General features: G+C 70.4%; 49 protein-coding genes and 3 pseudogenes (1 of these 52 only partly in view). 28 read left to right on the top strand and 24 right to left on the bottom strand.

What is annotated here, in order from left to right; all coding sequences use genetic code 11:
* Nucleotides 1-684 precede the first annotated feature (684 nt).
* The 3 genes from ACWD3O_RS27910 to trxA all read left to right on the top strand — a co-directional run bounded on the left by ACWD3O_RS27910 (nucleotide 685) and on the right by trxA (nucleotide 4286).
* Nucleotides 685-1152, top strand: coding sequence for a hypothetical protein (locus ACWD3O_RS27910; protein ID WP_451417786.1), 468 nt, complete (start codon nucleotides 685-687; stop codon nucleotides 1150-1152).
* A 37-nt stretch (nucleotides 1153-1189) separates the two neighbouring features.
* On the top strand, nucleotides 1190-3856 hold the full coding sequence (locus ACWD3O_RS27915) for a Helicase associated domain protein (RefSeq protein WP_451417787.1): 2667 nt from the start codon (nucleotides 1190-1192) through the stop codon (nucleotides 3854-3856).
* Between the two features lie 103 nt (nucleotides 3857-3959).
* On the top strand, nucleotides 3960-4286 hold the full coding sequence (trxA, locus tag ACWD3O_RS27920) for a thioredoxin TrxA (protein WP_451417788.1): 327 nt from the start codon (nucleotides 3960-3962) through the stop codon (nucleotides 4284-4286).
* A gap of 303 nt (nucleotides 4287-4589) precedes the next feature.
* Here the strand turns inward: trxA and ACWD3O_RS27925 are convergent, their stop codons facing one another.
* Together ACWD3O_RS27925 and ACWD3O_RS27930 are read right to left on the bottom strand one after the other, a co-directional pair.
* Nucleotides 4590-4877 (bottom strand): YidB family protein, encoded by a 288-nt coding sequence (locus ACWD3O_RS27925; RefSeq protein WP_451417789.1) that lies wholly within the window; start codon nucleotides 4875-4877, stop codon nucleotides 4590-4592.
* Nucleotides 4878-5256: 379 nt separating this feature from the next.
* A complete protein-coding gene (locus ACWD3O_RS27930; protein ID WP_451417790.1) occupies nucleotides 5257-6432 on the bottom strand; it encodes a carboxylate-amine ligase in 1176 nt (391 codons plus the stop codon).
* Nucleotides 6433-6974: 542 nt separating this feature from the next.
* Here ACWD3O_RS27930 and ACWD3O_RS27935 point away from each other — a divergent pair.
* From ACWD3O_RS27935 to ACWD3O_RS27950, 4 genes and pseudogenes are all read left to right on the top strand, one after another.
* The gene (locus ACWD3O_RS27935; RefSeq protein ID WP_451417791.1) at nucleotides 6975-9014 is read left to right on the top strand and encodes a hypothetical protein; all 2040 of its coding nucleotides are present in this window, start codon (nucleotides 6975-6977) and stop codon (nucleotides 9012-9014) included.
* 404 nt (nucleotides 9015-9418) lie between these two features.
* A complete protein-coding gene (locus tag ACWD3O_RS27940; protein ID WP_451417792.1) occupies nucleotides 9419-10069 on the top strand; it encodes an NAD(P)-dependent oxidoreductase in 651 nt (216 codons plus the stop codon).
* Nucleotides 10070-10389: 320 nt separating this feature from the next.
* A complete protein-coding gene (locus ACWD3O_RS27945; RefSeq protein ID WP_451417793.1) occupies nucleotides 10390-10869 on the top strand; it encodes a p23/wos2 family protein in 480 nt (159 codons plus the stop codon).
* Nucleotides 10870-11628: 759 nt separating this feature from the next.
* Nucleotides 11629-11814, top strand: a pseudogene (locus tag ACWD3O_RS27950) (ABC transporter ATP-binding protein); the annotation flags it as partial.
* 739 nt (nucleotides 11815-12553) lie between these two features.
* On the opposite strand, the gene ACWD3O_RS27955 reads toward ACWD3O_RS27950, so the two are convergent.
* A complete protein-coding gene (locus tag ACWD3O_RS27955) occupies nucleotides 12554-14038 on the bottom strand; it encodes a replication-relaxation family protein (RefSeq protein ID WP_451417794.1) in 1485 nt (494 codons plus the stop codon).
* A gap of 295 nt (nucleotides 14039-14333) precedes the next feature.
* Between ACWD3O_RS27955 and ACWD3O_RS27960 the strand changes: the two genes are divergently transcribed.
* The 4 genes from ACWD3O_RS27960 to ACWD3O_RS27975 all read left to right on the top strand — a co-directional run bounded on the left by ACWD3O_RS27960 (nucleotide 14334) and on the right by ACWD3O_RS27975 (nucleotide 18564).
* Nucleotides 14334-14780, top strand: a complete 447-nt coding sequence (locus ACWD3O_RS27960) for a hypothetical protein (protein WP_451417795.1) — start codon at nucleotides 14334-14336, stop codon at nucleotides 14778-14780.
* 652 nt (nucleotides 14781-15432) lie between these two features.
* Nucleotides 15433-15558 carry a hypothetical protein gene (locus ACWD3O_RS27965; protein WP_451417796.1) on the top strand — a complete coding sequence of 42 codons (126 nt, stop codon included), beginning with the start codon at nucleotides 15433-15435 and terminating at the stop codon, nucleotides 15556-15558.
* Between the two features lie 127 nt (nucleotides 15559-15685).
* Complete coding sequence (locus ACWD3O_RS27970) at nucleotides 15686-17653, top strand: APC family permease (RefSeq protein WP_451417892.1); 1968 nt, start codon at nucleotides 15686-15688, stop codon at nucleotides 17651-17653.
* Between the two features lie 77 nt (nucleotides 17654-17730).
* Nucleotides 17731-18564 carry a universal stress protein gene (locus ACWD3O_RS27975; protein ID WP_451417797.1) on the top strand — a complete coding sequence of 278 codons (834 nt, stop codon included), beginning with the start codon at nucleotides 17731-17733 and terminating at the stop codon, nucleotides 18562-18564.
* Nucleotides 18565-18948: 384 nt separating this feature from the next.
* On the opposite strand, the gene ACWD3O_RS27980 is transcribed toward ACWD3O_RS27975, so the two are convergent.
* Entirely contained in the window at nucleotides 18949-19173 is a 225-nt protein-coding gene (locus ACWD3O_RS27980; RefSeq protein ID WP_451417798.1) for a hypothetical protein, read from the bottom strand.
* A 725-nt stretch (nucleotides 19174-19898) separates the two neighbouring features.
* On the opposite strand from ACWD3O_RS27980, the gene ACWD3O_RS27985 reads away from it, so the two are divergent.
* On the top strand, nucleotides 19899-20561 hold the full coding sequence (locus ACWD3O_RS27985; protein ID WP_451417799.1) for an HNH endonuclease family protein: 663 nt from the start codon (nucleotides 19899-19901) through the stop codon (nucleotides 20559-20561).
* A 378-nt stretch (nucleotides 20562-20939) separates the two neighbouring features.
* Here ACWD3O_RS27985 and ACWD3O_RS27990 read toward each other — a convergent pair whose 3' ends face one another.
* Together ACWD3O_RS27990 and ACWD3O_RS27995 are read right to left on the bottom strand one after the other, a co-directional pair.
* Entirely contained in the window at nucleotides 20940-21647 is a 708-nt protein-coding gene (locus ACWD3O_RS27990; protein ID WP_451417893.1) for an SDR family NAD(P)-dependent oxidoreductase, read from the bottom strand.
* A 330-nt stretch (nucleotides 21648-21977) separates the two neighbouring features.
* A complete protein-coding gene (locus ACWD3O_RS27995; RefSeq protein ID WP_451417800.1) occupies nucleotides 21978-22442 on the bottom strand; it encodes a hypothetical protein in 465 nt (154 codons plus the stop codon).
* Between the two features lie 327 nt (nucleotides 22443-22769).
* On the opposite strand from ACWD3O_RS27995, the pseudogene ACWD3O_RS28000 reads away from it, so the two are divergent.
* A pseudogene (locus ACWD3O_RS28000) lies at nucleotides 22770-23009 on the top strand (catalase-related domain-containing protein); the annotation flags it as partial.
* A gap of 319 nt (nucleotides 23010-23328) precedes the next feature.
* Here ACWD3O_RS28000 and ACWD3O_RS28005 read toward each other — a convergent pair.
* Nucleotides 23329-23559, bottom strand: coding sequence for a hypothetical protein (locus ACWD3O_RS28005; RefSeq protein ID WP_451417801.1), 231 nt, complete (start codon nucleotides 23557-23559; stop codon nucleotides 23329-23331).
* A 243-nt stretch (nucleotides 23560-23802) separates the two neighbouring features.
* Here ACWD3O_RS28005 and ACWD3O_RS28010 point away from each other — a divergent pair, with 243 nt between their 5' ends.
* The 3 genes from ACWD3O_RS28010 to ACWD3O_RS28020 all read left to right on the top strand — a co-directional run bounded on the left by ACWD3O_RS28010 (nucleotide 23803) and on the right by ACWD3O_RS28020 (nucleotide 25585).
* Nucleotides 23803-24141 (top strand): PadR family transcriptional regulator, encoded by a 339-nt coding sequence (locus ACWD3O_RS28010; protein ID WP_451414280.1) that lies wholly within the window; start codon nucleotides 23803-23805, stop codon nucleotides 24139-24141.
* Nucleotides 24138-25031: a hypothetical protein gene (locus ACWD3O_RS28015; protein WP_451414279.1), complete on the top strand. Its 894-nt coding sequence runs from the start codon at nucleotides 24138-24140 to the stop codon at nucleotides 25029-25031. The genes ACWD3O_RS28010 and ACWD3O_RS28015 overlap by 4 nt, the downstream gene beginning before the upstream one ends.
* A gap of 326 nt (nucleotides 25032-25357) precedes the next feature.
* On the top strand, nucleotides 25358-25585 hold the full coding sequence (locus tag ACWD3O_RS28020) for a hypothetical protein (RefSeq protein ID WP_451414278.1): 228 nt from the start codon (nucleotides 25358-25360) through the stop codon (nucleotides 25583-25585).
* 1218 nt (nucleotides 25586-26803) lie between these two features.
* Here ACWD3O_RS28020 and ACWD3O_RS28025 read toward each other — a convergent pair.
* The 4 genes from ACWD3O_RS28025 to ACWD3O_RS28040 form a co-directional block, all read right to left on the bottom strand.
* Nucleotides 26804-27739 (bottom strand): LysR family transcriptional regulator, encoded by a 936-nt coding sequence (locus ACWD3O_RS28025; RefSeq protein ID WP_451414277.1) that lies wholly within the window; start codon nucleotides 27737-27739, stop codon nucleotides 26804-26806.
* Nucleotides 27740-27822: 83 nt separating this feature from the next.
* Nucleotides 27823-28746, bottom strand: coding sequence for a DMT family transporter (locus ACWD3O_RS28030; RefSeq protein WP_451414276.1), 924 nt, complete (start codon nucleotides 28744-28746; stop codon nucleotides 27823-27825).
* Nucleotides 28747-29250: 504 nt separating this feature from the next.
* Entirely contained in the window at nucleotides 29251-30273 is a 1023-nt protein-coding gene (locus ACWD3O_RS28035) for a hypothetical protein (RefSeq protein WP_451417802.1), read from the bottom strand.
* Nucleotides 30270-31028 (bottom strand): DEAD/DEAH box helicase family protein, encoded by a 759-nt coding sequence (locus ACWD3O_RS28040; protein WP_451417803.1) that lies wholly within the window; start codon nucleotides 31026-31028, stop codon nucleotides 30270-30272. The genes ACWD3O_RS28035 and ACWD3O_RS28040 overlap by 4 nt, the downstream gene beginning before the upstream one ends.
* 66 nt (nucleotides 31029-31094) lie before the next feature.
* Between ACWD3O_RS28040 and ACWD3O_RS28045 the strand changes: the two are divergent.
* Nucleotides 31095-31335 (top strand): annotated as a pseudogene (locus ACWD3O_RS28045) (helix-turn-helix domain-containing protein); the annotation flags it as partial.
* A 247-nt stretch (nucleotides 31336-31582) separates the two neighbouring features.
* On the top strand, nucleotides 31583-33679 hold the full coding sequence (locus ACWD3O_RS28050; protein ID WP_451417899.1) for an Ig-like domain repeat protein: 2097 nt from the start codon (nucleotides 31583-31585) through the stop codon (nucleotides 33677-33679).
* A 351-nt stretch (nucleotides 33680-34030) separates the two neighbouring features.
* On the opposite strand, the gene ACWD3O_RS28055 is transcribed toward ACWD3O_RS28050, so the two are convergent.
* Nucleotides 34031-35293 carry an AlbA family DNA-binding domain-containing protein gene (locus ACWD3O_RS28055; RefSeq protein WP_451417894.1) on the bottom strand — a complete coding sequence of 421 codons (1263 nt, stop codon included), beginning with the start codon at nucleotides 35291-35293 and terminating at the stop codon, nucleotides 34031-34033.
* Between the two features lie 1505 nt (nucleotides 35294-36798).
* Between ACWD3O_RS28055 and ACWD3O_RS28060 the strand changes: the two genes are divergently transcribed.
* A complete protein-coding gene (locus tag ACWD3O_RS28060) occupies nucleotides 36799-37890 on the top strand; it encodes a helix-turn-helix domain-containing protein (RefSeq protein WP_451417804.1) in 1092 nt (363 codons plus the stop codon).
* Nucleotides 37887-38141, top strand: coding sequence for a hypothetical protein (locus tag ACWD3O_RS28065; RefSeq protein WP_451417805.1), 255 nt, complete (start codon nucleotides 37887-37889; stop codon nucleotides 38139-38141). Before ACWD3O_RS28060 ends, ACWD3O_RS28065 begins: the two co-directional genes overlap by 4 nt.
* 95 nt (nucleotides 38142-38236) lie before the next feature.
* On the opposite strand, the gene ACWD3O_RS28070 is transcribed toward ACWD3O_RS28065, so the two are convergent.
* Nucleotides 38237-38824, bottom strand: a complete 588-nt coding sequence (locus ACWD3O_RS28070) for a hypothetical protein (protein WP_451417806.1) — start codon at nucleotides 38822-38824, stop codon at nucleotides 38237-38239.
* A gap of 114 nt (nucleotides 38825-38938) precedes the next feature.
* On the bottom strand, nucleotides 38939-39241 hold the full coding sequence (locus ACWD3O_RS28075; RefSeq protein WP_451417807.1) for a hypothetical protein: 303 nt from the start codon (nucleotides 39239-39241) through the stop codon (nucleotides 38939-38941).
* Between the two features lie 291 nt (nucleotides 39242-39532).
* Between ACWD3O_RS28075 and ACWD3O_RS28080 the strand changes: the two genes are divergently transcribed.
* The 5 genes from ACWD3O_RS28080 to ACWD3O_RS28100 all read left to right on the top strand — a co-directional run bounded on the left by ACWD3O_RS28080 (nucleotide 39533) and on the right by ACWD3O_RS28100 (nucleotide 41839).
* Nucleotides 39533-40195: an HNH endonuclease family protein gene (locus ACWD3O_RS28080; protein WP_451417808.1), complete on the top strand. Its 663-nt coding sequence runs from the start codon at nucleotides 39533-39535 to the stop codon at nucleotides 40193-40195.
* A 193-nt stretch (nucleotides 40196-40388) separates the two neighbouring features.
* Nucleotides 40389-40514: a hypothetical protein gene (locus ACWD3O_RS28085; RefSeq protein WP_451417809.1), complete on the top strand. Its 126-nt coding sequence runs from the start codon at nucleotides 40389-40391 to the stop codon at nucleotides 40512-40514.
* Complete coding sequence (locus ACWD3O_RS28090; RefSeq protein ID WP_451417810.1) at nucleotides 40515-40865, top strand: helicase associated domain-containing protein; 351 nt, start codon at nucleotides 40515-40517, stop codon at nucleotides 40863-40865.
* The gene (locus tag ACWD3O_RS28095; RefSeq protein ID WP_451417811.1) at nucleotides 40865-41152 is read left to right on the top strand and encodes a hypothetical protein; all 288 of its coding nucleotides are present in this window, start codon (nucleotides 40865-40867) and stop codon (nucleotides 41150-41152) included. The genes ACWD3O_RS28090 and ACWD3O_RS28095 overlap by 1 nt, the downstream gene beginning before the upstream one ends.
* A 432-nt stretch (nucleotides 41153-41584) precedes the next feature.
* Nucleotides 41585-41839: a hypothetical protein gene (locus tag ACWD3O_RS28100; RefSeq protein WP_451417812.1), complete on the top strand. Its 255-nt coding sequence runs from the start codon at nucleotides 41585-41587 to the stop codon at nucleotides 41837-41839.
* Nucleotides 41840-41894: 55 nt separating this feature from the next.
* Here the strand turns inward: ACWD3O_RS28100 and ACWD3O_RS28105 are convergent, their stop codons facing one another.
* Together ACWD3O_RS28105 and ACWD3O_RS28110 are read right to left on the bottom strand one after the other, a co-directional pair.
* Entirely contained in the window at nucleotides 41895-42170 is a 276-nt protein-coding gene (locus ACWD3O_RS28105) for a hypothetical protein (protein WP_451417813.1), read from the bottom strand.
* Between the two features lie 64 nt (nucleotides 42171-42234).
* Nucleotides 42235-43026, bottom strand: a complete 792-nt coding sequence (locus ACWD3O_RS28110; RefSeq protein ID WP_451417814.1) for a DUF4145 domain-containing protein — start codon at nucleotides 43024-43026, stop codon at nucleotides 42235-42237.
* Between the two features lie 172 nt (nucleotides 43027-43198).
* Here ACWD3O_RS28110 and ACWD3O_RS28115 point away from each other — a divergent pair, with 172 nt between their 5' ends.
* Nucleotides 43199-43678 carry a hypothetical protein gene (locus ACWD3O_RS28115; protein WP_451417815.1) on the top strand — a complete coding sequence of 160 codons (480 nt, stop codon included), beginning with the start codon at nucleotides 43199-43201 and terminating at the stop codon, nucleotides 43676-43678.
* A gap of 122 nt (nucleotides 43679-43800) precedes the next feature.
* Here ACWD3O_RS28115 and ACWD3O_RS28120 read toward each other — a convergent pair whose 3' ends face one another.
* Entirely contained in the window at nucleotides 43801-44532 is a 732-nt protein-coding gene (locus ACWD3O_RS28120; protein ID WP_451417816.1) for a hypothetical protein, read from the bottom strand.
* Between the two features lie 438 nt (nucleotides 44533-44970).
* Between ACWD3O_RS28120 and ACWD3O_RS28125 the strand changes: the two genes are divergently transcribed.
* Nucleotides 44971-45936, top strand: a complete 966-nt coding sequence (locus tag ACWD3O_RS28125) for a hypothetical protein (protein ID WP_451417817.1) — start codon at nucleotides 44971-44973, stop codon at nucleotides 45934-45936.
* A 325-nt stretch (nucleotides 45937-46261) separates the two neighbouring features.
* On the opposite strand, the gene ACWD3O_RS28130 is transcribed toward ACWD3O_RS28125, so the two are convergent.
* From ACWD3O_RS28130 to mobF, 5 genes are all read right to left on the bottom strand, one after another.
* Nucleotides 46262-47080, bottom strand: coding sequence for a replication-relaxation family protein (locus tag ACWD3O_RS28130; RefSeq protein WP_451417895.1), 819 nt, complete (start codon nucleotides 47078-47080; stop codon nucleotides 46262-46264).
* Nucleotides 47081-47711: 631 nt separating this feature from the next.
* Nucleotides 47712-48071: an Imm51 family immunity protein gene (locus ACWD3O_RS28135; RefSeq protein WP_451417818.1), complete on the bottom strand. Its 360-nt coding sequence runs from the start codon at nucleotides 48069-48071 to the stop codon at nucleotides 47712-47714.
* 47 nt (nucleotides 48072-48118) lie between these two features.
* Nucleotides 48119-48916 carry an IS21-like element helper ATPase IstB gene (istB, locus tag ACWD3O_RS28140; RefSeq protein WP_451417819.1) on the bottom strand — a complete coding sequence of 266 codons (798 nt, stop codon included), beginning with the start codon at nucleotides 48914-48916 and terminating at the stop codon, nucleotides 48119-48121.
* Entirely contained in the window at nucleotides 48913-50544 is a 1632-nt protein-coding gene (gene istA, locus ACWD3O_RS28145) for an IS21 family transposase (RefSeq protein WP_451417820.1), read from the bottom strand. The genes istB and istA overlap by 4 nt, the downstream gene beginning before the upstream one ends.
* A gap of 910 nt (nucleotides 50545-51454) precedes the next feature.
* Complete coding sequence (gene mobF / locus ACWD3O_RS28150; protein WP_451417821.1) at nucleotides 51455-53422, bottom strand: MobF family relaxase; 1968 nt, start codon at nucleotides 53420-53422, stop codon at nucleotides 51455-51457.
* A 297-nt stretch (nucleotides 53423-53719) separates the two neighbouring features.
* On the opposite strand from mobF, the gene ACWD3O_RS28155 reads away from it, so the two are divergent.
* Nucleotides 53720-54034: a hypothetical protein gene (locus ACWD3O_RS28155; protein WP_451417822.1), complete on the top strand. Its 315-nt coding sequence runs from the start codon at nucleotides 53720-53722 to the stop codon at nucleotides 54032-54034.
* A gap of 649 nt (nucleotides 54035-54683) precedes the next feature.
* Here the strand turns inward: ACWD3O_RS28155 and ACWD3O_RS28160 are convergent.
* The gene (locus tag ACWD3O_RS28160) at nucleotides 54684-55724 is read right to left on the bottom strand and encodes a ParB/RepB/Spo0J family partition protein (RefSeq protein ID WP_451417823.1); all 1041 of its coding nucleotides are present in this window, start codon (nucleotides 55722-55724) and stop codon (nucleotides 54684-54686) included.
* Nucleotides 55721-56712, bottom strand: partial view of a ParA family protein gene (locus tag ACWD3O_RS28165; RefSeq protein ID WP_451417824.1) — the 3' portion only. Its footprint extends 172 nt past the window's final position; the window shows 992 of its 1164 coding nt (coding positions 173-1164); its start codon lies beyond the right edge, outside the window — the gene reads right to left on this strand; its stop codon occupies nucleotides 55721-55723. Before ACWD3O_RS28165 ends, ACWD3O_RS28160 begins: the two co-directional genes overlap by 4 nt.

The raw sequence follows: 56712 nt of genomic DNA on the forward strand, positions 1-56712 counted from the left end.
GTACCCGCTCCGCGGGTACCACATCGCTGCGCGATGTGCAAGCGGGGCGGTCGCTGCGCTCCCGCTGGCCCGTGCTGCGCACGGGCCCATCCCTCCGCTGCGCTCCGGGATGGAGTGGGGCCGGCCGCTGCGCGCCCGGCGGGCCGCGCGGTGCGCGGCCGGGCCGACCGGGTGGGCAGGTGCGGCTAGTAGGGCCTCCAGTGCGGGAGTTGGGGGAGCGCGGAGCGCTCCCGGCGGGTCCGCTGCGCTCCCCCGCCTGACGGCCCTTCCGGCTGCGCCTCCAGAACCGTTGGGGCCCGCTGACGCGGGCCGGGCTGGCTACGAGGGGGTGGGTCGCTCGTTCGGGTAGGTTCCAGTGTACCGCGTGCATCAGGCAGATGCAGCATGTACCGTTGGCGGAAACACAGGACACCCCCCAACGGCCCGGGGCCCTCCCTCAATTCCGAGAGGAACGACCGCAGATGACCGGTCATCAGGAATCGATCGGACCCGATCCCGCGTTGAGCAGCGATTCTGTGCGTCGGGCGACGCAGTACCAGACGGTGGGCGTGAACGCCCGGTTGAGGCTGTTCGCGCTCCTGGAGGCGCAGGGCGTGGCCGCCAGTAAGGCGGACGACCTGGTGGCCGCGCTGGAGGCCCGGGGCGGTCGCCGGGGCGCAGTGCCAGGTGGTGGAGCTGGACGGGATGGCGCAGGCCTCTCGGGGCGAGCTGTTCGAGGACGGCTGGGACGAGGGCGTCAGGACCGTGAGCGAGGCCCTGGTGGGCATCGCGGACCGGGAGTGGTCCCGGCGTGGCAGCCGGTCGGCGGGGGCCGCTGAGCTGGCCGTACATATCGCGGACGTGCGGCAGCGTGAGCGGGCTGACCTGGTGCGGCTGGAGAGGTTCGTGCGGGAGGCCGTGCTGCTGGGCACCCACCCGCACACCACGGCGCGGCGCCGGGTGCTGGAGGCGCTGGGTGAGGCCGGCGGTCTGTGCACCGCGCGGACGCGGAACGCGGACGGGGACGTCATCGTGTGCACGCTCGCTGCCGGGCACTACGACCCGGACGACAAGCCGCCTTTCAAGGACGGGAAGCCGGGCGGCTGGCATAAGGCGGATGCGTCGATCTGGAACGACCTCGGTGCGGCCTGCATTCCGCACGCGGCCATCTGACAGACCACGGGAATTCAGGCTTAGGGGAGGCATGGAAATGTCAGCGATTCAACTCAAGGAACACCAGGTAGATCAGCGCTCCGCGTTTCGTAGGTGGGTGGGATTCCCTGCAAGGTCATCCGTGCCCCCGCAGGGTGCCCGTGCCACGATCGTGTCAGCGACCGGGTCGGGCAAGACGATCACGGCGGCCGCGTGCGCGCTGGAGAGCTTCGCGGACGGGCGGATCCTCGTCACCGTCCCGACCCTGGACCTGCTCGCGCAGACCGCCCAGGCGTGGCGCGCGGTGGGCCACCGGGCCCCGATGGTCGCGGTGTGCTCGCTGGAGAACGACCCGGTGCTGAACTCGCTGAGGGTGCGCACCACGACCAACCCGATCCAGCTGGCCCTGTGGGCCGGGCACGGGCCGGTCGTCGTGTTCGCCACGTACGCCTCTCTCGTGGACCGTGAGGACGTGGACGCTCCCGAGGGCCAGCGGAAGGTTCGCGGGCCGCTGGAGGCCGCTCTGGCGGGCGGGGAGCGGCTCTACGGGCAGCGCATGGACGGCTTCGACCTCGCCATCGTGGACGAGGCCCACGGAACCGCCGGTGATCTTGGCCGTCCGTGGGCGGCGATCCACGACAACCAGCGGATCCCGGCCGCCTTCCGGCTCTACCTCACCGCGACCCCGCGCATCCTCGCCGCGCCCCGGCCCCAGAAGGGCGCGGACGGCCAGGAGGTGGAGCTCGCGACCATGGCCGACGACCCGAACGGGACCTACGGCGCGTGGATCGCAGAGCTCGGTCTGAGCGAGGCGATCGAGCGCGAAATCCTCGCCGGGTTCGAGATCGACGTCCTGGAGATCCGCGACCCCTCCCCCGTCCTCGGAGAGTCCGAGGAAGCCCGGCGCGGCCGGCGTCTGGCGCTGCTGCAGACCGCGCTCCTGGAGCACGCCGCCGCGTACAACCTGCGCACCGTCATGACGTTCCACCAGAAGGTGGAGGAGGCCGCGGCGTTCGCGGAGAAGCTGCCGGAGACCGCGGCCGCGCTCTACACCCGCGACGCCACCGACGAGGACCTGGCCGCCGCGGACAAGCTGCCCGCGTCGTCGATCGACGCGGAGTTCTACGAGCTGGAGGCCGGCCGCCACGTACCCCCGGACCGGGTGTGGTCGGCGTGGCTGTGCGGCGACCACCTCGTGTCCGAGCGGCGTGAGGTGCTGCGCCAGTTCGCCAACGGCATCGACGCGGCCGGGCGCCGCGTGCACCGCGCCTTCCTCGCCAGCGTCCGCGTGCTCGGGGAAGGCGTGGACATCACCGGCGAGCGGGGCGTGGAGGCCGTCTGCTTCGCGGACACCCGCGGCTCCCAGGTCGAGATCGTGCAGAACATCGGCCGGGCGCTGCGGCTCAACAAGGACGGCTCCACGAAGGTCGCCAGGATCATCGTGCCGGTCTTCCTGGCGCCCGGCGAGGACCCCACCGACATGGTCGCCAGCGCCTCGTTCCGCCCCCTTGTGGCGGTCCTCCAAGGCCTGCGCTCGCACGATGAGCGCCTGGTCGAGCAGCTGGCCTCCCGGGCGCTTACGAGCGGCAAGCGCAAGGTCCACGTCCGGCGCGACGAAGACGGGCGGATCGTCGGGGCCGGCGGGGAGGGCGACGGCGAGGACCAGGAGGACGACGACACGCAGGCCGCCGCCGAAGCGGCCCTGCTGCACTTCTCCAGCCCGCGCGACGCCGCCACGATCGCGGCGTTCCTGCGCACCCGGGTGTACCGGCCGGAGTCCCTGGTGTGGCTGGAGGGCTACCAGGCCCTGCTGCGGTGGCGGAAGAAGAACGACATCACCAGCCTCTACGCCGTCCCGTACGACGTCGAGGTCGAAGTGGGGGCGACGAAGGCGTTTCCACTTGGCCGATGGGTGCACCAGCAGCGCAAAGCGCTGCGGGCCGGGGAGCTGGAGGACCGGCGCAAGACGCTGCTGGACGCCCCGGAGGCCGGGATGGTGTGGGAACCGGGCGAGGAAGCCTGGGAGGACAAACTCGCCACGCTCAGGTCCTACCGACGGGCCACCGGGCACCTCGCGCCCCGGCAGGACGCCGTCTGGGGCGAGGGCGAGGCAATGGTGCCCATCGGGCAGCACATGGCCAACCTGCGCCGGAAGGGCGGCCTGGGCAAGGATCCGAAGCGGGCGGCGGAGCGCGCGCAGCAGCTGGCGGCGATCGACCCGGACTGGAACTGCCCCTGGCCACTCGACTGGCAACGCCACTACCGGATCCTGGCCGACCTCGTCGACGCCGACGGCCACCTGCCCGACATCGCACCCGGCGTGCTCATGGACGGCGACGACATCGGACGGTGGCTCCAGCGGCAGAAGCAGCCGGGCACCTGGGCCCAGCTGTCCAAGGAGCAGCAGGAGCGGCTGACCAAGCTGGGCGTGCAACCAGATCAAACGCCCGCTCCCGCCGCGGCAGCCGCGCACGCGACGAAGGGGTCGAGCAGGACGCAGCAGGCATTCCAGCACGGCCTGGCAGCCCTAGCGCAGTGGGTGGAGCGGGAAGGCGCGGACCGGCCCGTGCCGAGGGGGCACAGTGAGCAGATCGCCTTCGATGGCGAGGCGGAGCCGGTGACGGTGAAGCTGGGTGTGTGGATTTCGAACACGAAATCCAGGAGGGACCGGCTGGACGCCGACCAGCTCGCCGCCCTCGCGGGGGTCGGGACTACGTGGTGGTGAGGCTGCATATACGAGGAGGTTTCGACATCAAGCGGAAGCCGATACTCAGAGCGGTGTTTGGACGTTGTGCATCTCGTAGACAGCCACTGTGTAAGGAGACCGGATGTCCGAGCAGATTGTGCATGTGACCGACGCGTCGTTCGAGTCAGACGTGCTCAAGTCAGATCGTCCCGTACTGCTGGACTTCTGGGCGGAGTGGTGTGGGCCGTGCAAGATGATCGCGCCGCTCCTCGACGAGGTGGCCAGGGACTACGGGGACAGGCTCCAGGTTGCAAAGATTGACGTGGACCAGAACCCGTCTACGCCGGCGAAGTTCTCCGTTCGAGGCATCCCTACCCTGATCCTTTTTGCAGACGGCGTTGTGAAGCAAACGAAGGTCGGTGCCTTGTCGAAAGCCCAGATCACCATGCTTATCGACAGCCATATCTGACCGGTACAGGTCACGCATCCGGTGGCCCTTGATGTGTCCGCCTGCGTCGCAGTTGTCCAACTTCCCTGGCAATCGGTCCGTGTTCAGTGTCAACGGGCAAACGGGACAGCAGATGTTCACGATTTCGGGAGGCACCGGGGGACGCCAGTGCTCGAATGCAGACCCAGGACGGGAAGCCCTGCGCTCGCCAAGGCCGGTCGTCGCCCGGCTCACCTGGTGCGAGCCCAAGGTGGCCGGCGCCCGGAGACACGACAGCGTCGCACCGCACCGGGCGCGAGCGGTACGACGCCGCGATGCGGGGCCCTACCTGCGGAAGTGCTCCTCGAAGTGCCGGCCGAACTCCTCGTCGTCCGGCAGTTCGCCATCAGGGGTGATCGCGTCGGCGGCCGCAGGCAGCTCGCGGGCGAGCTGATCCGCGTACTCCTGCACGGACATCCCGGCGTCTGCGGCATCCTCCGCCACGTCGTCCGGGTCCAGCACCTCCAGCAGCTGTGCACCGGTGATCGGCAGGTTCTCGATCTCTGCGCTGACCCATGAGCCGACCTCGTCGGCGAGCCCGTTCTCCGCCAGGAACACCAGCAGCGCGCCCATCTCCTCCGCGCTGACCTGCTCCGCCCGCCTCCGTCGTCATTTCTTCGCTCCCTGGGTGACCGCGCCCGCCGCCGTTCCCCCGGGGGCGAATGCCAGATTTGCGCACTTCTTCAGGATGTCGCGGAGGTGGTTGCCACCGGGCTTCTCCTTCGCCCCGTGCTTGCGGGCGGCACTCGCTACCCCGCGTCGTCCTCGACTCGCTATAACGCCTTTCCCGTGATCACACACTAGTAACTACGTTTTGTATTCATGAGCCCACATAGAGTGAGACATGTCGTATCGAGAGGGCGCACACCGGACCGCGTCGCCGCGGACCGGTGCAGCTTGGGTCTGGTGCGGTTCGTGCCGTGCGGCTTGAAGGCTCGCCTTCACCGTTTGCCTACTGGGGGCAGGTGGCGGAGATGGTGTAGTCGACGACGTCGTGGAGGCTTGCGCGCTTTCTGTAAGCGGCGCGCTGGCGGTCGGCTCCGGTTCCCTGGGCGCGCAGACGCTGCCATTGCTCGCGGATGTGGTCGATGTCGTTGTGCCTGTGCAGTGCTGGGGTGATGGTGTGCAGAAGTGTTTCGACGAGTGTGGTGTGGGCGACGAGGCGGCCGGTGAGTGGGTCAATGCCGGTGCCGGTCAGTCCGTCGCGTGCTGCGCGCCAGCAGGCTGCGCGCAGGATTTCCGGTGCCGGGCGTGGGGCTGGTTCTTTGGTGTGGATGTGCTCGAGGGCGTTGGCGGTCAGGGCGCGGACGACAGCGGTGAGTGTGAGGGTGTCGTCGGGGGTGAGGGCGGCGTCGGCAACGCGGATTTCGATGGTGGGCAGGTGGTGGGAGGGGCGGATGTCCCAGTACAGGCCGCCGCGGTCGATAAGTGCTTCGGTGTTGATGAGGGTGTGGACGAGGTCGTCGAAGTGGGCGGGTGATTCGAAGTAGGGGGGTGGGCCGGCGACGGGCCAGCGCCCCCAGGTGGTGGTGCGCCAGCTCGCGTACCCGGTGTCATGCCCGTCTTTGAAGGGGGAGTTGGCGCTGAGGGCGATCAGGGCGGGCAGCCAGGGCCGTAGGTGGTTGCTGACGTGTACGGCGTCGGCGGGGTCTGGCAGGCCGACGTGGATATGGCAGGCACACGCGCTCTGCTCGTCGTCCAAGGCGCGGAAGTGGGCCGCGCTGCGGGCGTAGCGGGCGCCGGGTGTGATCGGGACCGGGGTGGCCTGGCCGAGTACGGGGGTACCGGTCGAGGCGAGGCGCACGCCCAGGCGGGCGGCGGCGCGGGCGGCTGCCGTCCTGGTGGAAAGGATCTGTTCGGCGGCTTCCTTCAGGCAGGTGTGCGGATCGGTGCGCAGTTCGATCTGATACTGGGTCAGTTCGGTGCCGGCCCGGTCGCCGAGGTCGCCGGCGGCCTCGCGCGCCACCTCGGGCCCTTGGGGGCTGAGATGGCGGGTGAGAGGATCGACCAGGAGGAGTTCCTCCTCGACGCCCACGCTCAGCGGTGCCGAGATGCTGCTGGATCCGAAAGTGCGGGCAGGCGCGAGAACGTCTGCCGCAACTGTCTCGCCGCAAGGTTCACTGCTCATAGTGATGGCACTGTGCCAGAAAGTATCCACCCGGCATACATGACCGCCGGGTAGCGAGAGCGGGAAACACCTCAGAGGCCCTGTCCGATCATGCGGGCTGCGGGCTGCGGGCTGCGGGCTGCGGGCTGCGGGCTGCGGGCTGCGGGCTGCGGGCTGCGGGCTGCGGGAGGAGCGTCTCGCTTCTCTGCCCGTCACCATTGCACGTACCGCTGTCGATACCTGTCGGCCAGACCCTGACCTGCCGGATCACGCAGGGAAAGGGCCGTTTCAGGTGGCTCGCTCTTGCCTTCGGCGGCCGGTTCTCCGCAGTGTGCCGATAGATCCTGGCCGGCGGACCGTTCGATGGATGACGGCCCCCCGTGGCCGTATCGGACGGGGGCCGACGAACGCGAAGAGCGCCACGGTAACGGCAGACGATGCGCGCTTTACGCCATGTTTCAGGCCTTATGCGTGTCATGCCTGACTAGGTAGGAGCGGCTGGTCAGGGTGGGCCGTGTCGATGGCGCGCCCCTGCTCGGGTGCAAAAGGAAGGACACGTCCAGATGGCCGGTATCCAGCAGGCGGAGCGGATCGAGCGGCTGAAGGCGCTGCTGGTGGGTGAGAGCACGAGCCGGCGGGCGGGCGCGGCGCTGGCGTCTGCTCCCAGCGGGTCGAAGAACCTGCTGCTGGCGGTGATGCTGCACGGTGCGAACCGGCTGCGGGAGGGCCGGGAGCTGACCGATCTGGAGCAGGTCCTGGTGGACGCGCTGAAGACGGTGATCGACACCGAGGAGATCAAAGCGTGGGGCCAGGCGTACCGGCAGACGGTGACGACGGCTTTTCCCTGGAAGCTGATCGTGCCCCTGACGATCACTTCGCGGCCTTCTGCCTGGGGGTACTCCATGGCCGACTTGCGGTGGCGGCTGCCGAAGCTGGCGCAGGAGGCATGGGAGGCGCCGAATGTGTCGCTGCTGTCCTTGGAGGATCTGGCTACCGGTCGCATCGAGGAGGATGAGGCGTTCGTCGAGGCGATGCGGGAGACCGGTTTCGCCGTCACCGGCGTCGCCCGCTACCCCGGTTCCACCTCCGCCGCCCTCTCCTCACAGGAGTCTCCTGCCGGACAGGGTCGGACGGCGGCGCTGCAGCCGTGGCGGGTGAAGCTGGAGATGGACAGCTTCTACGTCGAGCGCGCGGTCGGGGACCAGGGCGGGGGCAGGGACGAGATCTACTTCGCCGCCTCCTCCGGGGTAGGGGGCGGGGTGGGGGACACGTTCGTCTCCGAGGAGTTCGGCGCCGTCAAGGAAGGCCAGACCCGCACCTTCTCCAGTAACCGCAAGGTGTTCCTGGACCAGATGTGCTCCAGCGGCACGGTCCTGACCAGCGTCCAGGTCTGGGAGGCGGACCAGTCCAACTCCGAGTGGTACGACAAACTCCAGCTCGCGCTGGAAACCACTGTGGAGAAGGTCGACGAGTACGTCGAGAGCAACCCCATGAACAACCTGGTGCCGGTGCCCGACACCGTGGCCATCGGCTGGGAGATCGCCAAGATCTTCATCGCTCTGATGGACACCCTGCGCAACCACGACGACCTGTCCTGCTCGCGCACCTTCATCCTGACCCGCCAGGACATGGCCGTCCTCGCCCAGCGGCCAGAGCTGGAGTGGAACTTCAACGGCGACGGCCACCACAAGCTCCGCGTCCGCTACACCGGCCAGCGCCCCGCCTACCCCACCGGCAGCCTCTACTGTGTCTCCCGCACCCAGGGCAGCAACCGCGAAGACGCCGGAGAGTGGAGCCTGCCCCTGCCACTGGAATGGACCTCACGGACTGCCCCCCGCCTGGCTGTCCACGACAACAAACTCCACGTCATCTTCGCCGACGGACACATGAAGTCCAGCTACTACGACGGCACCGCATGGTCCGCTCCCTCGGCCACAAGCGTCCCCACCGACCAGCCGCCGGCACCGGTGCCCTACCGGCGTGCACTGCACTGCTACGCAACCGACCCCAGCTGGGGCAACCTGCGGTGGAACTGGTGGTCCGACGGCTGGTCGAACTGGTACGTGATGGAGGAGATGGACACCGCGGCAGGGCCGGCCGCGGTCAACCACGACAATAGGCGCTGGATCGCCCGCAGCGCCTTCAAGAGCGGCAACGAACTGATCCTGTCCGACGAAGACCCGGATGTCATCAACGGGTTCAACCACCACCGGACGCTGGCCACATCCTCCAGCGCCTTCGGCACACCCTCGATCGCCTACGGCCTGGACCGCATGTGGATCAGCGTCCTGCAGGACCGCAACCAGATGCACACCTACTGGAGCGCCAAGGGACAAGACCCCGCCAAGGCATCATGGAACTCCGCACAGGGCCCGCACGGCACGAGCAACAACAGTCCCGTCCTGCACTACGACGGCCACACCCTGTGGTGCGCCCACACCGACACCAACGGCAAGCCCTACCTCAGCCGGCGCGTCAACGAAACCAGCACCTCACCCGGCACCTGGAGCACCCCCGTCCCCATCGCAGACGGCACCACCGTCCTCGACACCCCCGGCATCGCCGTCTACCAGGGACGCCTGTATGCCTTCTACCACGCTTAAGCAGACAGCCGGCCCAGGTGAGGACACCAGGAGGCTGCGGGCCGGCACGTTCTGCCAACCTCGTCATCCCCGGGCGGACGCGGCGGACGGCAGCCGTGCGCATGCCACTCGCCGGGCCTTCGCCGGCCGCCCGCAGTACACCTGCGCAAGTGAAGCTGCGCCATCTGCTCGCGTCGGCGGCTGCATCCGTGTCCCTAGCGACCGGACACGAGCGCGGCCGCACCCCTGGCGACAACGGTCCCTCCTTGGCCCGGGTAAGGGCGTCGGCCCGGATTTCATATCGTCGGCGGGACCCTTTCCGCGCTTTCACCGCGCCCGGTCGGCCCGGCGTCCCCCGCCGCGGTTCCACGCCTCCCTACGGTCAGTACGGCAAGACCAGCGACCACAAGGAGAGTCATTCCACGATGAGCACGATCACCCTGTACGGCGCCACCGGAACCATCGGCACGCGTGTACTGGACGAGGCGCTGCGCCGCGGCCACACGGTGACCGCAGTGGTCCGCGACCCGGCAAAGCTGGGCATTCAGGATCCGGCGCTGAGTGTGGTGACCGGTGACGTCCTGGACACAGCCTCGGTGGCCGAACACGGCAGGGGCGCGGATGTGGTGGTCAGCGCGGTCGGCGGCGGTGACGGGCCGGGCCACCAGGCGCTGATCAAGCCGTCCGTCGAGTCCCTGGTCACCGCTCTGCGCACCCTGGAGGGGCCGGTGCCGCGGCTGGTCGCGGTGGGCGGCGCGGGCTCGCTGCGCACGCCGGACGGCAAGCAGGTGTGGGACGCCGAAGGCCTGCCGGAGTTCCTGCTGCAGATCATGCACGCCCACGGCGACGCGCTGGACTACCTGCGCACCGTCACCGACATCCCCTGGACCAGCATCTCCCCCGCCACCACCATCGCCCCCGGTAAGCGCACCGGCACCTACCGCGAAGGCCTGGAAGACCTGATCACCGACACGGACGGGCAGAGCCGGATCTCCGCCGAGGACTACGCCGTAGCACTCGTGGACGAGATCGAAAACCCCAAGCACACCGGCGAACGCTTCACCGTCGCCTACTGACACCCCCACCCCAGCGCCCAAAACCCCGGACCTGGCCCCTGGGTGCCCGGCGCACTGCCCGGCCCTCGCCGGGCGGCAGCCCTTCCACAGGCACCTCTGATCGGCCGCGCAGCGGGCGCGTGGTGAACCTGATACCGGTCAGCCGGGAGTGTGGTGAGCAATGGGGGTGGCGACGGACGACTGGACGAGGCCCGTGAACGGGTGGTCGTTGCGGACAATCCCGGTTCCGGTGATGGCGTCGATGGCCTTCCGGATGCTTTGCCTACCGAAAGATGATTACTGTGAGGGATGCATTGATAGCTCTAGGTGATGGAGGCGTGATGGGTGACGTCAGCAAGCCCGAGATCTTGTGGGCACAGCGAAGCAGTGCCTCGGACCCGGCGAAGAACATCCTGTACGTGACCGTCGATCTGCGCGATATCCAGGAAGGCACGCTCGTCTGCAAGCTGACGCCCACGTCACTGCACTTCAGCGCCACCGCCGGCACGGGCGACACAGCGGCCGACTACGCGGCCGACCTCGACTTCTACGCGGAGATCGACCCGCAGAAGTCCTCCCAGCGACTCACCTCGCGCTCTCTTTCCCTCGTCTTGCGCAAGAGCGAGACCAAGGAGGAGTACTGGCCCCGCCTGACGAAGGACAGGGCATTTCACGTCAAGACCGACTTCGACAAGTGGGTGGACCAGGACGAGCAGGACGGGCGGAACGACGCCTCCGCCGACGACTTCGGCATGATGAACGACATGGGCGGCTTGGGAAGCATGACCGAGGCGGACATCGAGGAGATGCGCAGAAAGTAGGTCCTCCCTGAGAGCGGCGAGGACGACGGTCTGCCCGCCGTGCGCACAGCCGTCTGCAAGCCCGCCGCCCCGGCGTGCCCCCGGGAGTGATGACCGTGCGTTCATCACTCCCGGACGCACCAAGGCTGCCCGAAAGCCTCCGGCGGGACCGGATAGGTGCGCCGCGAAGGGGCAGGGAGTGCCACGCGGGCGGGGCAGGGGACCGGGCCGTCACCGTGCCGGCGCTACGCGCGGCGTGTGCCTGAAGGGCCCGGACGGCCGGACGCCGCCGCTGCCCCGCGCCGTCGGCCGGCTCCGGGACCAGGCCAAAGCGTAAACGGCGATCCTCCCAGGCCACAGGCTCAAGAGGGCCGTGGCATACCCGCAGGCATCCGGTCCAGGTGCCGGCCGACGACCGCCGGGCATGCGAACCCCAGGCCGCCGCCGTCAGCCCAGCGGCTGGCACGTAGGAGCGCCAGGGGCCGGTACGCGGCGAGGCAGTGCCGGGCGACTTTTGGCCTGCCCCCAGCGTCCCGTCTCCGAACCAGAAATGGACGCCGGTCGCGGCGGCGGGCGTGACCGCCCAGGTGGTGCGCGGTTCACAGCCCCCGGGGCATCAGGGAAGCGGGCGTGTCGGGGATCAGGCGGGAGACTCGCTGCGCGGCGACCTGATGGTGCCGACCGCGGAGGACGTCGTGACGGCGACCGCCCCGCTGCCCGCCCGGATCTGGTGGCTGCCGCTGGCCGGTCTGGTCGTCGCGATCGCCCTGCTGCTGTCCGCTCTCCCGGGTCGGCGCCTTCGTGGAGGGTGCGGGCTTCCTGCCGCACCTGTCCGGGCGGGAGAACCTGGAGCTGTACTGGCGGGCCACCGGCCGCCCGGCCGAGGACGCCCACCTGGACGAGGCGCTGGAGATCGCGGGCCTGGGCGACGCCCTGCAGCGCGCGGTGCGCACCGGGGCGCCCGGCCGGATCGCGTGGCCGAAGACCCGGATCTCGCCCTCGTCGGGCCGGATCAGGCCCATCAGCATCCGCAGCGTGGGGGCGTTCTTTTTGCGTGCAGCTCACACAAGCCCGGCAGCCGGCTCCCAAAGGGGCCGGGCGCGTCCGGTCCCGTCGCAGTGGAAGCAGCGGCCGCCTTCCCGGGATGCTGCGGGCACCGATGGTGCCGGTGGCGTGCCGGAAGAGCCGGGTGAGTCCGGCGATGTGTGCCGTGTGGAGCGTGAGGTCCTGGCGTGTGCTGAGGGTGAGCTTCCAGGGCGACGCCGGGGCCGGTGAAGTGTGTGTGGGCAGGTCCTCGGTCATCGCGCGGAGCGTGTCGTTCACCTCGCGCATCGTCTCCGCGCCGGTCAGCTGCATGCGGGCCGTGAGGATGGTGTCGGCGGCCGCGCGAAACGACACAGCAGTGCGACCGGGCGGGCAAGTAGTCCGACCCGGCCCACGGGGTCGAGATGGGTGTGCTGGAGCCGGACCATGGCCTGCCACAGGCCGCCCGGCAGATCCTGGGGTGCGGTCTCTTTTCGGTTGCGTCTCATGCGACTTGTGTAGAGCCTGCGGTGGGCTGGCGCCCTGGGATGGGCCCGTCCGTCCCGCCCGGTGATGCGGTGACTTCGGGACCGGTCCTGCTGTGCGGACAGGTGCGCCGGCGGAACGCGCCGCGGCCGAGGCCCGGCTCCGGGTCTTCCCCGGCCGCCGGGCCATGTGCCGGCTACCGGCGGCGGCCGAACAAACCGCGGTTCTTCTTCGCATGCGCTTCGGCCGCCTCCCGCACCGCAGCTTCCTCCGCCTCGCGGCGCGCAGCGCGCTCAGCCTCCGCCCGGTCGACCTCCTCCTGCCAGCACGGCCCGCACAGGGTGTCTCCGGTGCTTCGCCATGAGGTCTGGACGACCAACTGCCAGCGTTCGTCGGTGAACTTCGTCCCGCACCGGGTGCACACCGGCCGCCGCGCCTCCCACTCCGCGGCCTCGCGTTCCGCCTGCCGTCGGCGGGACTGCTCTTTCTCCATCCTGTAGAGCCGCTCGCCGTCGAGGTTGTCCAGGGCCTCGCTCAGCGTCTGCCACTCATCGCGCCCGAGCCTGCGCCACACCTTCCCCGCCGCCCCGTCCGGATCGGCCGTGATCCGCTCCAGCTCGGTCACGACCACGGGCACCGCCTGGTGGTAGTCGACGGCCGTGAACCCGGCCCACGGGTACGGGGTGCCGGCGAAGTAGCGGCGGGCGCTCTGCTCCAGGCGCCGCATGCGGCTGGCGCGCTGCGCGGCCGTCCGGCCGGTGAACACGAACGCCACCGGCAGGTAGCCCTCCCGCCCGGTCGCCGGGTAGATCCGCGACCACAGCCGGAAGTCGTGCACCTCCGCACCCTGCCGCCGGGCGGCCTTCTCCTTGCGCTTGTCGGCTTTCGGGGCCAGGAGCTCGAACCAGTCGTTGTAGCGGCGTAGTTTGGCCACGAGGTCGGCGACGGGTTCGGTGAGGCGGTCGACCTCGAGGAGCATCGCGGGGACGCCGGCTTCGGGGGCGCGCATCGTGAGGTCGGCGTACTGGGTGTAGCCGTAGGGGAGCTTGTGGGGCATCTCGGTCTGCCAGGACAGCGGTGTGCCGAAGCCGGCGCCGGTGAGGACCGCGGCGGTCGTCGTGACGGCGGCCGCGTGTTCGTCGAAGCCCTCACCGGCGACCGGCTCGCCGTCGTCGCCGACCTCCAGCCTGCGGAGTGCGGAGGCCCGGACGTTCTTCGGGAGCAGTTGCTTGGCTTCCTTGTGTCCTCGCTCGGTGAGCACCCATAGCTGGTGTCCCGATTCCAGCCGCGTCTCCACCCGGACCTTCCCGTCGCGCTTGAGGGCGTTGAGGGTGTCCCTCGTGCACCGGTCGTGCCGGTCGCCGGGGCGCAGCATCCGCCACAGGTGTTCGGCGGTGGCCCTCTGGAAGATCCCGAGGGCCTTCAGCACTTCCTGCTTCCTGGTGTGGGTGGGCTTCCAAGTCTCCTTCAGAGTCTTGGAAGGGTAGTCGAACGTGCCGGGGACCCGCGGTTTCCGGGGCTGACCTGGGCCGACGCGGCCGTCGGCCGAAGTGGCCGTGGAGGGGGCGATGGAGGGGGCCGTGGAGGGGGCCTGCGGGGCCTGGTCGATGTCGCCGGAAGGCCGGCGGGCGCGGGTGGCGCGGTCCTCGTGGGCGGGGCCGGGCGTGAAGTGGGCGGGCACGGTGTCCTCGGCTTTCTCCGGCCGGCTGGCCGGGTCGGCGGTCGTCCGGCCCGTGCGCGGATCTGCGCACGGGCCGGGACCACCGTGTGAAACCACCCCTTGACCGCGGTCTGACAGCCACCGCCGCCAAGCGTCCGATTCCTCCTTGACCACCCCTTGCAGTCCTAGTTTGTCCGTGACCGGAGTCACGCCCGCGCCGTGCCCCGGAGCGTGGTCTCTGTCCACAGGCCCGCGGCTGGAGGGTGTCCTGAAGGCCGCCACGATCAGCGGGGCGGCCCGATCATGAGGAGTTGTCATGCCCGAGAACACCGTCTCCGCGCCGCTCCCGCCGATGGAGCCGGAGGACGTCATCGCCGCCTTCACCTACCTGCGGGCGTTGCAGGCCGACGACATCGACACCGCCTGCGCGGTCACCGACGTCATAGGCCCGGAGCTGCACCGGCTGCTCCTGGACGTCGCCGCGCACGTCTTCATCCCCATCACCGCCGTCGACGACCACGACGGGGAGCCGTCCGCGCACTCCTTCCTGGCCGCGGAGCTCGGACGCCTGCTGCTGGAACTCCTGTTCCACGGCGTGTGCATGGACAGCCTGACGGGCATCGCCGAAACCATCACCCGCTTCGCCAGGAACATCCTCACCGAGGACGACGCCGACGTCGCCGAAGTCCTGCGCCGGCTGGAGGCCGCGGGGGTGGAGCAGGCGATGGACCAGGCACTGGAGGAACACCACCGCACCACGTAGCCACACCTCCAGGACGGTGGTGGTGCGGTGTGGTGCGCATCCCGGCACACCACACCACACCGCACCGCACCACCTCAACTTGTTCCACCGCTCCACCACACCGCCGCACCGGGTGCGGGCCACGGCCGGGCGGGATCCGTTATCACGCACCCCTTGACCGCGGTCTGACCGCGAGCCGGAAGTGGCGATGTCAAGGGGAAATGGCGCGGTAGCAGAGCTGGACGAGGGGGTGTAGCAGAGCCGGACAAGGGGTCGCTGACGGCGGGCGAACCGGTGCGGTGGGGAGCATCAGGTGCGGCGCACCGGCGCGCGAAGTGCCGGGCATCGTCGCAGTGGTGCGGTGCCGGGCGTGGGTGGCGCATCATCGCGGTGCGCCCCACGGTGGAGTCCATCGTCGTCCGGCGCAGTGGATTGGGCTCCACTTCGGGGTGGAGCCCACTCGGTGAAGTCCACCGCGTGGAGCGCACGCGGTGTCCTGCCTCCGGTGGCGACGCGCGACATCGGCTGGGCGGGCTTCACTCGCTGGACGATGACCGGCCTCGTCACCACAGCCAGGCGCCTGAGTGCCGCACCCGGGACTTCCCTCTCACCACCTGGGCGGAACAGCTGACGGCCTCAGCCCCTGGTGACACCACGCTCGCACCGCACACCCTTGCTGCACCGACTCGTGGACGCACTCACCGACCACTCCGCAGGCCACCTCGACGATGACGCCACCCTCCTCGCCCTCCGCCGCCTGGACCAGAAAGCCGCCCACATGCCGCCCGCGCCGCAGTAGGGACTGCCCCGGCCGCATGACCGGACACGCCCTCCGCCGCCCGGCACGGTGGTGGTCCGCGGTAACGGCGCGTGCGGGCCCTACCGTCGCTCAGGTGATCAGGATTCCGGGCCTCGTCAAGCGCCTCATGGTGGGGCGTGCTCTTCGCAGCAGCGAGCTGGGGGCGGAACTGCTGCCCAAGCGTCTGGCGCTGCCGATCTTCGCTTCGGACCCGTTGTCGTCGGTGGCGTACGCGACGCAGGAGATCCTGCTGGTGCTCACGCTCGGCGGGCTGGCGTATCTGCACTTCACGCCGTGGATCGCGCTGGCGGTCGTGGTGCTGATGACGGTGGTGGTGCTGTCCTACCAGCAGGTGGTGCGAGCGTATCCGAGCGGCGGGGGCTCGTTCGAGGTGGTGTCGGAGAATCTCGGGCCGCGTGCCGGGCTGGTGGTCGGGGCGGCTCTGCTGGTCGACTACGTGATGACGGTGGCGGTGTCGGTGGCGTCCGGGGTGGACAACATCATCTCAGCCGTCCCGCAGTTGCATCCGCAGCGTGTTCCGATGGCACTGGGCCTGGTGGCGCTGCTCGCCGTGGTGAACCTGCGGGGGGTGCGCGAGTCGGGCCGGGCCTTCGCCGCGCCGACGTACCTGTTCGTCGGCAGTGTGCTGGTCATGGTGGCGACCGGTGTGTTCCGCTGGCTGGTGGGTGACGCGCCGGTCGCCGAGAGCGCCTCGTACGGTGTCCGGCCGCAGGCGGGCGACGCCCAGCTGGCCGGGCTGGCTCTGGTCGTTCTCGTCCTGCGCGCGTTCGCCAACGGCTGCACCGCGCTGACCGGTGTGGAGGCGATCTCCAACGGCGTCCCCGCCTTCCGCCGGCCGAAGCCGCACAATGCGGCGGTGACCATGGCCGCGATGGGCCTCCTCGCGATCACGATGTTCGCCGGTGTCACGGCGCTCGCCCTGCTCGCCCGCGTCCACATCGCCGCCGACGCCTGCCGGCTCACCGGGCTGGACGGGAGCTGCGCCGCCCACCAGCAGCGCACGGTCATCGCCCAGCTCGCCGCAGCGGTCTTCGGGGGGCAGAGCGCCGGCTTCTACGTCGTCCAGGCCGCCACCGCGCTCGTGCTGATCCTCGCGGCGAACACAGCGTTCAACGGCTTCCCCCTCCTCGCGTCGGTCCTCGCACAGCGCCGCTACCTGCCGCGCCAGCTGCACAATCGCGGCGACCGGCTGGCCTTTTCCAACGGCATCATCGCGCTGGCCGTCACCGCCGGCCTGCTGCTGTGGGGCTTCGAGGCCAGCGTCACGGCGCTGATCCACCTCTACATCCTGGGCGTCTTCACGTCCTTCACGCTCTCGCAGACCGGCATGGTCCGGCACTGGAACCGCGTCCTGCGCACCTCCGAGGGCCGCGCGGCCAGGCGCCGCCTCCACGCGGCGCGGCTCGTCAACTCGGTCGGCGCGGTGATCACCGGTCTGGTCCTGCTGGTGGTCCTCCTGACGAAGTTCCTCGACGGCGCCTGGCTGGCCGTGCTCGCTGCCATGGTCCTGTGGCTGCTCATGCGCGGCATCCGGGGGTACTACGACCGCACCGCGGCCGAGCTGACGAGCGATGACCCGCGCGTCGACCTCACCTCGCCCTCGCGGGTTCTCGCCGTGGTCCTCGTCTCCAACGTCCACAGGCCGACCTTGCGCGCCCTGGCCTATGCCCGGGCCTTCAAGCCCGACCGGCTGGAAGCGCTGACCGTCGCCGTCGACCGGCAGGAGGCACGGGAACTGGAACAGCAGTGGCAACGCCTCGGCATCGAGGTGCCCCTCACCGTCCTGGACTCCCCCTACCGCGAGGTCACCCGGCCCGTCATCGACCACGTACGTTCCCTGGACCGCGAGAGCTCGCGGGACGTGGTCGGCGTCTACATCCCCGAGTACGTCGTCGGCCGCTGGTGGGAGAACCTGCTGCACAACCAGTCCGCCCTCCGCCTCAAGACCCGGCTCCTCTTCACCCCGGGCGTCATGGTCATCAGCGTCCCCTGGCAGCTCGTCTCCTCCACACGGGCCGACCACCACGGCCGGCGCGCCCCGGGCTCCGTCCGCCGCGGCGAGCCACCGCACTGACCGGATCGGCACCGCTTGCACCCTCCGCGCGGCCTCGTTTCACTGGAGAGGAGGAGGCGTGAGCTGTGAGGAAACCGGTGACCGTGGGAGTGAACGGCTCCACCGCGAGCTTGCGAGCGCTCGACTGGGCCGTCGATGAAGCCAGCTTGCACCGCCTGCCGCTGCGGATCGTCCACGCGTCTTTGTGGGAGCGGTTCGAAAGCGCCGTCCCGGGTGAGGGCGACGAGCCCAGCAGCTCGGAGACGGCTGCGGAACGCGAGATCGTCCGCTCCGCGCAAGCGCGGGCACGGGTCCGGCAGCAGGACACGGAGGTGCGCACCGACGTGCTGGCCGGTGACCCGGTGGAGGTGCTCGTCGAGGCCGGCGGAGCATCCTTCGCGCTCGTCGTCGGACACCGCGAGCACGGCAGCCTCGTTCACCGCCTGACGAGCGGATCCACCGCCGCGGGCGTCGCCCACCACGTCTGGTGCCCCTTCGTGGTCGTGGGCGCCGCCAGTTCCGGCGGCCGGCAGGAAGCCGGGCCCGTCGTGCTCGGCGTGGACGCCGATGCCCGCCCCGCATCCGCCCACGTCGCCTTCGCCCTCCAGGAAGCCCGGGCCCGTGGCTGCGAACTCGTCGCCGTACACGCCCTGCCGCGACACGGCAACTCCCGCCACAACGACGAGCCAGCAACCGACGCCCTCCTCAACGCGGGTCTCGGCCGCGCCGCAGCCGAGCACGGCGTCGTCGTCCGCGCCATGACCCAGGAGGGTCACGCGGACCAAGTGCTGGCCCGAGCCGCACGACACGCAGATCTCCTCGTCCTCGGCACCCGGCACCGTCACGGCGCCCTCCACCTGGGCCTCGGCCCCGTCCACCACTTCGCGCTGCTCCGCTCCCCCGCCCCCGTCGCCCTCGTCCCCCACACCTGACAGGCATCGACGCCGACCCCCAGTATCGGCCGCTCAAGCAAAGGACCTGGGAACACAGGAGGTCTCCCGAAGCCGCGCCCCCACGTCGCGAAGTCCTGAACGTCGTCGGCCGGGCAGCGTCACATCACCGCCCCCGCCGGACCGCCTTCCGAGGCGCAGCAGCATCTGTACGGCTCCATGGCCCTGGACAGGGTCGCGGAGCAGCCAGCTGAGTGACCCGCGTTCTGTTGGCTGCGTGTCGTACCCTTTCGCGTTCCGGGTTGACCCCCGCCGTACGACCTGCAGGCCGCCGACCGAACAGCGGGCTGTGCCCTCAGGCCCGTCGGCAGAACCAGCTGACGATCCGGCTTCGGGTCGTCCCCGTCCGCCGGGGCCGCCTGCCGGCTACTGGCCGCGGCCGACCAGGCCGCGGTTCTTCTTCGTCTGCGCTTCGGCCGCCTCCCGGGCCGCGGCTTCCTCCGCCTGGCGCCGCGCGTCCTTCTCCGCCCGCACCCGTTCCCAGGGCTCGCTCAGGCACGGTCCGTGGAGCTCGCGGTGCTGCGCCGCCGGGTACTGCCGGATCGAGTTCCACCGCTTGTCGGTGAACTTCGCGCCGCAGCGCCTGCACACGGGCGCTGCGCCTCGAGGGCTGCGGCTTCGCGCTCCTTCCGCCGCCTGTCGGCCTGCTCCGCCTGCACCACGTACAGCCGGTCACCGTCGGGGTTGTCCAGGGCCTCGGTGAGCGTCTGCCACTCGTCGCGCCCGACCCTGCGCCACACCGTCCCTGCGGCTCCGTCAGAATTGGCCGTGATCCGCTCCAGCTCGGTGACGACCACGGGCACCGCCTGGTGGTATTCGACGGCCGTGCTTCTCTCCGCGCGGCCCCGGTAGGGGATGCCGGCGAAGTACGGGCGAGGGCGTGCTCCAGGCGCCGGATCCGGCTGGCGCTCTGCCCGGCCGTCCTGCCGGTGAACACGAACGCGACCGGGACGTAGCCCTCGCGCCGTTGATCGAGTAAAGAAGCGGCCACAGCCAGGAGGCGTGCACCGCGGCTTCTCCCGTCATCCATGCCACGCTCCTGCTGCTCCTCGGCGCCGGAAGCTGGAACCAGTCGTTACAGCGGGGCAGCTTGGCCACGAGGTCGGCGACGGGTTCGGTGACGCGGTCGACCTCGAGGAGCACCGAGGGCACCCCGGCTTCGGGGGCGCGCATCGTGAGGTCGGTCGCCTGCTCCAGGAGGAGGGTGCCTGCCTGTGGCCGCTGATCGGGCTAGAGGGTGAAGCTGTTCACTCAATGGGGGGACAGTGGTCGGCTTCCGGCTGGGCGGATTAGGACAGTGCGCTATCCCGACTTGCGTGATCAAGTTTTTCGCGCGCGGCGTGGCCGCGTTCTCCCTCGCGCTCGCCCCCGTCCTGCCGGCCGTCCCCGCGCACGCGGCCGAACCCGTCGTGCTGCCAGTTCAGGAGGCGGTGAACCGGCTGCCGGTCACCGCCGAGTCCCGGGACGGCTACACCCGCACCGCCTTCAAGCACTGGAACGCAGGCGCCGACCCCGCCGACGGCTGCAACACCCGCAACGAGGTCCTCCTGGCCGAGGCCGTCACCGCGCCCACCGTCGGCGCCCGGTGCGCGCTCACCGGCGGCAGCTGGCTCTCCTACTACGACCAGACCGTCGCCGACACCGCGTCAGGACTGGACATCGACCACATGGTGCCGCTCGCCGCGGCCTGGGACTCCGGCGCCTCCACCTGGACCGCGGCACGCCGGGAGGCCTACGCCAACGACCTCGGCCAAAGCTCCAGCCTCGTCGCCGTCACCGCCCGCACGAACCGCTCCAAGGCGGACCAGGACCCGTCCCAGTGGCTGCCCCCGGCCACCGGAGCGGTGTGCCGGTACGTCGCCGAGTGGACCGCCACCAAGCTCCGCTGGAACCTCACCGTCGACCAGCCCGAACAGGACAAGCTCCAGGAGCTCGCGGCCGGCTGCACCACCACCAGCGTCACCTACGAACCGGCATAACACCGACTGCGCGGGACACCGACCGGACAGCAAGTTCCAGCACCCGGTCGATGGTCCATGCACCGCAGTCTCGGCCATACCTCGCGGCGGCAGGTCCGGCACACCCATACCTGGGGCCTTCCAGGCGGCGCCGCTTCTCCGGCCACGGCCGGCTGGCGCGCTCGCTTTCGGACTGCTCCGTCGTGCGGCGAGGCCGGTGGTACAGGGGTGCGGTGGCCGTCGAAGGCGTCGGCGCTGCACTGCCAGGCGAGCCGCAGAGTGAAACCACAGAGGGACCGCTCGTCGTTCCGCCAGACTCCGGCGGAACGACGAGCAGCAACTTCCCCGGCTGGCAGGTATCGCGTGATCGGTCTCCGGGACGATGCGACCGATCTTGCTTTACATTCCGCCGGCAACCCTCATCACCGTGCCGGTGGCATAGGAGGCGTCGTCCGAGAGCAGCCAGGCGACCGCTCCGGCGATCTCCTCGGGTTGGCCGGCCCGGCCCATGGGGACGAGTGGCGCGATCTTGGCAGGCCGCTGCGGGTCGGCATGGAAATCGGTCCAGATGGTGCCCGGGGCGACGCAGTTGACACGGATGCCGTCTGCCGCCACCTCTTTGGACAGTCCGACCGTCATCGCGTCCACGGCGGCCTTCGCCGCCGCGTAGTGGACGTAGGTACCGGGGCTGCCGAGGGTCGCTGCGGCGGACGAGATGTTCACGATCGCCCCGCCTGCCGTCATGTCGCCGATGGCCCGACGGGCACACAGCAGATATCCCAGGACGTTGACCTCCAGGGCCTGCCGCATCCCCTCCGGGTCTGCACCGGCCAGCGGACCGACCGGTCCGCTCACCCCGGCGTTGTTCACCAGCCCGGTAACGCGGCCCAGCTGCGCGACAGCAGTGTCGAAGAGACGGTCCACGTCCGTCGCGTCGGAGGTGTCGACCGCGACCGCGATGGCCGCCCGGCCCAGCGCGCGGACCCCTTCGGCCACTCCCTCGGCCGCCTCGGCATCCGATCGGTAGCCGATGACGACGTCATGCCCCTCGGCCGCCAGGCGCAGACAGATCGCCGCTCCGATGCCCCGGCTGCCACCGGTGACCACAGTCACCCGCTGCCGCTGAGGCTCTCCCTGTTCTGCCACGTCCGGCCCTCCAAGCTACGCCACCAAATGATCGATCAAACAGCACCCTACTCGGACCACCTCCGCGCCGACCCCCGCCCCCAGTGCCCGGCACACAGCGTTTACGCAGGTGGGCGGGACTTCAAATGCATCCTGTGCCCCGGTGGCAACGGGCCGGCGCTCCCCGCCCGCAGCGCTGCGCCCGGAGGCGGCGCCCGTTCCGGCGTAAGCCTCCGCGGTCGTTGCGCCCGCCCGCGTCCCAGACTGTCCGGAAGGGCGGCCCGGGGCGCGAGCGTTCTTCGTGCGTGCCGCTCACGCGTGCCCGGCAGTCGGCTCCCACAAGGGCCGGGCGAGTCCGGTCCCGTCGCAGTGGAAGCACCGGCCGCCGCCCGGCGTGCTGCGGGCGGCGATGGTGCCGGCGGCGTGCCGGAAGAGCCGGGTGAGGCCGGCGGTGTGGGCCTCGTGGATCGGGAGTTCCTGCCGTCTGCCGAGCGTGACCTCCAGCGCGGTGCCGGGCCCGGTGAAGTGGGCGCGCATGTTCCCGGTGATCGCCCGGAGCGTGTCGTTCACCTCGTGCATCGTCTCCGCGCCGGACAGCTGCACCCGGGCCGCGAGGACGGTGTCGGCGGCCGCGGCGAAGGACAGCAGCCCGGCCGGGCGGGCGAGCGGCCCGACGCGGCCCACGGGGTCGGGGTGGGTGTGGTGGAGCTGGGCCAGGGCGTGCCACAGGTCGCCCGGCAGATCGCGGGGTGCGGTCTCTTCTCGGCTGCGTCTCATACGGCCCTGTGTAGGGCCTGCGGGGGCTGGCGCCCTGGGATGGGCCTGCCCGTCCCGCCCGGTGGCCCGGTGACTTCGGGACCGGTTCCGCTGTGCGGCCTGGCGGCTGCCGGCCGCACAGCAGGCTGGTGCGGTCAGGTGGCGCCGGCGGAACCTGCCGCGGCCCGGCTCCAGGTGGTCTCCCGGCCGCCGGGCCGCGTGCCGGCTACCGGCGGCGGCCGAACAGGCCGCGGTTCTTCTTCGCCTGCGCTTCGGCCGCCTCCCGCGCCGCGGTCTCCTCCGCCTCGCGGCTTCAACCACCCCGCCGGCTGGACCGTGGAGAGCGCCGACATGGTCCGCGCCGCCTACACCCTCCACTCCGCCGACGACGACTACACCCAGCCCGGCACCCTGATCCGCAAGGTCCTCGACGACGAGGCCCGCGACCGCCTGGTCGGCAACGTCACCCGACACCTCCTCAACGGAGTCAGCCGCCCCGTCCTCGAACGCGCCGTCCAGTACTGGCGCAACATCGACCCCAGGACCGGCGACAGAATCGCGGAAGGAGTCGGCGTCCAGACCGGCTGAACCCGCCCGGCCCGCAGGCGCCGCGCGCATCGCAGTACGTGCGGCCCCTGGCTGTCGGTCACAGGGCGATGGTCAGGCTGACCGAGCCTCTTCGGGACTGCAGACCCTTGACGGTCGCGCCCGGTCCAACGGGCCCAGGACGGGAAGGGATCTTGCCCCGGACGACGGTGCCGCCCTCGAACAGCCCTTCGCTGCCAGCCCGGGTGCGCCCGCCGGTCGCCCAGGGCAGAGGGCCGCGAGCCGGTTCGCTCTCCGGAGCTGGCGAGCGCTGTCGGTGATCGGACACGGTGCACCTCCGCGTTGACACCGGCTGAGCCGGCTACCGCGCCTGCGGCGTAGGGCTGCCGCAGGCGCGGTGGCCGGGATGCCGTCGGGGAATCCCTGCACGAGGACGCGTCGGCCGGACAGGCCCGGGCTGCACGGCGGGCACGGTGACAGGGCCGCCGTGGGCAGCGGTGTGAGCGGCGGCGAGGGTGCGGACCTCGGCGCGCAGGTCGAGTTCGGCCAGGACTGCGGTGGTGGAGTCCTCGACGCGGCGGGTGACGCGCATGGTCGTGTTCCCCCCCCTGGGCCACGACGTGGCAAGGCATTGGGCCCTTCCGTCGGTCCGGCTGGGTCCAACGTCGTCCAGCCACGCCTGACTGCCTGGCCCCAGGCTTCGTTGACGGAAAAGGCTGCTTGCGCCGGGCGTCACCGTTGAGCGGCTGACCGCGGGTGAACACGGACGGACGCCCTTACCTCGACCACTGGTCAGCAATCGACATATGACGGTGAACTTAGTATGTTAATCGTCATGACTCAACGAGCTCTGCAGGAGCCGACCTTGCTCGTCCTCACCGCCCTCGCCGACGAGCCACGCCACGGATACGCGATCGCACGCGAGGTGGAGACGATCTCGGACGGTCGGGTGAAGCTGCGGACCGGGACGCTGTACGGGGCGCTGGAGCGCCTGCTGCAGCAGGGATGGATCGAGGTGCACCAGGAAGAGATCGTGGACAGCCGGCTCCGACGCACGTACACGCTGACCTCTCCCGGGCGCACCGCCCTGGCCGCCGAGGCCGAGCGGATGGCGGCCACCGCACACGAGGCCACCCGGCGCCTGGGCAGCTTCGGCAAGGCGGCCACCGCATGAATCCCGTTCTGCTGCACCTGTACCCCCAGAGGTTCCGCCGCGCCTTCGGGGACGAGATGGCCGAGGCCTACCGCGAAGCAACCGCCGGAGCGGGACACCGGGCCCGCTTCCGCGAGGCCGCCGACGTCGTCGCGCACGCCCTCCGGATGCGGCTGGGCCTCACCTCGTCCCGACCCGGGGGACGGCTCCTCGCCGTGGCCGCTCCCTTCGCTCTGGCCGTGACCGCCGCTTACGCCGCGTTCAACCTCCATGAGAGCACCAGCAACTGGTACGTCATGGGGGCCGGTGGCAGCGGCATGCCGATCGTGACGATCCTGAACGGCTGCTACCTGATAACCCTGATCGGCGCCGTGATCGCTATGGCCGGGCCGTACCTGGCGGGCGCGCTGTACTCGGTCGCCGGCGCGCTGGGAAGCTCCGTGGCGTTCCTGTACCCGGCCTGGCCCACGGCGTCGGATCTGCGGTGGGAATTCGCGGCGTTCCTGATCACGCCCGTCCTGGCCGCCGCACTTCCGCTCCTGTGTCCGCCCGACCTGCGTCCGGCCCCCCGAGCGCGGAGCAGGGCAGGCGTGCTGGCCATGGCGGTGTGGGCGGTTCTCCTGGTAGGCGTCCTGACCGTCACCGACCCGCTCGGAACAGGCCTGTCCCTCCCGTGGAGGTTCGGAGTGCCGTTGGCCGCAGCCCTGTTCCTGGCCGGCCGGCAGGCGTTCAGCCGTATCCGCACCACGGCGCATCTCACACTCGCCGCCGCACCGCTCGTCACCGTCCTCCACTTCTCCGGGTGGACGCAGAGCACGGACACCCTCGCGGCTCTCGGCGCCCTCACGATGGCAGCCATCGCCCTGCGCCTGCGCCGCCGCAGCGGCCCCGACGCGGTCAATCCGGCCTGACCGGCGGGCGGTAACCCTGCCTGAGGCGGCCCGAGCGCTCAAGGCCGGCGGCCCGAGCACTTGGTGTCGGCGGCCGCCGCCCACGGCTGCCGCCAACCCGCGCCGCAGACCGGCGAGGGACCGCTCCGCCGCTGACCGGCCAAGATTCGCCCGCAGGTGCCGAGACGGCGTCTGCCCCCGCTTCGGCGAGGCCAGACGCCGTGCTCGCGATCCATCCTGCACGTCGGCAGGTCGCCAGCGTTGCCGGCGCAGGCCCGAGCGGTCCCGTCGCAGTGAAAGCACCAGCCTCCTTCCGGAGTGCTGCGGGTGCTCATGGTGCCGGCGGCGTGGCGGAAGAGCCCGCTCAGGTCGGCGGCGTGTGCCTCGTCGATCGGTCGTTCCTGCCGTCTGCCGAGGGTGACCTCCAGGGCGACGCCGGGGCCGGTGAGGTGGGCGTGCATGCCATTGGTGACCAAGCTGAGGGTGTCGCGCACTTCCAGCGTCGTCTTCGCGCCGGACAACCGAACGCGGGCCGTGAAGACGGCGCCGGTTCGGCGGCGACCGGCAGGCGTTGAGCCGCACGTGTGGACATTCCCGCGGTTTCAAACCCGAGAAGCAGTCCAGCGGTACGAGGAGGTGCCAGCGGTTACGAGGTCGGCGCGGCCAGCCGGGCGCTGCAACGGCGGACGGGCCGGGAGGCCGGCACCCGACAGCTTGGCGCGAGCAGTGGCACTCGGCGTCCGGGACCAGGACCGGGCACCGACCGCACGGGTCTGGCAGCGATTGCAGGCGCTTCCGACGCATGGCGACGGTACGGGGCGGCACGTGGTCCAGCGGCACGACCCGGCACAGCACGCCGCCGACGGTGCGAACCCAGGCCAGGTCGGCAGCGGACGGGACAAACGATGACGAGGCCGCGAAGCGCCAGGGTGGGCGTCGGGGGTCGGTGAGGAAGCGCGGCGCGGGCGGATCCGCGCGGCAGCGCGGGGCCCGACAAAGCCGCAGGACGGCGCCACGGTCCGGCCAGCGGCGGCCTCGCTGGAAGGGGTGACGGCCGCCGGCATGGCTCGAGGCTCGGCACTCGGGGCGGCAGGCAGCAGGCAGCAGGCAGCAGGCAGCAGGCAGCAGGCAGCAGGCAGCAGGCAGCAGGCAGCAGGCAGCAGGCAGCAGAATAGTGCGACGCGCCGGAGGATCCGGCCTGGGGGCCTTTTGGGTCAGCGTGCCCGCGCTGCACAAGCTGGTCGGCTGACCCACGGTGGGGCCAGGTGCACCTGCGCCCGGCCCCCCGCCTCCCCTCCGGTGGGGCGCCGCGCCGCTCCGCCCAGTGGGGGTCATCCGAGATTGCTTCGCGTTCGGAGAGGACGGCGCCCTCGAGGGAACACACCAGGTCGTGGTCGCTTCAGGCGGGACCGAGGATCCCGTCCCGCTGCGGTTGCGCACGGTGACCTTCCAGCCGCCCAAACCGGAGGGCCGGTACACGACGATCGGTGCTCCGCTCACATCTCCGCAGTGCGCCGTGCAGTGAGCGGACTGGCATCCGGGAAGGCCAAGGAGTGCCACCAGAGTGGCGGCTGCGCCATGGCCAGCCGGAGGTGTGGGTCGTACAGGCCGCGGCTGCCCGGCTCCGGCAGCGCCGGTCGAGCGCTCCCTGACCCGGTGCGGGTGTCGGCCTGCAATCGCTGCCTCGGCGGCCGCCCGGAACATACCGCGCGTTGGCGGCCGACGACCATAGGCCGGGTGCGGAGGTGGTGGTCCGGCGTCCTTGGTCTGATCTTGCTCGTGGGACGGACCGTCTAGGTGGGTCGTCCACCACCGGAGGCTGCGACTTGGTCGTGGAGTAGTTGCAGGACGCGCCGCAGGTCGGGGCGCTTGCTGGTGCCCGCACGGCTGACGGTGAAAACGGACCGGGAGACGGGGTGGAGCAAGGGGTGGAGGCTCAAGGACTCGGTGGTGTCGGGCAGCGCCATGCGAGGGATGAGGGCGATGCCCGCTCCTGCGGCGACCAGGGCTGCCAGGACGGTGAAGTCGCTGCTGCGGATTCTGATGTCCGGGACGAAGCCGGCCGAGCCGCAGGCGCGCTGGATCATTTCGTAGCAGGAGGTATCCGGTCCCGGGGTGAGCCAGGGCAGGTGTGCCGCGCGGGCCAGGTCCACCGGCTGGCCGGGCTGCAGGCTCATCTCGCCCGCCTGGCTGGGAGACAGGGCGAGCAGCACCGGTTCCTCCAGGAGGAGCGCTTGCTCGTAGGTGGCGGGGAAGCTGCGGGGTAGCACGGTGTAGCTGTGGACCAGGGCGAGGTCGGTGGAACGCTTGTGCAGTTCGTCGAGGGCTTTGTCGGGTTCCTGTACGGACAGTCGCAGTGACAGTTCCGGGGTGGGGTCGGTGTCGGCCAGTTGTTGCCACAGGGGTGCGATGAGGGTGCGGGCGGCGGATGCGAAGGCGGTGATCCGCACGATGCCGCTCCGACCACTTTGCAGGGCTGCCAGGCCGGATTCGGCTGCCGCGAGTTCCGCGAGGATGATTTCGGCGTGGGCCACCAGCAGTTCGCCTGCGGCGGTCAGGCGCAGTGTGCGTCCTTGCTTCTCGACCACCGGTGCGCCGGCCTCCTTCTGCAGGGCGGCGAGGTGGTGGGAGACCGCTGGCGGGGTCAGGTTGAGGGCATCTGCTGTGGCCGCGACGGTCCCGTACGCGGCGAGGTGTTGGAGGATGCGCAGGCGGCGTACGTCGAGCACGGTCTATTCCTTGATGGGGACGGGGCCGGGGACGGGTTCCACGAGACGGCGCGGACCGCGGCGGGTGGTCTCGCCGTGCGCGGTCACGGGCTGACCGCTGAGCGGCCGCGGACGTCTCCCCGCTGTGGGCGGCGTTGCTGTGCCGGGTGCCGCCTGTTGATCAGGATCACTCCCGCGACGGTGACCGCTCCGCCCGCCAGCTCGACGAGGTGGGGCACCTCGCCCAGCCAGAGGAAGGAGATGACGAGGGCCACGGGCGCGACCAGGTACAGGGCAGCGGTGGAGGCGGCCAGCGGCAGTCGGGCGACGGCATGAGCCCAGACCACGAAGCCGAGTGCGGAGGGAAGCAGGCCCAGGTAGAGCACACAGGCCAAGGCATCGGTCGGCGCCTGCAGGGTTGCGTGCCAGGCGGCGGGTGCCAGTGGCAGGGCAAAGACCGCGCCGGCCACCATCGCGTAGGTGGCGACCTCCAGGCCGGTGTAGTGGCCCAGCAGCGGCTTGGTGGCGACGTGGTACACCCCTTGGACCACGGCGGCGGCCAGGACGACGAGAGCGGCAACGGAGAACCCGCCGGCGCCCTTGGCCATGCTGACGATCGCCGCGCCACCGATCGCGACGACGCTGCCGAGGACGATGTTCCGGCTTAGCCGTTCCTTGAGGAACAGGCTCCCCAACAGCACGCTGAAGGCCGGGACGACCGCGATCAACAGGCTCGCCGTACCGGCCGCCACGTTCACCTCGCCCCAGTTGAGCAGGAGTTGGTAGGCGGTGATACCGGTCGCCCCGCACAAGGCGATCATCGGCAGATCACGGGACTGGGGTACGCGGACCTTCGCGAAACGCGCCACCACCAGCAGGGCGGCGGCAGCGATCACGATCCGCAAGAACGACAGAGCCTGCACCCCCAGCCCGTCGACCCCCACCCGGATGGCGGGAAAGGCCGAGGCCCACAGAACCACGGTGCCCGTCAGGGCGAGGAAGCTGGATGAAACGAGGCGTGACTGCATGCGTCCAGCATCCCCGCCCGGAACGAAAAATTCCATTTAGCTTTTTTGGCGCAACCCGTAAGCAATGTTTGTTCGAAGTCCCGGGCTTGCTGGTGCCAGGACGCCGTCTACCGGCTGCCGTCCATGCCATGGCCCACCCACCTGCGGCTCACCGACACCCCATTGGAAGTCCGGCCGCCGCGGCTGACTGCGGTACCTGCGCAGCAGCCCAGCCCCGAACCCGCCCATCCCGAGATCCGTCGCGGCGAGCTGCGCGCCCTCTTGGAACAGCTCAGCCATACGCCTACCGATCAGCATCCGGTCGCAGCAACAGAGGGCGGGAGGCCTGCCTGACGGCCCCCGGTGTGGCGCGGCATCCGGGCGGGCAGGACCGTTGCGTGTGGGGAGGGGTGGATGCGGTGGACCGGGAGCTGGCCGCGCGTCTTGCGCCCGATGCGGCTCTGCAGGCGTGGGGGCGCTGGCGGAGCAGGGACCAGCACGGGGCCGGAGGAGGTGTGCCTCGCGCTACTGCATGATCGTGCGCGGTAGGTGGGATGGTGTGTCGATGCAGCTGTAGAGCTGCAAGGTGTAGCCGCGCCCGATAGTGATCATGGTGGGTTCGCGCAACGTCCTGTACGGCGCTCCGGCCGGCTCTTCCGCGTCCGGTCCCGCTTCCAGGGGGCGCCAGCTGACGGCGCCCCCGTGCCACTCGTTGCCGTCGACGGTGAGCAGCGCGTCCACCGGTCCGCCGCATTCGCCGCAGCACAGTTCGTCGGGGTCGGCCGGATCGCGGAAGGTGAAGGGGGCCGGCCATCCGCCCGCCTTCCAGCCGGGCGCGACGGACAGGTCGAAGTGGTAGCTCAACGAACGCTGCGCGCACCAGGTCTCGAGACGGTCGCTGAGATCCTCGTCGAGTTCCTGGTGAGGGGGGAATTCACGCACCGGTTCGGGGTGGAGCAGGCACGGCTCCGGCAGGTGGTTGTCGCATTCAACGTAGGCGGGTTCGGCAGGGGTGTGCAGGACTTCCTGGACCTGGGAGGCCGTGCGCCAGCGCAACTGCACGTTGGCTGAGCTTCCTTCGATGTCGAAGGACGGTGCCCACAGCACCTGCAGCAGGTCCCTGCCCTCCGGGAAGGGCAGTGTGGGCACGTCGCGGGCGTAGAGCTGGGCAAGCGGAATCAGCGGCTGCGGTCCGGCCGGCAGCAGTTGTGGATCGTGCCCGGCTGTCAGCCGTTCCATCACCGCCTCTTCCTGTGCGGTCAGCAGGCTCTCCCGCGGTCTTCGCGGTCGCGCCCATGCCTGGGTCAGCAGGGCCCGCCGTTCGCGCACCTCTGCCGGAGTCGGCAGAGGCCGGTAGTGCTGGAGCCATGGTTCACCCTCCGGCCAGGGCTCGTCGGCGGGCCACAGCAGCGGCCCGCCCACCGAGCTGTCGTGGACCGTCGGCGCTCCCGGGCGTGGGTGAAGCCGGGTGGCCACCTTGCTCATGCCTGCCAGCTCCGGAAACGCTTCGGCGATGTCCAGCGGCCGCGATGGTGTCGTACGTGTCATGTGCTCCTCTTCCGGCAACGGTGACGCATCCAAGCACAGGACGCCGACACTCTGGCCAGGGCCTGACCTGGAGCGCAGCCCTGCTGTTGCCAGGCGGGTATCTCGGGCGGGGTGTCGGCGGTCCGGAGGTGAAGAAACGTCCTCTTCGCCGCCCCCGAACTTCGGTCATGGAGAGGCGGCGGTCCGCCCGGGTGCGCTGGTTGTTGTGGGCGATCGCCCACTTCTTGTCGGCGCGGCCCGCGATGCGGTGCGTCTCGTCCATGATCGCCAGGTCGAACGGCGGCACGTCGAACCCGCTGTGCTGCGTCTCCTCGATCTTGGTCAGGGACTCGTGAGTGCAGATCACCGTCAGCGCCGGGATCTGGTCCTCCCCCTGGCCCACCACCGACATCAGCCCGCCCAGCGCGTGCGGGTCGCCGGTGGACATCACACGGGCGGCCACCAGGGTCGCGGCCTGCGGCGTCCAGGGAGGAGACGATCACCATGTGCTCGCGGTGTCCGTCGCGGCGCCAGGCCAGCGCGGTCTGGGCGGCCAGGTACAGGGTGGGCACCACGAACAGCACGAGCCGCGCGCCGAGTTCGTCCGCCGTCCGGATGGACACCAGCGTTTTGCCGGTGCCCGTCGCCGACACGAACAGGCCCCGCGTTCCAGCGCTGCGCAGCTGACGTGCGAGCCGCTGCATCGCCTCCACCTGGTCGGGAAACAGGCTCCGGCGCTCGGGGCGGCCGAGGCCCGGCAGTTCCGTCACGGTCATCGCAGCAGTTGTTCCCGAAGCGGCCACCCCTGGACGGTGATCCCGGGGGCGGCAGGGGCAGTGGGGATGTCCGAGCTGTTCGACGCGGTCGACGCGCTGGTCGCATCCCGCTCCGCCCCTGCCGCCGCCGGCCGAACGCAAACGGCTGCGCCAGGCCCACGCCCTGCCCCTGGACGAGGTCGGGGCCGCACTGGGTGTACGGCGGGCGACCATCGGCGGCTGGGAGTCGGGCGGGAGCGAACCGCGGCCGCCGGAACGGGAGGCGTACGCGCGCCTGCTGGAGCAGCTCGGCAAGCTCTACCCGCGTACCGACGGCGCCGGAGCACCCCGCGAAAGCGCCACTGCACCGCAGACGGCTCCCCGCCGAGAAGGAGCACGAGGAGGGCTGAGCCCTGAGGGGAAACCGGTGAAGCGCTTGTCCCAGACACGACATATGCTTCCCCCTGGCAGTCGCGCCCCGCGTGCCGTGCGCCCGTCTCGAGGGCGATGTCACGCGTGTTCTCGTGCGATCCTCGCGCCCGGCGATCACCGGGTTTCCTCTGGGGGTAACACCTGTGCGTGGACGCGGCATCTCCACCGCGACGGCTCTCGCCGTCCTCTTCAGCTCGGCAGCACTGACCGTTGCGGCGGCCGACACCGCCTCGGCCGCCGCAACGACCGTCACCACTTCCGGCGGTGGCCTGGTGGCCGACGCGGCACACCAGCGCGTTTTCGTGGGCGACCCCGTCAATGGCAGCGTCGCTGTCGCCGACTGGTCCGGCAACCTGGTCAAGCGCGTCTACGACATCCCCAGCGTCTGCGGTCTCGCGCTGTCGGACGACGGTGCCACGCTCTACGCCGCGGCCCCTGCGAGCCGGGAGGTCATTGCTCTCGACGCGGGCACGCTCGCGGTCAAGCACCGGTGGTCGATCTCCGCCGACGCGGGTCCTCAGGATGTCGCCTTCTCCGCGGGCAGGGTCTGGTTCACCTACATCCACCAGTCGAGCGGCAACCTGGGTTCGATCGACCCGGACTGGGCCCCGGCCCCGGCGGCTGATCCGACCCCGCAGCCCACCGAGCCGACCGTGATACCGACAGCGGAGGCGACCGCCGAGCCGACGCTTGAGCCTACCGCGGAGCCCACTGCTCCAGCGGGCCCGGCAACGCTCGCCGCGGCAGCCGCCGCGGCGGATGGCCCCGTCCGGCTCGAGCTGCTGCCCGGCGGCGGCTGGGACGGCGCGGCCATTGTCGACACCGTCCCGTCCTCCCCCGGCCTTCTGGCCGTGGGCGAGACCAACGTCGACTCGGGCTCCATGACGGTGCTGGACGTCTCGTCGGGCACTCCGGAGAAGATCGCCTACCATCAGGGCGACCACTCGCTGACCGGTTACATCACCGACCTCGACCTGGTCCCCGGCCACGCGCAGCTGCTCGTCGCCGGCCGGCAGCGGGACGCGTACGCGAACGGCGAGTTCTACGCGGCCGGCGAATACCCGGCCAGCGGGTGGCGGGCGGACGTCAACGCCCAGGGCACCGTCGCCAACTACACCTACGACTACCTCAACCTGTTCAGCACCATCTCGGTCTTCAGGCCGAACGGCACCATGCCGCTGCGCACCATCAACATGGACGGCGAGGCGGCCGACCTGGTGTGGGGCGACTCCTCCCGGCTCTTCGCCCTGGTCGGCTCGTACGGCTCCTACACCCTGACGACGTACACCGGTGCCAACCTCAACACACCGACACTGACCGTGAACGCCCCTGCCAAGGGCACCATCGGCACCAAGCTGACGGTCACCGGCAAGATCACGGCGACGGAGCCGCTGCCGACCGGCGTCAGGCTGACCGTGACCCGCACCGACGTGGCGAGCCCCAGCGGCAAGGCGCTGCCGAGCGTGACGGCCAAGGCGGACGGCACGTTCAGCTTCAGCGACACCCCGCCGACCGGCGACAACGTCGTCTACCGCGTCGCCTACGCGGGCGACGCCGCCCACACGGCGGTCTCCAAGACCGACACCGTCGTCGTGCCACGTGCCACGCCGACGCTGACGCTGAACAACAACGGCAAGGTGTACTCGTACGGCAAGGACGTCACGTTCACCGCCCACCTGGGCAAGACGTACTCCAACCGCACGGTCGAGATCTGGGCCAACCCGTACGGCTCCGACAAGCCGAACAAGCTGATCAAGACCGGCAAGGTCAACTCCAGTGGCAACATCTCCGCGGTCGTCGACATGAAGCGCGACACCACGGTCACCGCCGTGTTCAAAGGCGACACCAAGTACGCGCCGAAGACGGTGAAGTCGGTCGGCTACGCGAAGGTCAGCATCTCCAACAGCGTCTCCGGTCACTACAAGACCGGCTATGTCGGCTCGCACAACTACTACTGGTTCCGCAAGACCAAGGACGCGCTCGTCAGCACCACGATGAGCTACTACCCGCGCCGCGAGGTGTGGTACGAGTACCAGGTGTACAGCGACGGCGCCTGGCGCCGCACCGCCACGGGGTACTTCGAACTCAGCTCGACAGGCAAGGTCACCGTCAACACCGGTACGCCTGGCAAGGCCGGCACCAAGGCGCGCGTCCGGACGAGCTACATCAATGACCCGTCCGGCGACGACGTCAACACCACGACACACGGATCCTGGAAGTACCTGTACTTCACCAACTGATCTGTTCGAACGACCGCTGCGACGCCGTGCCCCAGTCCAGGGCGCGGCGTCGCGCCGTTGGGGGCACTGGCGCATCTCGCGGACCTTGAGGACAAGGAACGTCTCCCGGGGTCCGGCAGTCGCATAAGGGACTTTCGAACAAACGGCGTCACGCAGGCGGCTGATGTGACGACCGATGAGCGGTGCCGCCGAGGTGGAAGCGCAGCGGCGCGAGGTCGGCGTGCGGGCGCGCACCTATGCCGGGCCGAAGACGTAACGGGTGACAGCCGGGCAGGCGGCCGCCGCGTCGGCGGGCGGAGCACACACCGGTCCGGTGAGGTCCGGCCGGGGATCCGGCGGCCGGCCAGCAGGTCACGTGACGTTGTCGCTCAGTGCCTTGGCGAAGATCTCCTCGGAGTCCAGTGAGCGCAGCAGGGGTCCGAGGAGGCGGCGGGTCACGGCGCCGGCTGCCTGCTGCAGTTCGGCCAGGGTGACGGCGGTGGCTTCCTCGTAGGTGTCGTCGCTGTAGCGGTTGTCGGCGGGGAAGCCGGATGAGACGTGACGGCGGCGGCCGCGGAGCCGGGTCGCGCCGGCCGCGAGGATCCAGCCGCCGTGGTAGCCGACCTCGTCGGCGAGCAGGCGCAGCAACTGCAGGACATGGCGGGTGAGGAGGACGGCCGCGGTGTCGAAGATGACCTGCTCGTCCTCCCCGGGCGGGCTGTAGGGGGTGCGGACGGCGTCGGAGAGGCGGGTCATGAGCAGGCGCAGGCCCCCGTCCTCGAAGAGCTGGAGCTCGAGGACCTGCTCGGCATACGCGGCGCCGGGGACGTGGACGCGGCCGGCGTCGAGGCCAGCGGTGGTCAGGGCTACTCCCCTGGCACGCCGGTTGGCCAGGTGGAGGTTGTCGAGGTCCGGGGCGAAGCCGCGACCGCCGAGCGCCTGGCGCAGCTGGGTGTCGTCGTGGACGCGCTGGATCAGACCTCGCAGGCGGGCAGCCCAGTCGGGGGCACCGGTCAGCGGCAGGCACATGTCGCGGCGGCCTGCGGTGGGTTGGGCGATGAGGAAGAGGTGGGACTCGGTGCCGACGTCGCGCAGCGGGTCGGTGTCCATCTCCTTGCGCAGCAGGGCCAGGCCGTCGGTCTCGGTGGTCCGGCGGCGGGCGTGGAGGGCGACGACCTCGGCGTCGCTGAGCCGGTGCTTGGTCTTGTCGCCGCGCCCGTAGTACTGGTTGTCGACCATGTGGGGGGCTGCGGGGCTGGCCGGTACGTGGACGACGAGGTAGCCGGTGCCGTCACCGGCGGCCGCGTCGATCGTCTCGGTGATGACGTGCAGCGCCGGGTCCGGGATAGCGCGGGCGATCTGTTCGACCTTCTCCGGCAGGCCGTGCAAAGGCTGCGGAGCGAGTTCGAAGACGCGGTTGGTCTTGTCCTCCCGCACACCGAAGATCAGGGTGCCGCCGTGGACGGCGAACGAGGCCAGGTCGCGGGCCATCTCCTTGTTGGCGCCCTTCGTGGAGGGGCAGGCCTCCTTGAGGTCGAGGTGGTGGCCCTCCTCCAGCCAGCCGCCGTCGATGGCGGCCTGGAGGTCCGCCTCGGTCTTCGGCGCCCAGCGGGGGTTGTCGGAGGACAAGTACATCGACGTCACGGCGCGGCCCCGCTTCTCGTGGCTTTGGTCAGGAGAGGCGGCCAGGATACGGCCGCGCCCGCCAGGGGCCCGAAGGGCCGCCGGGGTTCGGACGGCGGCTCAACTGGCCGCGGCCCGCGGTGAAGAGGGGACACGGACCGGGTGCTACGGCACCGGGCAGAAGACCGCGGAGACCGGAAGGCACCCCAGGGCGAGGCGGCTTGCGGGCACAGCTGCGCGCACGCGCCTTCCGGGGTGCCGGCAGCCGTGTCCCAGGGTGCGGCCGCGGACGGCTGGAGGATCCGGGGGCGGCGCGCACCGGGCCGCAGCAGCTCGAGGGCGGCGCCGCTCCTCGCTCGTGCTGTCCGAGTAGCGGCGGCCTCGCGGTCAGCCGGCCCTGACGGTGAAAAGCTGGGCGCGCGTGGGCGGCTGAGTCCCTGGGGGTGTCGCGGAGCAGCTCGAACAGGGTGCGCGGGGCGTCCGGGGACCTCAGGCTGACGGACGGGGGCGGAGATGTCGTCGAGGAGGACGTCGACGAGAGCGGTCAGGGCGTGGCAGCCGTAGCCCTGGGCCCCAGCCGGTGCTCTGCGGTGCGAGCCACAGGGTGTCGTCATCGGTGCAGTCCAGCGCTGGTGTCCGGCAAGGGTGGAGGGCTGCGAGCGGGGAGCGTGCGGGGAGTGCGACGAGGAGTCGTAGGGGGCGGGAGGTGCACCTGGCGTGTCGCGAGGGCTGGCCGGTCCGGAAGCTCCGTCGAGGAGCGGGGGCCCTCGGGGTGTTGGCCGAAGGCCGGCCCGGGGCTTGTGTGTGTTGACGTCTTGAAGGCGGTGCGGCAGCAGTTGCCGGAAATACGTCAGAATTTGGACTGCAGGTTTTCATATCCGATCAGAGTTCATCAGACATGACCGGCGCGCTGGTCGGCGTTAAGCCTTAAATCGCCAAGACATCAATATGCGGACACCGGGGACCGGTGAAGCGTCGAAAGGATGTAGGTTCCGGGGTGGAACCCCGGCCGAGGTTGGTCGCCAGGAGGCCGGGGTTCCGCTGTCGATTTCTCGCGCCCATTTTCTGGGAGGCCAAGTGCGGCCCTGTTCGCAAGCCCCGTCCGAGGTGCAGAGCTCCTCGGTCAGACAGGGGAATCATACTGAGCACATGCCCGCCCCGCGAGGCCGCGTGCCTGGTCAGGCCAGGCGTGTTGCACCGTCTCCGGCAGCGCCGCCGGCCTTGGCCGCCCGCCTGCCGGCTCCGGTTTTCCGTGGTGCCGGACCGGTGGACGGCGGGGGCGCTTTCCGGACCCGCTCCGCGCCCCCGTGCGTCGAGTCGGCTGGTAATCGGCACGTGGCCGGAACTCCCCCTTACCCGGAGAAGCGTTTCCCGCGCCGGGGCACACCCCCCGCCGCACCTTTCGATCTGCACACCCCAAAGCCTGCGGCATATACCAGCGTCATACCCTGCATGACTTTCCGGAATTGCCGACACAGCAATTTCCGTGAGCGCCTCACCCTCCATGGAGCCCCAGATTGACTAGTCGCATAGCCGAAGATGACTATGCCTCTGCGCGGTGCCGGCGCTGCGGGACGCCGCTGCTTCCGCCCGCCGGAGCGGGACGGCCCCGCCAGTACTGCAGCGAGGCCTGCGGCCGCGCCGCGCGGCGGGAAACCGGCCGGACCCCGTACAACGAGATCGCGTGGCTGACGCAGAGCCTGGCCGCCGAGTACGCGCGCGCGGCCGAGGAACTCGCCGTCCGGGCGCGCGGCGGGCACGCGCTGGAAGCCCTGGGCATGCTCACCGACATCCACCTGCACACCGAGCCGCTGCTGCGGGACGCCCTCATCCAGCAGGCCCGGCGCTCCGGCGCCTCCGCGAAGGAGATGGCCGCGCAGATGAAGGTGAGCCCCACGGTCTTCGCCCGCCACCACACCGCGGCCGCGATCAGCCGCCGCCTGGCCGCGCCGAGGCCGCAGCCGCGGCGCGGCATCGACGGCGCCGCGCGGGAAGCACGCCGTCCCGATGTCCGGCCCGCTCCCCGGCCGGAGCCGCCCACGGATCCCGCGCTCCTGCTCGCGCAGGCGCTCGGCGAGCTGGTCGAGGCGGCCTCACTGCGAGGTGCCGAGGGCGGGGAGCCGCTCTCCCGCCAGGACCTCGCGGCCCGGGCGCGGGTGCACCCCTCCTACCTGTCGAAGGTGGTCGCGGGCAAGCGCCGCCCCTCCTGGGCGGCGACCCGCCGGATCACGGTGGCGTGCGGGGGCGACGTGCCCGCCATCCGGACCCTGTGGGAGGAGGCGGCCCGCTCGGAGAGCGTCCAGGAGGAAACGCCCGCCGGAGACCCGCCGAACCAGCCCTCCACCCTCCACGACCTCCTGCAGGGACTCCACCTCGCGGCCGGCCGGCCGACGGTGCGGCAGATCGCGTCGATGGGCGGCGGCGACGTCCAGGTCGTCAGCGACATCCGCGACAAGCGCCTCCTGCCGTGGGAGGCCGTCAGCCGGTTCGTCACCGCGCTCGGCGGCGACCCCGACACCGCATTCCCGCTGTGGACGCTCGCCTACGCCACCACCAAGACCCCGGCCGTGCCCGCGGCCGACACCAGCAAGGACAACAACCCCCGGTGACCTTCCACATCAGCCCCGTCGTCGGCGTCGTCTTCACGGTCAGCGTGCTGATCGGCCTGTGGGTGTTCCGCTCGACAGCGACCACCGACGCGGCGGGTGCCCGCCGCAACGGCGACCTGGCGGCCGCCATCACCGCCGCGGCTGCCGCCTTCGCCGTCCTGTGCGTCCTCCTGGCCGCCCCGGCACCCACCACACAGCAGCACCCCTCACCGGTGCCCTCACCGAACCCGGTGACCGCGCCAGCCGGGTGACCCCTCCGTCCGGCGCCGCTGGCTGCGGGCCGCGGAAGCGTCCCGTGGTCCCGGGGGAAGGTTGCAGCCCTCCGGCAGCAGCTGGCCGGCGGCGGTCAGCGCAGGCCGGCCGCCGACCAGACCGCGCGCACCCCTACCACAGCCTCGCGCACGGCGGCCTGGTCGGGCGGGGCGACGCCGAGCCCGACGGGCATGCTGCGGGTGAGGATCGCGTCGGCCAGCGTCCGCACGGCCGGGATGTCCAGCGTCAGCACCGCCACCACCCGCTGCAGATCCCCGACCATCTGCTCGACGCTCCGGTCGAGTCCAAACCCGACGTCGTGGAGCAGCTCGCGGACCTCCGCGGCGTCGGGGTCGCCAGCCTGTGCGCGGCGGAGGACCGTGAGGACCTGCCAGAGGTAGTCCAGCTCCCACGAGCGCAGGAACAGCAGGACGAGGCCGTCCTCGGCGCCGGCGCCGGGCAGCAGTTCCTCGGCCAGGCGGCCGAGGATGTCCGCCACCGCCAGGTAGGTCTCGCCCGGCATCACGAACGCGTCCTCGTCGAACCGGTCCGCAGCAACCATGGCAGCCCGGGCCAGGGCAGGGAGGACGCGCTGCTCCAGGTACTGCACCTCGAGCAGCCAGGAGACGTCACCGGGCAGTACGCACCGGCGGTCCGGCTCGTCGACCCGCGATATCCCCACATTGCCTCCCCGCCGTTCGTACCGCTGCTGCCGCCAGCATGGCGCACCCGCACCATCCACCGGAGGTGAACCGGCAAGCCCGGGCTGGGAGACAGCGCCGGCAGGGTGCGGTGGTCAGGGGGTGTCGCCGGAGTGGTGGAGGCGGCAGACGACGCCGGGCCCGGGCCCGCGGGGCTCGCCAGGCCGCGGGTCGTACAGGGCGCGGCCGCCGGGCCACCGGGTCAGCTCGGTGCTCAGGGCGACACCGTCGTCGATGTCCTCGGCGGACCAGCCGTCGATGTCTAGCAGCAGTCCGTCGAGGGGGCCGCCGACCAGCTCGGCGTAGGAGCGGTCCGGCCGGGGGCCGGGGTCGGGATCGTCGTGGTCGGCGCCGTAGACCCGACGGCCCAGCCGCAGCCGTTCGTCATCGCGGTCCATGCGCTCAGCTTGGCAGCCGCCACCGACATCGTGAGCGGGACGGGTGGCCTGCTGCGGGACAGGGCGGCGCGGGCAGCCGGCTGGTCGTCACCGTCGTCTTGGCCGGGGCGGTGAGTGCAAGGTGGGCCTGGTCGAGGGCGGGTTGTCGTTCTCGTCGGGCCCGGCCTGCTCCTGGATGGGTTACCTGCCCGTGACCGCTGCTCGCTCTGGGGGTGAAGCCGTTCACTCGCTGGGGGGACAGCGGTCGGCATCCGGCTGGGCGACTCCGGCCAGTGCGCTATTCCAGCTTGCGTGATCAAGTATCTCGCGCGCGGCGTGGCCGCGTTCTCCCTCGCGCTCGCCCCCGTCCTGTCGACCGTCCCCGCGCACGCGGCCGAGCCCGTCGTGCTGCCCGTCCAGGAGGCGGTCAACCGCCTGCCGGTGACCGCCGAGTCCCGGGACGGCTACACCCGCACCGCCTTCAAGCACTGGAACGCCGGCGCCGACCCGGCCGACGGATGCAACACGAGGAACGAGGTCCTCCTGGCCGAGGCCGTCACCGCGCCCGAAGTTGGTGCCCGGTGCGCGCTCACAGGCGGCAGCTGGCTGTCCTACTACGACCAGACCGTCGTCGACGCCGCGTCAGGACTGGACATCGACCACATGGTGCCGCTCGCCGAGGCCTGGGACTCCGGCGCCTCCGCCTGGACCGCCGCACGCCGGGAGGCCTACGCCAACGACCTCGGCCAGGCCACCAGCCTCGTCGCCGTCACCGCACGCTCGAACCGCTCCAAAGCGGACCAGGACCCGTCCCAGTGGCTGCCGCCCGCCACCGGAGCGGTGTGCCGGTACGTGGCCGAGTGGACCGCCACCAAGCTCCGCTGGAGCCTCACCGTCGACCAGGCCGAGCAGGCCAAGCTCCAGGAGCTGGCGGCCGGCTGCACGACGAGCAGCGTCACCTACGAACCGGCGTAACGCCGAACGTCGAACGCCGACCGGGAGCATCAGCGGCGGGTCGGGCAGGGCGTCCTGTCCGGCCCCGACCGGGCGGAACCGGCCGCCCCCGGTCGGCTCCTGGTCGTTCTCCGGCCGCCGGGGCCGCGTACCAACCGCCGACAGCACTCACGGACGCACGGCGCGAGCAGTTGGAGGACATCGACCCGTCCTGGTGCCCTGCCTGGCCGTGGAGTGGCAGCGGTGCTTCCACCTCGTGCGCCAGCACCTCAAGGCCGGCCACCCGCTGCCCATGGTGCCGGGCGAGGTCGTGCTCCAGGGCGAGGACCTCGGTCGGTAGGTGCGGACGGTCCGGCTCGGCTGGGACAAGCTCACGACCGTGCAGCAGTGGCTGTGCGAGCAGGTCCTCGGGATCGAACCCGCCGGCGAGGACGAGAAGCCGCCGCCGCGCCGTACACAGGCCGACAAATGGATGCTGAACTACGAGGCCGCCGAGCAGTTCTACGAGCGCGAGGGGCACCTTCGAGTGCCCCGGAAGCACATCGAGCGCCTTACCGTCCACGGCAGCCACGGCCAGGAGGAACGGGAACTCAAGCTCAGTGCTTGGAGCGGGAACCAGCGCTCCCGGGCGGTGACGCTGACGCCGGAGCGAGCGGAGCTGCTGTCAGCCATCGGCATGCGGTGGTCGTGATGGTCGTCGCCGTGACCGCGGCCGTGGAGCTCGTGGCCGGCTATCTGCTCGGGCGGCTGCGTCCGTGGCGGCGCCTGGGCGACTGGGCGGCCGATCAGGTCCGCTTCACCGGAGCGTGGGTCCAGGGCGGCAGTGCGCGGCAGGCCGTCGTCGTCCTGGTCCACGCCGTCACCGAGCCGAGCGCCAGCTGGCGCATCCTGCGCTCCCCGGCCCGCGAGGCGCAGGCGCCCATGCCTGTGCGAGATCCGGACTGGGCCGCCAACCGCGTCCGAGGACAGCACGAGTAGACACAAGGTCACCGACTACCTTACTGGCGAATAAAGGTTCGACAGGGCAAGGCCCGGGCCAGGCGTCCGGGCCTTCGCCATGCCCCGGGAACTTCCTTCCCGGCCGCTGGTGTCCGGGGTCGGGCTTGCCGCCCTATGAGGTGGAGGGGGCCGTGCCCGGCACGACGAGACGCAAGCGCCTGAGACCTGTCACTGTCCGCCCGTCCTACGAACTAACGCCGGAGGCAGTACCAATGACTAACCGCCAGACGCCCAGGGGAACCCCCCGCACCGGTCACCGCTACTCTGAACTCAGACAGGGCTTCGACCCTGCAGGGGCGCTCTCAGGCAGAGAGCCGCAGCAGGAACGCCGACCGCGCGGCGTACACCCCGCGGACGACATCCATATGGGTGTCCGCCGAACCCTGCCCCCCGCCTTCTAGGAGACTCCCGATGGCTCGGGACCCCCACCCGCACTCCCCCACGTCCGCCCGGCCCGAACCGCCCGAACCGGCCGACGCAGGAATACCGTCGGAGCCACCGCTGCTGTCGGTGCACGCCGCCGTGGTGTTCCTGGCGGCCATCATCAGCGGCCTCGTCATGGGCGGCCTGATGTTCCTCCACGACAAGTCCGTGCCCACAGCCGTCGCCACGGGTCTGGGTGCCTTCGGCATCAGCGTCCCCGTACTGCACAAGCTGATCGGCTGACCCGCGCGGTGGGGCCAGGTGCACCTGCGCCTTGCCCCACCGCCCTTCTCGGGCATCAGGTGACGCTGAACTCGTGGGCGGGGGCACCGCGCCACTCCACCCACTGCGGGTGGTCCAGGACCGCATCCGGTTCGGTGATGCTGGCGGCCTCATCGCGGTCGCTGTAGGCGGCGCCGAGGATCTCGTCCCGGCCGCTGTTGTGCACGGTGCCCCTCCGGCCGCCCTCGCTGGAAGGCCGTTGCACGATGATCGGCGCACTCCTCACGCCTTCCAGCGTGCCCTGGACCGAGCCGATGAGCGAGTCGGCCCGGTCCAGGGCAGGGAAGGCCATCGGTCGGCACCCGGTGTGGTGCAGTGGCCGGGCTAAAGCCTTCTTACCCGCCGTCTGTGCTGCGTCATGCCCCGGTGCGTGCCTGGCGGCGGCGTTGTTGGCGCGCTGCACGAAGGGCAGCGCGTTGTTCGGGCTGAACGTAGACGACGAATACGGCTTCTTGGATCAGTGAAGCCACGTCATCCACCTCTTCGTAGGAGAAGGCCAATCCATCGTGCAGACTCCAGTTGCCGAGTGTCCGTGCCTCGTCAAGATCGCGGACGACGTCAGCTGGCACGCCTTTGTTGGTCAGGTCAGCGATCTTTTCCTTGAGGTTCCGACCGGTGGCCCCTCGGTCTTTGCAGAGCTCTTCGACAGTCGCTCGGTACATCGCTGCCGCTGCCCGCAGCGCGCCAGCTTCCTGGCACCTCGTGGCCTCGCCGAAGAGGTCTCGGGCTTCCTGTGGGGCTGCTGGATCGAGGGTCTGTGCCGTCCGACGAGGATGCACGAGGATCAGGAACCGGGGCTTGGACGCCTTGTTCTTGATGGCTGCGGCGATGGCTTCGTCATCGCCAGTCGTGGGCAGGTCCAGGCCCCAGTGCTGGTGCACTATGGCGGTCTTCCCGCACTTCTGGCAGGCGAGGATGTGCTCGACGACGCGGAAGACGTCGCTCTGGGGTCGCGGGGCTGGGACGGCGGTGGTGCCGTTGAAATCTGCACCTGAGCGAGCGGCGCCGAAGGGCTTTTCCTTTAGAGTCGGCCACACTTCGCGTCGGCTGAGATGGTTGAACGCCACGTTCAGTTGGCAGTTCGGGCACTCACCCGTCGGCGTGCGAGTATCAATGTCTTCCATCGTGACACGGCTGCGCTCACTCATTGGCCAATGCTTTCACCCGGCGAAGCCACCACGCTCCCAATTTCCATCGACCGCCTGGGCGAGTGTCTGCTCTTCAACACCGCGCCGATGCCAGGACCTGCAAGTGGTAGAACCGGGTATGACCTTCATAACGCCGGGTGTAGCCGCTGCCGGCATCAGGGCAACAGGAAGTGTGGCCAGTGCTCTGATCGGACGGTACCGGCCCGCAGGCGTGCCTCGGCTGGGCAGCAACGAGGACCGGGCGGAGGCGTACCGGCGGCTGTTGGACGCCTCCGCCCGGTCGTTCGGCTACTCCTACCAGTTCGCTCACCTGCGCCGTGAGGCCGGGCGCGCGGCGAACAAGGTGCTGTTGGGGCAGCTGCCACAGGCTTGGGAACTCAGTAGCGAACTCATCGGGGCACTGCAAGGCGTGCGGCTGTGTGGCAGCGTGCATGTCATCGCCGCTGCGGAGATCCTTGTCGCCGCGACCGGCGACCTAGACCTGAATGAGAAGAATGCCGGCCGCTTCCAGCGGCAAGTTGAGGCCGTGGTGGCCGCCCGAGATGCGTTCCTGGACATCTGCCGAGAGGATCTTGCCTACACCGCCCGCTGGTGGCAGGTTCGTCGACGGTTCAAGGAGCGCCGCTTCCTGCGGAAGCAGGCTGACCGTTGAGGTGCCGCTGGCGATCTAGTAGTTGCTGATGAGCTGTGCAGTTGCGGAGCCGAGCTGAATGGTCCCGAAGGAGGGCGTCTTTTCGCGGTAGACGGCTCCTGGGATGCGGGCGGCGGATCGCGTCAGCAGCTCGACCACTTGATCGTGTTCGGTGTCGGAGTCAGCGTTCCAGACGAGCCGGTCTGGTCGGGTGGGATGGGATGGCCGGTGATCCAGGCGAGGCTCAGGTCGAATCGGTACCAGAGCGGCATCGAGCGCATCAGGAGAGCGCTGCGTAGCGGTGCGCTGGCGGTGTATCTCCAGCGCGCATGGTGTGCAGCTTCCTCGTTGGTGAGAGCGTGGTTCCGCCACAGCGGCGATCGCCCATCTCTTTCATGCCATCTGGTCTCCTGCCGGAAGATCATGCGCGCGATCTTCATGTCACGCCAGCGCATTGAGTCCACAAGTTCGAGGCGCGCTCCTGTGGGGAGGTGGTGCAGTCGCACTCGACGGCAGGTGGTGTCGATTACGCGGAGGCCGGGGATGCCACACAGGCCGTGGTCTTCGTGGAGGTAGGGGAGGATCCGGCTGGCGACGCGGCAGGCCGTGTTGGTGTGGATCTCCAGGTGGCCGGGCTGGTGGCAGATGGCGTTCAGGTAGCCGCTGATGCTGGCCATCGCAGACCTTCCCGGCTGTTCCAGGGGGTGCGGGTGCTCCCGGTTGCTCATCAGGCACTCGAAGAGCAGTGCTTGAAAGGCCAGTTGTCCGCGGTCGGTGGCGTCCAGGCTGGGCCGACCGCCCTTCGCCTGGAGTCGTCCCAGGTAAAGGAGGTCCGCGAGTTCCTTGCTGATCCGCTTATCGGTCGTGTGCGGCATGGGGTTCTTGCTCCGGCTGCCCCCGGGTGGCAGCCGTGAAGGAATGCCTGCACGGTTACCTGGAAGTGTGTGGTGCGGGACTGGGCATCCCACCCTCAAGGCACCCACAAGTCCGCCCGGGCGGCTCGCTCGCCTCCAGGCCGTCCCTGGCCTGTCGGACAGGACAGTAGCGGACCGCACCGAGCAGATCACGCGACGCGCCGCACGCTTTCGGCTTCGAGTCCAGCGGTTCGGCGCGTGGATCAAGCGGAACCGTGCCCGACCGTTAGCTGCGCGTTGTTCTGCCCGCCATCCGCTTCAGCTCTGGTGTGGCCGGCAGCGCGTCGAAGGCGCGTGACGCAGAGCGGAGGAAGGAACCGTACAACCCGACGGCAGCCCTGCTGGTCTGTCCTGTGCACCCAGCACAGGGCATCCCAGACCCACCGGAGATGAGGCGCAGTGTCCAAGGTCATCTACCTGGATCAGAATCACTGGATCACGATGGCGCAGGCACGCTTTGCGCCCGAGAAGATTCAAAAGGCCGAGGAACTCGAAGCCGCCGCTGTGTTGTGGGAGTTGGCTGACTCAGGGCAGGTCCGGTTGCCGCTGTCAATGGCCCACCTCGTCGAGACCGCTCGTGCTGGCTTGAAGCCCAGCCGCCGTCGGCTCGCACGGGCCATGCTGGACGGCTACGGAGGGTGGCACATGCTCAGTCCGCTGGTCGTCCGGCGGTACGAGTTGGTGGGCGCAGTCAGCGGACCGAAGCTGACGGCAACGGACGTGTTCACCACCGCAGCGAACTCTCCCTTCTTCGACTACACGCCGCCCTCCATCGGCACCCCCGCGCCGACCCCCTCGCCTCGCCCCGAGGACCTCCCCTGGCGGATGGCCTGGGCAAGCACCCTGCTGGAAGAAACACTCTCTCCCGAAGAGCTAGCCGCCAGCACCGCGGTCATCGAGCGATGGGCCGCCACCCTCTCTACGCTCGCCCAGTACATGCGGGAACATCCAGCAGATCGCGACATACGCCTGGTGACGGCCACACACATGCTGAACGATCAAAGCAGGGACCTCGCCCAGGCCCTCCAGACAGCTGGCGTCAACAGCGAGGACTTCTCCACTCACCTGAACGAGAAGACGGTGATCGACTTCTTCGCTCGCATGCCCTTCAATGGCGGCGTGCTGGAGGTTACCCAGGCCCGCTTGCGCAACGCATCGGACGAGTGGGTCCGCAACGATCTCAACGACCTGTTCTACCTCGCTTGCGCCGCAGGCTATGCCGACCATGTCGTCGCCGAGAGGAAGACCGGAGCCTTCCTCCAGCAGGCGACCCGCAGACTCAACACCCCGCGAGCCACGGTTCACGTCAATCTGCGCTCCCTGGTGCAAGACCTCCAGGCGCCGCAGGAGACAGGCCGCTCGTAGCAGGTGCGCGTGATGCCTGCGTGCAGCGGACGGGCTGTGCGCGTACTGGAGGCCGGCGCTTGAACGCCGCCTGGCCCCGGCCGGGCTTCTGGTCTTGGCCCTCGGTGCCCCGGTCAGGCTTGCTCCTAGTCGGTCTTGTCCCGCTGGCCGCAGTCCCCCGCCGTCCCTGGCCGCCGGGCAGCCGGGCAGCCGGACCTGGGCCGCTCCTCAGCCACGCCGAGGGCGGGCCCCTCACTCCATCGGCTTGAGCTTCTCCGCCGACTCCAGTTCTGGAAGCGAAGGAGGCGTCTGGGCCCGGCCTCCCCTCGGGCCGGGCCCGCTGTGCTCACCGCGGCCTGGGCAGCGCAGTCAGGGGCCGCCGCGTTTCCGGGTGGCCGATGACCCGCCACACCGGGCGGTCCGGTCCGTGTGCGGTCAGCAGGGACAGGGTCGTCGTCGCCACGGTGATCCGCCAGTTCGGGCGGGCGCGGTCGTGGAAGACGGCTTCCTTCGTCGCCGGTGCGGCGCGGCGTGGGGCGGGGGCGAAGACGAACAGCAGCGGCGGGAAGGGCCGGTACAGCGACCGCCCGGCATAGGTTTCCTGCCAGTGGGAGCGCGGGACGCGGGCGGCGTTGCCGCGTCCGGACGGCGGGGCGCCACGGTAGGCGTCGTAGCGTTCCAGCTTGGCGAGCAGGCCGGCGTAGGACATCGTGCGGTCGATCTCCACGAAGGCACTGGAGCCGTCGGCCAGGAGCACCACGGCGTCGGCTATGAGGTTCCCGGCCGGGGTGGAGTGGGTGGCTTCCACCCGCCAGTCGGCAGGGTCGGCCGCCTCGGGCTGGTAGAAGGCGATGACGGTGTCAACCAGGGCGAGGCCGTGCTCGCGCAGGCCCCTCTTGCTGGCCGCGACGCGCTTGCCCGTGGTCCGGCCGGTGGTCGGCGCGAGTTCGCCGGAGGCGGCGGCTTCGGCGAGTCCGGCCGGGGTGCAGTACCAGTAGCTCTGCTGGGCACGGTGGGTCCGGCCGACCAGGGACCCGGCGAGCAGATTGCGCAGCGCGCGGCGGAGGTGGTCGGTGCCCTGCTGGTGGGGCAGCAGCAGCGCCTTAAGCTGGCGGGGTGTGGCCAGGCGCAGCCGGGCGAGGGTGATCAGGACCTCGCCCTGCAGGTCCGCGCCGGCCTTCGCCGCGGCCGGCTGCGGGCGCGAGACGCTTCTCCAAACACATTCGTGTTAGGAGAAGAGGAGTTGCAGCCGTCCTGGACGGGCGGACAAGGGGTGTGGCCTGCGACAACGGCCAGATGGCGGCGTGGGGCTGCGGGGGCTGAGAGCGGGGCTCGCAGCAGGTCCCGGTGCGGGGCTCGCTGTCGCGGCGGTGCCCGCCGGGGTCGGCGGGGTGTGCGGGGTGGGATCGGTGGTCATCGTGTCCTCGGCTTCTCTCCAGCCATGCGGACGGGTCGGCAGTCGTCCGGCCCGCACACGGATCTGCAGCACGGGCCGGGACCACCGTGCAGGGGACCCCCTTGACCGCGGTCTAACCGTGGCCCTGTCCAGGAGAAACACGGCAGCGGTCAGGGCGGTAGCAGAGGTGGTCAAGGGGTCATGGCCGGGTTCGTGCTTGGGCCGACCATCCTGGACAAGGGGGCACGGTTTGACCTTTGCAGTCCCGATTCTGGCTTTAACGCTTTGTTTTGGCCCCACTTTTCCGGTCTGGGATGGCCCCATTCAGCGGAGTCTGGTGCTGTCGGAACGGTCTGAGGTGGCCCCGGGTTCCGGTCAGTCCTGGCCCCACTCACGGGCCCTATCGGTCCAGGAAGCGTGGGTCGGCCGTCAGGATGTAGTGGCTGAGGAGTTCGCGGTTGTGGAAGGCGGAGTGCAAGAGGACAGCCAGGTCTGTGAGGGCCTTGAGGTCGCTGCTTGAGACGACGAACGTGCCTGCTTCTGATCCGAAGTGGAGCTTGTCCGCGCTGCCGGGCATGCGCGAACTGACCAGCGACTCGGCCAGCCCCTCCCAGCCGTGACCATGACTCTCGGCGTCGTGCTCCTCGAAGATGTCGGCGACCTGCTCCATGTCGCCGTCGAAGAGATAGAGGCAGTGGGAGGGGTCGGATTCGCCGGTTTCGTCCAGGTGGAACGGGGCCAGGGCTGATGGGTCACTCATGGGGGTGATGGTAGGTGCCCGGGTATTGAGCGGGACCGAGCGGTCCGTCAGGCTGAGCGGGTGTTCGTCTTCGCGGTCCTGGCTTTGGTCTGGGCGAGCCGGTAGGACTCGGTGCCGGTCTCGATGATGGTGCCGTTGAAGGTGAGCCGGTCGACGATGGCCGCGCAGAGCCGCGGGTCGGTGAACGTCTTGGTCCAGCCTCCGAACGATTCGTTCGAAGCGATGGCCACACTGTTCTTCTCCTCCCGCTCGGTCAGAACCTGGAACAGCATCTCGGCGCCCCGCCGGTCGAGCTCGAGATAGCCCAACTCATCAATGCAGAGAAGATCGACGCGGCCGTAGCGGGCGATCGTCTTCGACAGTTGTTTTTCGTCGGCGGCCTCGACGAGCTCGTTGACGAGCTTGGCGGCCAGGGCATAGCGGACGCGGCAGCCGGCCATGGCCGCGGCCGTCCCAAGACCGATCAGCAGGTGGGACTTGCCGGTGCCGGAGTCCCCGATCAGGCAGAGCGGTTCGCCCTTCTTGACCCAGTCGCAGGTGGCGAGGTTGTTGACCACGGCGGGCTCGACGTTGGGGTTGGCGTTGTAGTCGAAGTCGGAGAGCCACTTCTGGCGGGGGAAGCCGGCCGCCCGGATCCGTCGCTCCGAGCGTCGCCGGTCGCGGTCCTCGCACTCGGACATCAGCAGCTCGGCCAGAAACCCCCGGTAAGAGAGCTGTTCGCGTTCGGCGCGGGCGACGAGGTCGGGGAACTGGGCTCGCATGGTAGGCAGCCGCAGGACCCGGCAGGCGGTGTCGATCGCCGCGTCGGAGGCGGTCTCGGTCAGGTTGTGGTGCGGGCCGGTCATGGCACGTCCTTCCTGGAGCGGTTCAGCAGCTGGTCCCAGCGATCGAGAGCGGGCAGGGGACGCTGGTCTGTGGGGAGACGGACGGCCCGGCGAGCGTTCAGGCTGACCACCTCGCTGGGTTCCGGCCCGGGCAGAGCCGGTGCCGGCCCGGTGACCGTCACGGTGGGGGAACGGCCATCGCTCTGAGCGGCCTTGCGGGCTTCGAGGGCGACGATGTCGGCGGCGTGGGCACCGGCAGCGAGGGCGGATCGGATGCCAGCGATCACATCACGGTGTTCAAGGTGGCGGTGCAGCAGGAGCACGTGGACCAGCTGCTTGGTGCCCTCGGTGTCGCCTTCCGCCTTCTTCGCCGCAGCCCAGAATGCTTCGTGGGCGGCGGTGAACGAGCCCTCTCTGCGGGCCTGGTCCAGGGCTTCGGAGCCGGCCATGGCGCCGGGCTTGGCCAGCAGTACTTCGAGGAAGTGGTCCAGGACGACCCGCTCAGCGCCCTTCGCCGTCAGGCGAGGGTGGCGGGCGATCTCGGTGCGACCGTGGAAGATCACCAGGTCGCTGGAGCGGAGCACGACCCGGACGGTGCGGCCGATGAACCGGGCCGGAACCGAATAGCGACAGACCCTCACCGCGATCATCCCGTAGCGGTCCACCCGCGGGGTGAACACGACGCCGGTCTCAAAGGAATCCCGCGGCAGCGGCATCAGCAGCACGGACTCGCGGGCGAAGTCCTGGCCGATCGTGCGGATCCGCATCCCGATCCGCCGGCCTTCCTCCGCCCGCTCAAACTCGGCGAAGGACTCGTTCAGCTCATCCAGCGAGCCCACCCGGGGAACGGGCGTGAGGTAGTTGCGGCGAAAGTATCCGACCTGACCCTCCACTCCACCCTTCTCATGAGCCCCGCGAAGTCCCGGCTCGCAGTAGAAAGGGGTGAGCCCGAAGTGCTGACGGAACTCCGTCCACTTGGGGTGTTCGTCCCGTGACCGGCTCTTGTGGATCACCCGGGAGACCGCCGGGGAGAGGTTGTCGTAGCGGATCTGCCCGCCGGGGACGCCGCCCAGCGTGCGGAAGGCGTGAACGTGGCCGTCCAGGAACGCCTCCTGGCCGCACGAGGTGGTGATGCGGTGCACCGCCTTGCCCGAGTAGGCCAGACGCAGGGCAAAGACGAAGCACTTCGTCCTCTCGCCCGCCAGGTCCACCCATGCCTCGCCGAAGTCGACCTCCGCGTCCATGCCCGGCTGGTTGTGGCGGATCACGAACCCCGCCGCCGGCGCCGCCCCCGCAGCCTCGGCGATCTCCCGGCGCCGACGGGAGACGTAGTCCCAGACCGTGGTGTAAGCGATCTCTGCCCCGCACTCCTGCCGCAGCCGGTTCAAGATCCGCTGGACCGTGTGCCGCTGCTTCGGCGGTGCTTCCAGATCCCCCAGCAGCCACTCGTCGATCGTCTTCTTGAACGGCTCCAACCTGGGCGAGGGCCGAACCGGCGTCTTCCGCGGCCTGGGCACCGGCGACGCCAGAGCCTCGCGTACCAGCCGGCGGTGCACGCCGTACTTGCGGGCCAGTGCCCGAACCGACAGCCCCTCCTGCCACGAGTCACGGCGGATCCGCAGGAACAGCTCTTCCCTCGACAACTCCATCCGGCATCGCCCCCACGCGGTGGCCCACCACGACCGTCCCACCGCCCGCCACCTGGTGGGGCCAGTTCAGACCGGAACAACCCCCGAACGCTCCCGTACGCCCCCAGGGGTGGGGCCAACTCAAGCCGGAAAGTGGAGCCAAATCAGAGCGTTAATGCCACGATTCGCCGGTTTCGGCTCGGGAGAGCTTTCTGGCCTCTCCACAGGCTGGCGGGCCGACCCTGCTGGGACGTCGCCGTGACCGGCACGGCGCCCGTACGTCAGGAGTTGCCCATGTCCCCGATCGTTCCCTCGCTGCCGCCGCGCCTGGTCCAGCTCGGCTTCGACTACGTCCTGGCGGTGGAGGCCGGAGACGACGCCACGGCGGCGCGGCTCGCGCCCGAGGTGGAGCAGGTGCCGGGACTGCTGCCCGGCGTCGCGGAGTTGGTCGTCTCTCCCGTGACCGCGCTGTCCGACGACACCGAGCCCTGCGCCGACTTCTTCGTCCTGGACGAGGTCGGTGTCCTCTACCTGATGGCGATCCGCGGACGGGCCACGTGCGCCCCGCGACGGCCGCGCCGGGCATCGCTCGCACCCTCGCGCACTTCGTCGGCCAGGTCCTCGCCGACGCACCGACCGACGTCGTCCCGGCTCTGCAGACACTGCGCGACGAACAGGTGGCACAGGCCCGCGCGGTGGTGGAGACGTGGTGGCCCTGCACCGCTGACCGCACCACCGCACCCGGTGGGAGCGCACCGGTGCGGTGGTGCGCGCATCACGTCCATCCGGTGCGCCTCCACGAGGTGGGCGGTGCGCGCACCAGTGCGGCCGGCGCGCGGGAGTGGTGCGCACCGGGTGGACGCGGTGCACTGGAGAGAGCCCGCGTGGAGGCGGTGCGCACCACCGCGCCGGGTGCGCACCACCGGGTCACTCAGTGGCCGGCCTCCCGGCCGCGGTGCGGTCCGGGCTCCTGCGGGCGGTGCGCCTGCTGGTCGTTCGGGCGCACCGCGTCGGCATCGGCCTGTGCGGTGCGGCGGTCCGTGCGGGCGAGGGAGTCGTTGGCCATCTTGGCGCCGACCTCTTGGAGGCAGCGCAGGCGTTCGGCGGTGAGATCGAGGGCTTCTACGTCCGTGCGGGATTCCCGCAGGGCCCGCAGCGCCGTCATGTCGATCGCTCCCCTGCAGTCGGCCTTCGGCTCCTGGTCATCGTGCTCGGGGTCGGCCGGCTCGGGCGCGAGCAGCTGCTCGGGCATCGCCGCCTGCTGGTGGGCGACGACGTCGTACGCCCGGCCCCGCACCACGGTGGCGGTGGCTGTGGTGGTGCGCAGCTGCTCGCGGACCACCGCGCCGGCGAGGACAGCGCGCTTGTACTGGAGCGGGATGCGGGGGATCTCCCACTCCCCCGCGTCCCGGCACGGGGGCCGGTGCGCGGCCGGGTCGCCGTGATCGGCCGGGGGGTGTCGGTCCGGGTCGGGCGCCGGGGTGGGTGGTCTGCGGCGGGCGGTGAGGTCGGACAGGGCCCACCGGGCGGTGTAGAGGCGGTAGCCGGCTTCCCGGCCTCGTACGGTCTTCGGCTCGGTGATGTCCAGGCAGTGGGTGGCGATGGCGGCGGCCACCACCTGGTCGTCCAGGCCGGGGTCGCGACGTTGGCCGCGCAGGACGAGGGCGAGGTGGCGGCGGGCTTCGGCGAGCAGGTGCCGGCGGTGGAAGCGGCCGCCCTGGTTCATCACGAACACGGTCGCGGTGACGTCGACGGCCGCCAGCGCGATGTCGACCACGGCGACGACCCGGGCCCGGATCGCGGCGGCCGCGGCGCGGGCGTGCTCGAGGAGGGAGGTGATGACGTCGGCGGCGACACCGGAGGTGAGGATCGCGCTCACCTTCCACCACACGCGCAGCTGCGCCAGCGGCCGGGTCTTCTGCTTGGGCGGGCGGGTCTTGCGGGCGGCTATGGCATTGAGCTTGGCGCGGGCCCGTTCGGAGACGACGGGCAGGAACCGCGGTTCGCCGTCGTCGTCGACGGCGGTGACGTACTCGTGCTCCAGATCCTCGAGGCAGGCGGCGATCTGGTCGCTGCGCCGGGCAGTCCAGCGGATCAGCTCGTGCGGGACGCCGGCTATCTCCATCACAGGCCTGCGTCCCGGGGTGACGGTGCGCGGCTCGGTCGCCAGCCCCAGCGCCTCGCAGAGCTCAGCGGCCACCAGCTCGTTGTAGAGGGCGGAAGCCGCGACGGTGTTCTCGTGGAGGGCTGTGGTGTGGATCGAGCCCCACGTCCCGTCCAGGCGCTGACCCTTCACGGACAGCAGCAGATGGTCATGCAGGAGCGGCCGTCCGGAGCGAGCCTCGTAGTGACGGAAGCGGGCGGCGACCAGACCGCCGGGCGGCCGCACCCGGTAGACGCCGTCCTTGCCATACCGGATCACCGCTACCTCGTCCTCAATCCACTCCAGCACCCGCCCGATCGCGTACTCGTGCGCGGCCTCGATCACCCGCCGGGTCTCCTCGTCCCCGAGCGCCCACAGGAGGTAGATCGTCGGCTGCGGCCGGAAGACGAGGTCCGCCCCGGTCACCGTCACCCGGCGCCCGAGGGCGCCGGCCTTGAACGCCTTCTTCGGGGAGTCGCCCGCGGCGAGCTTGTCGGCCTCGATCCGGTCCGCGTACGGGTGCCGGCCCCGCTCACCGAACAGGTTCCGTAGCTGGTCCTCGGTGACTTCCTCCCCCGACGCGAGTCCGAGCACGGCCAGGCCGCGGCCCATCCAGCGCCCGGCCGGGACCCCGGCCTGCTCCTGGGCGACGCGCAGCGGCGCACCCGCCGGGCGGCGGCCGTCACCGACCACGGTCTCACGCAGGTAGTAGCGGTACATCTGACCGGCTCGGATCACCCTGATATCCACTGTCATGCAGGCCACGACACACGGCTCTGACCTGCAAGAAAAGGCCGATCAGCTGGATGTCCCGCCAGGCGGGAGCAACGGCTGAGCTCTCTTCACCGGAGTCCGCCGGGCGGGAAGCGGCGCCGGGCCGGGCACGAATGTCATAGCTCTCTCTGGCAGCCCGCACATCCTGGCCCGAACGACACCAGCTAGCACCGCTGAGCATCACCACGCGGCAAGGAAAGAGCACCGCCAAGGAAGCACCGCCTACCCAGCCCCCGGCAACCGCCGGGGGCTTCGTCGTGCTGCCCGGAGGAGACGACCGTGCCCACCTTCGAGACCCGCCCCCGCTTCACCGCCGACCTCCAGCACCTAACCCCCGCCCAGCGCCGGCGCTTCCGCCGCGTCGTCCTGGACGCCTTCGTGCCCGACCTGCGCACCGGCCGCCAGTTCCGCCCCGGCTTACGCATCAAGGGAGTGCGCTGCGCGCCGGGCGTCTACGAACTCACCTGGGCGCCGGACGGACGCGCGACGTGGTCGTACGGCCGGGCCGTGGTCGCCGGGCTCCCCCACGTCATATGGCACCGGATCGGGACCCACAGCATCCTCGACGGGTCCTTGGCCGATCGCCGTCGTTGAGGCTCGGGGATGGAGCGGATCACGGCGGTCATCGTGTGATCAGCGCGCACCACCTCGCGGTCACATCTCGTTGGGCGGGGCATGAAGCGGACTACCGGGCCGGGCCGGGTCAAGGCGCTGGCGGAGCGGCCGTAGTGGCGGCATACACGCTGGCCGACGTCGCGGCCCGTCAGGCTGGAGCGCGGACGCGGTGGAGGACGTGGCCGCCGCCCTTGATGTCCTGGCCGGTATGCTCGCCCGGCTCGATCGCGGAATGCGCGGAGGTTCTCTCCGTCATGCCGATCGTCGCGGCCCCCATGGTCGAGCGCGCCGAACAGGCAGCAGCCGGGACGAACGAAGCCGTCGTCGGCGGCAGCGGGATGGCCGGGACGAGCGCTGCGCCAGGCACTTACCGCTCGCGGTCTGACCCGGCAGCGTGTCCACAAGTTCGGTGCCGCGCTGGACACCATGACGCTGGACGCACCCGAGGCGCAGGCCTCGGCCGGCCTCCTCAGCCGACGCGACGCCCTCCCCCGACAGAAGCCGCGGAGGACGATGACGGCTGGGGGTCTGAGCGGGGCGGCCCCCGTTGCGGGGCGGGGCTGGGACGGCGAAGGGTGTGTCCGCCGGTGACGTTGTCGCTGGACACACCCCTCGAGTTGGTTGTCGCTCAGCCGGCGGAGGCCGCTTGGCTGTCCCGGTGTCTGAGGAGCAGGTCGAGCATCTTGCTGAACTCGTCGGGCGGCATTTTGCGAATCAGATGGTGCGCGGCCGCTACACCGTCCTCGTAGGGGAACCGTCGCAGCTGCGGACTCGGGCTCTGATCGTCACCAACCGGGAGGGCTCGCGGCTCGGGGACAATTTGCCTGGGCTCGTCGTCCTGGCGCTGATCGTTCCCGGAGACCGCAGATGCCTCAGCCGGATTATCACGGCGTGATAGCGGGTCCTCTCCCTCCTTCTGAGCCGCTGGCGCTGCCGGCTTGGCCCCCTGTTGCCGCCTTTGACGCTCGGCAGCGGCACGTTCATCCGCTTTGCTCTTCTGCTCGGCGGGGGAGAGCTTGCCCAGGTTGCGGACGTGCTCCACCGTCCGCGCCCCTGTCATGAGGTCCTTCTGGAGTTCGGGGGACAGTTTCAGCAACGACAGCTTGCTGGAGATCGTCGCCTGGGAGATGCCGAGGCGCTTGGCGGCCTTGGTCTGGGATCCGTAGTGGTCCACCAGCTGTTGAAGGGCGTGGGCTTGCTCAAGGTCAGTCATGTCGTCGCGGTGGTAGTTCGCGATGAAGGCCGACTCGAGGAGTGACTGGTCAGTGCTGACCCGGGCGTCGTCGACACGGACGGGGATGGTGGCCAGCCCCACGCGCCGCGCGGCCTCGAGGCGCCGGTGGCCGTCGACGACGATGTACTGCGTTCCCTCGTCCAGGTCGTCGGCGCGGTGGGGGCGGTCGCGCAGATAGGCGTCGGTGGTGGCCACGACGATGGGCAGGATCACTCCGACTTCACGGACCGACTCGACGGTCTCGTCAAGGTTGCGGAGGTGGTTGCGGGGGTTGTCCGGGTTCTCGCTGATGAGCGTCACCGGCAGCTCGTTGATCGCTGCGGTGGCCGCGCTGTTGCCGCCAAGGGTGCGCTCGATGGCGTTGCGGCGGGAGCTCCGAGCGCCGCGGGCTGCGCCGAACGCGGGTGCGGTCCCGAGGGAGTCGGCCTTGCTCAACGGGTTGCTCCCCTCGCTACTTGCCGCATGGCTTCTGCCTGGTCGCTGTGTGGGGCGTAGGAGAGCAGCGGCATGCGCTTGCGGACAGCTTCGCGCTGTTCCTTCAGGTCGCCGATGACGGCGAGGACGGCTGGGTCACCGATGGCCTTCCAGCTGTCCAGGGACGAGGTCGCGACGTAGCCGCGGCGTGAGTCGTACTGGTTCACGACCAGGCCGAGGTAGTCGACGTCGATGGAGAGGTCGTCGCAGAGGTCTTCGATCTGCTGGGACAGCATGGTGTACGCGGTGGCGGAGGAGTCCTCGGCGAGGACGGGGATGATGACGCCGGAGACACCGACGGCTTCTCCGCGGCGTCGTCGTCCGTAGTACAGGGCGGCGTCCATGGCGATGCCGAGGCTGGGCGGGCAGTCGATGATGATGACGTCGTAGTCCGCTTCGAGGGGGCGCAGGGCCATCTCGAGGGCGGCTTCCTTCTGGAACCCGCGCTTCTGGGTGGCGACGACGGCGATCTTCGCGTCGAGGAGGAAGCCGTCGAAGCAGGCGGGCAGGACGTGCAGGCGCTTCCCGAACCGCGGGTCCTCTATGGCGACGACCAGGTCCCGCAGGTCGCCGTGGCCTTCGCCGCACATGTGCGAGACGAGGCTGTCGTGGTCGGGTTCGATCTGCGGGACGCCGAGCTGCTCGCTGAGGTGTCCCTGGGGGTCGAAGTCGACGATGAGGACTCGTTTGCCTGCTTCGGCGTAGGCCTGGGCGATGCCTGCCGAGATGGCGGTCTTGCCTACGCCGCCCTTCTGGTTGCCGACGATTTTCCGTTCGGGGTCGGTAGTGCTCGCGCCGTGCTGCGGGGAGGGGTGTGCGTCGAGCCAGTCACGGATGGACTGGGCCAGACCCTGCGTGTAGGAGACGTTGCGGCTGGCACAGGTGCCCTTGAAGTCCTCGTACAGGCCTGGAGGCAACCAGGTGGAGAACGACCTGGCGCCGGTTGTGT

It is taken from the genome of Streptomyces sp. NPDC002640, from assembly GCF_053592575.1.

What these genes read in the sequence shown, in the direction of transcription:
- ACWD3O_RS27940 (WP_451417792.1), top strand. Translation starts at nt 9,419, where the DNA reads ATGAGCACGATCACCCTGTACGGCGCCACCGGAACCATCGGCACGCGT.
- ACWD3O_RS28095 (WP_451417811.1), top strand. Translation starts at nt 40,865, where the DNA reads ATGGTCGTCGCCGTGACCGCGGCCGTGGAGCTCGTGGCCGGCTATCTG.
- ACWD3O_RS27925 (WP_451417789.1), bottom strand. Translation starts at nt 4,877, where the DNA reads ATGGGCGCGCTGCTGGTGTTCCTGGCGGAGAACGGGCTCGCCGACGAG.
- ACWD3O_RS27995 (WP_451417800.1), bottom strand. Translation starts at nt 22,442, where the DNA reads ATGAGACGCAGCCGAGAAGAGACCGCACCCCGCGATCTGCCGGGCGAC.
- istA (WP_451417820.1), bottom strand. Translation starts at nt 50,544, where the DNA reads ATGGAGTTGTCGAGGGAAGAGCTGTTCCTGCGGATCCGCCGTGACTCG.
- ACWD3O_RS28015 (WP_451414279.1), top strand. Translation starts at nt 24,138, where the DNA reads ATGAATCCCGTTCTGCTGCACCTGTACCCCCAGAGGTTCCGCCGCGCC.
- istB (WP_451417819.1), bottom strand. Translation starts at nt 48,916, where the DNA reads ATGACCGGCCCGCACCACAACCTGACCGAGACCGCCTCCGACGCGGCG.
- ACWD3O_RS28075 (WP_451417807.1), bottom strand. Translation starts at nt 39,241, where the DNA reads ATGGACCGCGATGACGAACGGCTGCGGCTGGGCCGTCGGGTCTACGGC.
- ACWD3O_RS28135 (WP_451417818.1), bottom strand. Translation starts at nt 48,071, where the DNA reads ATGAGTGACCCATCAGCCCTGGCCCCGTTCCACCTGGACGAAACCGGC.
- ACWD3O_RS27910 (WP_451417786.1), top strand. Translation starts at nt 685, where the DNA reads ATGGCGCAGGCCTCTCGGGGCGAGCTGTTCGAGGACGGCTGGGACGAG.
- ACWD3O_RS28035 (WP_451417802.1), bottom strand. Translation starts at nt 30,273, where the DNA reads ATGACACGTACGACACCATCGCGGCCGCTGGACATCGCCGAAGCGTTT.
- ACWD3O_RS28010 (WP_451414280.1), top strand. Translation starts at nt 23,803, where the DNA reads ATGACTCAACGAGCTCTGCAGGAGCCGACCTTGCTCGTCCTCACCGCC.
- ACWD3O_RS28040 (WP_451417803.1), bottom strand. Translation starts at nt 31,028, where the DNA reads ATGACCGTGACGGAACTGCCGGGCCTCGGCCGCCCCGAGCGCCGGAGC.
- trxA (WP_451417788.1), top strand. Translation starts at nt 3,960, where the DNA reads ATGTCCGAGCAGATTGTGCATGTGACCGACGCGTCGTTCGAGTCAGAC.
- mobF (WP_451417821.1), bottom strand. Translation starts at nt 53,422, where the DNA reads ATGACAGTGGATATCAGGGTGATCCGAGCCGGTCAGATGTACCGCTAC.
- ACWD3O_RS27945 (WP_451417793.1), top strand. Translation starts at nt 10,390, where the DNA reads ATGGGTGACGTCAGCAAGCCCGAGATCTTGTGGGCACAGCGAAGCAGT.
- ACWD3O_RS27930 (WP_451417790.1), bottom strand. Translation starts at nt 6,432, where the DNA reads ATGAGCAGTGAACCTTGCGGCGAGACAGTTGCGGCAGACGTTCTCGCG.
- ACWD3O_RS28105 (WP_451417813.1), bottom strand. Translation starts at nt 42,170, where the DNA reads ATGGCCTTCCCTGCCCTGGACCGGGCCGACTCGCTCATCGGCTCGGTC.
- ACWD3O_RS27935 (WP_451417791.1), top strand. Translation starts at nt 6,975, where the DNA reads ATGGCCGGTATCCAGCAGGCGGAGCGGATCGAGCGGCTGAAGGCGCTG.
- ACWD3O_RS27960 (WP_451417795.1), top strand. Translation starts at nt 14,334, where the DNA reads ATGCCCGAGAACACCGTCTCCGCGCCGCTCCCGCCGATGGAGCCGGAG.
- ACWD3O_RS28030 (WP_451414276.1), bottom strand. Translation starts at nt 28,746, where the DNA reads ATGCAGTCACGCCTCGTTTCATCCAGCTTCCTCGCCCTGACGGGCACC.
- ACWD3O_RS28120 (WP_451417816.1), bottom strand. Translation starts at nt 44,532, where the DNA reads ATGCCGCACACGACCGATAAGCGGATCAGCAAGGAACTCGCGGACCTC.
- ACWD3O_RS28005 (WP_451417801.1), bottom strand. Translation starts at nt 23,559, where the DNA reads ATGCGCGTCACCCGCCGCGTCGAGGACTCCACCACCGCAGTCCTGGCC.
- ACWD3O_RS27915 (WP_451417787.1), top strand. Translation starts at nt 1,190, where the DNA reads ATGTCAGCGATTCAACTCAAGGAACACCAGGTAGATCAGCGCTCCGCG.
- ACWD3O_RS27970 (WP_451417892.1), top strand. Translation starts at nt 15,686, where the DNA reads ATGGTGGGGCGTGCTCTTCGCAGCAGCGAGCTGGGGGCGGAACTGCTG.
- ACWD3O_RS28100 (WP_451417812.1), top strand. Translation starts at nt 41,585, where the DNA reads ATGGCTCGGGACCCCCACCCGCACTCCCCCACGTCCGCCCGGCCCGAA.
- ACWD3O_RS28055 (WP_451417894.1), bottom strand. Translation starts at nt 35,293, where the DNA reads ATGTACTTGTCCTCCGACAACCCCCGCTGGGCGCCGAAGACCGAGGCG.
- ACWD3O_RS28110 (WP_451417814.1), bottom strand. Translation starts at nt 43,026, where the DNA reads ATGAGTGAGCGCAGCCGTGTCACGATGGAAGACATTGATACTCGCACG.